At 72.6% G+C, this 57,671-nt stretch carries 40 protein-coding genes and 7 pseudogenes (2 of these 47 running past the window's edge); 21 read left to right on the forward strand and 26 right to left on the reverse strand.

Translation table 11 applies throughout. The annotated features are described in order from the left end of the window. The 3 genes from ACK8N7_RS06065 to ACK8N7_RS06075 all read left to right on the forward strand — a co-directional run. Positions 1–289: the 3' end of a hypothetical protein gene (locus ACK8N7_RS06065; protein ID WP_403211192.1), read on the forward strand. The gene continues 422 nt to the left of window position 1, outside the view; only the last 289 of its 711 coding nucleotides appear in the window; its start codon lies beyond the left edge, outside the window; the stop codon is at positions 287–289. A 75-nt stretch (positions 290–364) separates the two neighbouring features. Further along, the gene (locus ACK8N7_RS06070) at positions 365–928 is read left to right on the forward strand and encodes a GNAT family N-acetyltransferase (protein ID WP_403211194.1); all 564 of its coding nucleotides are present in this window, start codon (positions 365–367) and stop codon (positions 926–928) included. A 9-nt stretch (positions 929–937) separates the two neighbouring features. Next, a complete protein-coding gene (locus ACK8N7_RS06075) occupies positions 938–1,135 on the forward strand; it encodes a hypothetical protein (RefSeq protein WP_032753772.1) in 198 nt (65 codons plus the stop codon). Between the two features lie 34 nt (positions 1,136–1,169). Here the strand turns inward: ACK8N7_RS06075 and ACK8N7_RS06080 are convergent, their stop codons facing one another. Both ACK8N7_RS06080 and ACK8N7_RS06085 read right to left on the reverse strand, forming a co-directional pair. Continuing rightward, positions 1,170–2,786, reverse strand: coding sequence for an AMP-binding protein (locus ACK8N7_RS06080; RefSeq protein ID WP_500445696.1), 1,617 nt, complete (start codon positions 2,784–2,786; stop codon positions 1,170–1,172). A gap of 47 nt (positions 2,787–2,833) precedes the next feature. Next, on the reverse strand, positions 2,834–4,510 hold the full coding sequence (locus ACK8N7_RS06085; protein ID WP_403211196.1) for an AMP-binding protein: 1,677 nt from the start codon (positions 4,508–4,510) through the stop codon (positions 2,834–2,836). Between the two features lie 133 nt (positions 4,511–4,643). On the opposite strand from ACK8N7_RS06085, the gene ACK8N7_RS06090 reads away from it, so the two are divergent. Further along, a complete protein-coding gene (locus ACK8N7_RS06090) occupies positions 4,644–5,486 on the forward strand; it encodes a response regulator transcription factor (RefSeq protein WP_403211198.1) in 843 nt (280 codons plus the stop codon). A gap of 48 nt (positions 5,487–5,534) precedes the next feature. Here the strand turns inward: ACK8N7_RS06090 and ACK8N7_RS06095 are convergent, their stop codons facing one another. Then, on the reverse strand, positions 5,535–6,671 hold the full coding sequence (locus ACK8N7_RS06095; RefSeq protein WP_403211200.1) for a winged helix DNA-binding domain-containing protein: 1,137 nt from the start codon (positions 6,669–6,671) through the stop codon (positions 5,535–5,537). A 118-nt stretch (positions 6,672–6,789) separates the two neighbouring features. Between ACK8N7_RS06095 and ACK8N7_RS06100 the strand changes: the two genes are divergently transcribed. Next, complete coding sequence (locus tag ACK8N7_RS06100) at positions 6,790–7,671, forward strand: DMT family transporter (protein WP_403211202.1); 882 nt, start codon at positions 6,790–6,792, stop codon at positions 7,669–7,671. A gap of 55 nt (positions 7,672–7,726) precedes the next feature. Here ACK8N7_RS06100 and ACK8N7_RS06105 read toward each other — a convergent pair whose 3' ends face one another. Further along, on the reverse strand, positions 7,727–8,764 hold the full coding sequence (locus ACK8N7_RS06105) for a glutathione S-transferase family protein (RefSeq protein ID WP_403211204.1): 1,038 nt from the start codon (positions 8,762–8,764) through the stop codon (positions 7,727–7,729). Further along, positions 8,761–10,260 (reverse strand): MFS transporter, encoded by a 1,500-nt coding sequence (locus ACK8N7_RS06110; RefSeq protein ID WP_403211206.1) that lies wholly within the window; start codon positions 10,258–10,260, stop codon positions 8,761–8,763. Before ACK8N7_RS06110 ends, ACK8N7_RS06105 begins: the two co-directional genes overlap by 4 nt. Positions 10,261–10,349: 89 nt before the next feature. On the opposite strand from ACK8N7_RS06110, the gene ACK8N7_RS06115 reads away from it, so the two are divergent. Beyond that, positions 10,350–10,745, forward strand: a complete 396-nt coding sequence (locus tag ACK8N7_RS06115) for a VOC family protein (RefSeq protein ID WP_399580588.1) — start codon at positions 10,350–10,352, stop codon at positions 10,743–10,745. A gap of 157 nt (positions 10,746–10,902) precedes the next feature. Next, entirely contained in the window at positions 10,903–11,994 is a 1,092-nt protein-coding gene (locus ACK8N7_RS06120) for a glycoside hydrolase family 5 protein (RefSeq protein WP_500441335.1), read from the forward strand. A gap of 22 nt (positions 11,995–12,016) precedes the next feature. On the opposite strand, the pseudogene ACK8N7_RS06125 reads toward ACK8N7_RS06120, so the two are convergent. The 5 genes and pseudogenes from ACK8N7_RS06125 to ACK8N7_RS06145 form a co-directional block, all read right to left on the reverse strand. Beyond that, positions 12,017–13,050 (reverse strand): annotated as a pseudogene (locus ACK8N7_RS06125) (aldo/keto reductase). 219 nt (positions 13,051–13,269) lie between these two features. Then, positions 13,270–14,250: pseudogene (locus ACK8N7_RS06130) on the reverse strand (ABC transporter ATP-binding protein); the annotation flags it as partial. Continuing rightward, a pseudogene (locus ACK8N7_RS06135) lies at positions 14,247–15,638 on the reverse strand (LLM class flavin-dependent oxidoreductase). The pseudogenes ACK8N7_RS06135 and ACK8N7_RS06130, both read right to left, overlap by 4 nt. A gap of 44 nt (positions 15,639–15,682) precedes the next feature. Further along, on the reverse strand, positions 15,683–16,411 hold the full coding sequence (locus ACK8N7_RS06140) for an ABC transporter ATP-binding protein (protein WP_500445698.1): 729 nt from the start codon (positions 16,409–16,411) through the stop codon (positions 15,683–15,685). A 166-nt stretch (positions 16,412–16,577) separates the two neighbouring features. After that, positions 16,578–17,459, reverse strand: a pseudogene (locus ACK8N7_RS06145) (ROK family protein); the annotation flags it as partial. A 627-nt stretch (positions 17,460–18,086) separates the two neighbouring features. Between ACK8N7_RS06145 and ACK8N7_RS06150 the strand changes: the two are divergent. Continuing rightward, on the forward strand, positions 18,087–20,504 hold the full coding sequence (locus tag ACK8N7_RS06150; RefSeq protein ID WP_403211214.1) for a DUF8508 domain-containing protein: 2,418 nt from the start codon (positions 18,087–18,089) through the stop codon (positions 20,502–20,504). A 25-nt stretch (positions 20,505–20,529) separates the two neighbouring features. Here the strand turns inward: ACK8N7_RS06150 and ACK8N7_RS06155 are convergent, their stop codons facing one another. Genes ACK8N7_RS06155 through ACK8N7_RS06165 form a run of 3 tightly spaced genes read right to left on the reverse strand, consistent with a single transcriptional unit; the run spans position 20,530 to position 22,954 of the window. Continuing rightward, on the reverse strand, positions 20,530–21,429 hold the full coding sequence (locus tag ACK8N7_RS06155) for an alpha/beta fold hydrolase (RefSeq protein WP_403211216.1): 900 nt from the start codon (positions 21,427–21,429) through the stop codon (positions 20,530–20,532). A gap of 20 nt (positions 21,430–21,449) precedes the next feature. Further along, positions 21,450–22,724: a beta-ketoacyl-[acyl-carrier-protein] synthase family protein gene (locus ACK8N7_RS06160; RefSeq protein ID WP_403211218.1), complete on the reverse strand. Its 1,275-nt coding sequence runs from the start codon at positions 22,722–22,724 to the stop codon at positions 21,450–21,452. Beyond that, entirely contained in the window at positions 22,721–22,954 is a 234-nt protein-coding gene (locus ACK8N7_RS06165) for an acyl carrier protein (RefSeq protein ID WP_015612298.1), read from the reverse strand. The genes ACK8N7_RS06160 and ACK8N7_RS06165 overlap by 4 nt, the downstream gene beginning before the upstream one ends. Positions 22,955–23,218: 264 nt before the next feature. Between ACK8N7_RS06165 and ACK8N7_RS06170 the strand changes: the two genes are divergently transcribed. The 5 genes from ACK8N7_RS06170 (at position 23,219) to ACK8N7_RS06190 (ending at position 27,366) form a co-directional block, all read left to right on the forward strand. Beyond that, positions 23,219–23,665, forward strand: coding sequence for a nitroreductase family deazaflavin-dependent oxidoreductase (locus ACK8N7_RS06170; protein WP_403211220.1), 447 nt, complete (start codon positions 23,219–23,221; stop codon positions 23,663–23,665). Between the two features lie 139 nt (positions 23,666–23,804). Next, positions 23,805–24,410, forward strand: a complete 606-nt coding sequence (locus tag ACK8N7_RS06175; protein ID WP_403211222.1) for a GOLPH3/VPS74 family protein — start codon at positions 23,805–23,807, stop codon at positions 24,408–24,410. Positions 24,411–24,490: 80 nt separating this feature from the next. Beyond that, the gene (locus tag ACK8N7_RS06180; protein WP_500441339.1) at positions 24,491–25,222 is read left to right on the forward strand and encodes a nitroreductase family protein; all 732 of its coding nucleotides are present in this window, start codon (positions 24,491–24,493) and stop codon (positions 25,220–25,222) included. 279 nt (positions 25,223–25,501) lie between these two features. After that, positions 25,502–27,055 carry a peptidoglycan-binding protein gene (locus ACK8N7_RS06185; RefSeq protein ID WP_403211226.1) on the forward strand — a complete coding sequence of 518 codons (1,554 nt, stop codon included), beginning with the start codon at positions 25,502–25,504 and terminating at the stop codon, positions 27,053–27,055. Between the two features lie 68 nt (positions 27,056–27,123). Then, positions 27,124–27,366 (forward strand): hypothetical protein, encoded by a 243-nt coding sequence (locus tag ACK8N7_RS06190; RefSeq protein WP_500441342.1) that lies wholly within the window; start codon positions 27,124–27,126, stop codon positions 27,364–27,366. Positions 27,367–27,380: 14 nt separating this feature from the next. Here the strand turns inward: ACK8N7_RS06190 and ACK8N7_RS06195 are convergent, their stop codons facing one another. The 7 genes from ACK8N7_RS06195 to ACK8N7_RS06225 form a co-directional block, all read right to left on the reverse strand. After that, positions 27,381–28,052 (reverse strand): hypothetical protein, encoded by a 672-nt coding sequence (locus tag ACK8N7_RS06195; protein ID WP_500441344.1) that lies wholly within the window; start codon positions 28,050–28,052, stop codon positions 27,381–27,383. Between the two features lie 87 nt (positions 28,053–28,139). Further along, positions 28,140–31,901, reverse strand: a complete 3,762-nt coding sequence (locus ACK8N7_RS06200) for a S8 family peptidase (protein ID WP_500441346.1) — start codon at positions 31,899–31,901, stop codon at positions 28,140–28,142. A 95-nt stretch (positions 31,902–31,996) separates the two neighbouring features. Next, the gene (locus ACK8N7_RS06205; RefSeq protein WP_403211234.1) at positions 31,997–33,139 is read right to left on the reverse strand and encodes an XdhC family protein; all 1,143 of its coding nucleotides are present in this window, start codon (positions 33,137–33,139) and stop codon (positions 31,997–31,999) included. A 45-nt stretch (positions 33,140–33,184) separates the two neighbouring features. Continuing rightward, positions 33,185–34,642 (reverse strand): NCS2 family permease, encoded by a 1,458-nt coding sequence (locus ACK8N7_RS06210; RefSeq protein WP_403211236.1) that lies wholly within the window; start codon positions 34,640–34,642, stop codon positions 33,185–33,187. A 344-nt stretch (positions 34,643–34,986) separates the two neighbouring features. Beyond that, positions 34,987–37,404 (reverse strand): xanthine dehydrogenase family protein molybdopterin-binding subunit, encoded by a 2,418-nt coding sequence (locus ACK8N7_RS06215; protein ID WP_403211238.1) that lies wholly within the window; start codon positions 37,402–37,404, stop codon positions 34,987–34,989. After that, a complete protein-coding gene (locus ACK8N7_RS06220; RefSeq protein WP_403211240.1) occupies positions 37,401–38,000 on the reverse strand; it encodes a (2Fe-2S)-binding protein in 600 nt (199 codons plus the stop codon). The genes ACK8N7_RS06215 and ACK8N7_RS06220 overlap by 4 nt, the downstream gene beginning before the upstream one ends. A 2-nt stretch (positions 38,001–38,002) precedes the next feature. Next, positions 38,003–38,893 (reverse strand): FAD binding domain-containing protein, encoded by an 891-nt coding sequence (locus tag ACK8N7_RS06225; protein WP_403211242.1) that lies wholly within the window; start codon positions 38,891–38,893, stop codon positions 38,003–38,005. Positions 38,894–39,200: 307 nt separating this feature from the next. Between ACK8N7_RS06225 and ACK8N7_RS06230 the strand changes: the two genes are divergently transcribed. Together ACK8N7_RS06230 and ACK8N7_RS06235 are read left to right on the forward strand one after the other, a co-directional pair. Further along, positions 39,201–40,988 carry a PucR family transcriptional regulator ligand-binding domain-containing protein gene (locus tag ACK8N7_RS06230; RefSeq protein ID WP_403211244.1) on the forward strand — a complete coding sequence of 596 codons (1,788 nt, stop codon included), beginning with the start codon at positions 39,201–39,203 and terminating at the stop codon, positions 40,986–40,988. Positions 40,989–41,150: 162 nt separating this feature from the next. After that, positions 41,151–41,933 (forward strand): hypothetical protein, encoded by a 783-nt coding sequence (locus ACK8N7_RS06235; RefSeq protein ID WP_403211246.1) that lies wholly within the window; start codon positions 41,151–41,153, stop codon positions 41,931–41,933. A 70-nt stretch (positions 41,934–42,003) separates the two neighbouring features. On the opposite strand, the gene ACK8N7_RS06240 is transcribed toward ACK8N7_RS06235, so the two are convergent. Continuing rightward, entirely contained in the window at positions 42,004–42,792 is a 789-nt protein-coding gene (locus ACK8N7_RS06240; protein WP_500441350.1) for a GntR family transcriptional regulator, read from the reverse strand. A gap of 147 nt (positions 42,793–42,939) precedes the next feature. Between ACK8N7_RS06240 and ACK8N7_RS06245 the strand changes: the two genes are divergently transcribed. Then, complete coding sequence (locus tag ACK8N7_RS06245; RefSeq protein ID WP_500441352.1) at positions 42,940–43,788, forward strand: (2Fe-2S)-binding protein; 849 nt, start codon at positions 42,940–42,942, stop codon at positions 43,786–43,788. A 203-nt stretch (positions 43,789–43,991) separates the two neighbouring features. Next, the gene (locus tag ACK8N7_RS06250) at positions 43,992–45,095 is read left to right on the forward strand and encodes a DUF2637 domain-containing protein (protein ID WP_500441354.1); all 1,104 of its coding nucleotides are present in this window, start codon (positions 43,992–43,994) and stop codon (positions 45,093–45,095) included. Between the two features lie 40 nt (positions 45,096–45,135). Here the strand turns inward: ACK8N7_RS06250 and ACK8N7_RS06255 are convergent, their stop codons facing one another. After that, positions 45,136–45,510: an ATP-binding protein gene (locus ACK8N7_RS06255; RefSeq protein WP_403211254.1), complete on the reverse strand. Its 375-nt coding sequence runs from the start codon at positions 45,508–45,510 to the stop codon at positions 45,136–45,138. 329 nt (positions 45,511–45,839) lie between these two features. Between ACK8N7_RS06255 and ACK8N7_RS06260 the strand changes: the two are divergent. Beyond that, a pseudogene (locus ACK8N7_RS06260) lies at positions 45,840–46,835 on the forward strand (glycoside hydrolase family 38 N-terminal domain-containing protein); the annotation flags it as partial. 72 nt (positions 46,836–46,907) lie between these two features. Next, a pseudogene (locus tag ACK8N7_RS06265) lies at positions 46,908–47,108 on the forward strand (glycosyl hydrolase-related protein); the annotation flags it as partial. Positions 47,109–47,127: 19 nt separating this feature from the next. On the opposite strand, the gene ACK8N7_RS06270 reads toward ACK8N7_RS06265, so the two are convergent. The 3 genes and pseudogenes from ACK8N7_RS06270 to ACK8N7_RS06280 all read right to left on the reverse strand — a co-directional run bounded on the left by ACK8N7_RS06270 (position 47,128) and on the right by ACK8N7_RS06280 (position 54,619). Continuing rightward, positions 47,128–48,870 carry a pyruvate dehydrogenase gene (locus ACK8N7_RS06270; protein ID WP_500441357.1) on the reverse strand — a complete coding sequence of 581 codons (1,743 nt, stop codon included), beginning with the start codon at positions 48,868–48,870 and terminating at the stop codon, positions 47,128–47,130. 113 nt (positions 48,871–48,983) lie between these two features. Then, entirely contained in the window at positions 48,984–50,690 is a 1,707-nt protein-coding gene (locus ACK8N7_RS06275) for a protein phosphatase 2C domain-containing protein (protein WP_500441359.1), read from the reverse strand. A gap of 165 nt (positions 50,691–50,855) precedes the next feature. Further along, a pseudogene (locus ACK8N7_RS06280) lies at positions 50,856–54,619 on the reverse strand (S8 family peptidase). Between the two features lie 210 nt (positions 54,620–54,829). Between ACK8N7_RS06280 and ACK8N7_RS06285 the strand changes: the two are divergent. Together ACK8N7_RS06285 and ACK8N7_RS06290 are read left to right on the forward strand one after the other, a co-directional pair. Next, positions 54,830–55,822 carry a helix-turn-helix domain-containing protein gene (locus tag ACK8N7_RS06285; protein WP_403211262.1) on the forward strand — a complete coding sequence of 331 codons (993 nt, stop codon included), beginning with the start codon at positions 54,830–54,832 and terminating at the stop codon, positions 55,820–55,822. A 71-nt stretch (positions 55,823–55,893) separates the two neighbouring features. Then, positions 55,894–56,376, forward strand: coding sequence for a DUF456 domain-containing protein (locus ACK8N7_RS06290; protein ID WP_500441361.1), 483 nt, complete (start codon positions 55,894–55,896; stop codon positions 56,374–56,376). Here ACK8N7_RS06290 and ACK8N7_RS06295 read toward each other — a convergent pair. Continuing rightward, positions 56,301–57,671, reverse strand: partial view of a DNA-3-methyladenine glycosylase 2 family protein gene (locus ACK8N7_RS06295; RefSeq protein ID WP_500441363.1) — the 3' portion only. The gene runs 87 nt beyond the window's last position; 1,371 of the gene's 1,458 nt are visible here — the last part of the coding sequence; the start codon falls outside the window, past its right edge; it ends in the stop codon at positions 56,301–56,303. The genes ACK8N7_RS06290 and ACK8N7_RS06295 overlap by 76 nt on opposite strands.

Raw genomic sequence — 57,671 nt, forward strand, 5'->3', positions numbered from 1 at the left:
GGCCCGGGTCCGGGTGCGCACCGCGGGCGGGATCGATCTGCGGGCCACGGGACTCGTCGCCCAGATCGACGCGACGACCCGGCAGGTGGGGCTGCGTGCGGTGGAGTGCCTCTGGCTGAACGCCCTGGGCGCGTCGGCGGCGGGGGTGTTCTTCTCGCTCGCGGGGTACGAGGCCGAGGCGCGGGCCCGAGCGGACGGTGTCGGCCTTCCGCTCTTCGTCATGGACCTCACCGGGGCGCCGCAGCCGGTGAACAGCCCGGCGGACGAGCTGGTCAGCACCGGGGCCTGAGCGCCGGGGCTTTCCCGGGGGACGTATTCGGGCCACCCCGTACCGGTGACCCGCCCGGCGCGGCACACTGAGTACATGCGTATCCGCTCCGCCAGACGCTCCGATCTCCGCCTTCTGCAGGACATCGAGCGCGCCGCAGGGGAACCTTTCCGGACCCTCGGCATGATGTCCGTGGCCGACGACGATCCGCCCCCGCTCGACCTGCTGGAGAGCTACCGGCGGGCCGGACGGTGCTGGGTGGCCACCGATCCCCTCTCCACCACCGGCGACCGGCCGCTCGGCTATGTGATCGCCGACCCCGTCGACGGGGCCCTGCACATCGAGCAGATCTCGGTCGATCCGGTGGTGGCCCGCCGGGGCATCGGCCGTGCCCTGATCGCCCACCTCGCCGTACTCGCCACCGAACAGGGGCTCACCGCGCTCACCCTGACCACCTTCAGCGAGGTGCCGTGGAACGCCCCGTACTACACGCGCATCGGCTTCCGGGTGCTGCCCGAGGACGAACTCACCGAGGGGCTGCGCACGATCCGGGGGGACGAGTCCCAGCACGGCCTGGACCGCTGGCCCCGGGTCTGCATGCGGCGCGACCTCCTGCCCGCGCGGCCGTCGGCGGCGGTCGCTGTCGGTGGTGCCTCGTAAGCTAGGGGCATGGATTTAACTCCACGTCATACCGTGCAACCCGCCGTCGCGTCCGCCGCCCAGGCGAACGAGGCCATCCGCGCGCTCGTCGACTCGCGTGCGGGCCAGGACTGGTCCGCCACGGAGTCCGCGACGTACGAGGTGCTGCTCATCGAGTGGGCGGCGGCGACCCGGCCGGACGGCTCCGACATCATCGAAGCCGCCTGACCGGCCGGACCCCACCCCGGCCGGCGGGCGGCGCTCAGCCGCCGTACGTCTCCCGCAGCTCGATCTTGCGGACCTTCCCGCTCACCGTCATCGGGAAGGTGTCGAGGACCCGCAGCCGGCGCGGGATCTTGTAGTGGGCCAGCCGCTCCCGGCAGTACGCGGTGATCTCCTCCAGGACCGGCGGATCGGCCGGGTCCCGGGGGATCACGCAGGCCAGGATCTCCTCCCCGTACCGCTCGTCCGGCACGCCGACCACCTGGACGTCGGCGATCTTCGGATGGCCGTGGAGGAACTCCTCGATCTCCCTCGGGTACACGTTCTCGCCGCCCCGGATGATCATGTCCTTGATCCGTCCGACGACCTGGACGTATCCGTCCTCGCGCATCACCGCGAGGTCCCCGGTGTGCATCCAGCGGCCCGCGTCGATCACTTCGGCGGTGCGGTCGGGCTGGTCCCAGTAGCCGAGCATCACGCTGTAGCCCCGGGTGCACAGTTCACCCGTGGCGCCCCGCTCCAGGGTGACCCCGGTCGCCGGGTCGACGACCTTCACCTCGATGTGCGGCAGCGCGCGCCCCACCGTGCCGGTGCGGCGCTCCAGGTCGTCGTCGCGGCGGGTCTGGGTGGAGACGGGTGAGGTCTCCGTCATTCCGTAGCAGATGGACACCTCGTCCATGTGCATCTCGGCGACCACCCGCTTCATCACCTCGACCGGGCAGGGGGAACCGGCCATGATCCCGGTGCGCAGCGAGGAGAGGTCGTAGGAGGAGAAGTCCGGCAGGTTCAGCTCGGCGATGAACATGGTGGGGACGCCGTAGAGCGAGGTGCAGCGCTCCTGCTGGACGGCGGCCAGTACGGCGGCGGGCTCGAAGGACGGCCCGGGGATCACGATGCAGGCGCCGTGGGAGGTGATGGCGAGGTTGCCCATCACCATGCCGAAGCAGTGGTAGAAGGGGACCGGCAGACAGACCCGGTCGGCCTCCGTGTAGGCGATCATCTCCCCCACGAAATAGCCGTTGTTGAGGATGTTGTGGTGGGAGAGGGTGGCTCCCTTGGGGAAGCCGGTGGTGCCGGAGGTGTACTGGATGTTGATGGGGTCGTCGCAGGACAGCTCGGCTTCACGCGCGGCCAGTTGTGCGGAGGTGACGGCCGGGGCGGCGGCGGTCAGCTCCGACCAGGACGGGTCGCCGATGTAATGGACGGCACGCAAGGACGGACAGTCGGCGCGGACCTGGCCGACGAGGGCGCGGTAGTCGCCGGTGCGGTGGGCGAGGGAGGCGACCAGCAGACAGATACCGGCCTGCTTCAGGACGAACTCCAGCTCGTGCGCCCGGTAGGCGGGGTTGATGGTGACCATGACGGCGCCGATGCGGGCGGTGGCGTACTGCAGGAGCACCCACTCGGGGCAGTTGAGCGCCCAGATGCCGACCCGGTCCCCCTTCTCCACCCCCGACGCCATCAGGGCGCGGGCCAGCTCGTCGATGTCCGCGCCGAGCTCGGTGTACGTCCAGCGGCGGCCGGAGACCACGTCGACCAGCGCCTCGCGGTCCCCGTGGGCGGCGATCGCCCGGTCCAGGTTGCGGCCGATGGTGTCGCCGAGCAGGGCGGTGTCACCGGTGCCGTGTGCGTAGGACAGGCCGGCCTCCGCCGACAGCCCGCTCCCGTTGCCGTTCCCGTTCGCGTTCCCGTAGGGCAACTCGCTCACTTCAGGTCCCCCTCGTCGAACTCGGTGCCGGTGCCCAGCGCGGTGCGCTCCCGCAGCTCGATGCGGCGGATCTTGCCGGAGACGGTCTTGGGCAGCTCGGCGAACTCCAGCCTGCGGAGGCGTTTGTACGGGGCGAGCACCGCCCGCGAGTGCTCGAAGAGGACCTTCGCCGTCTCCGGTCCCGGCTCCCAGCCCTCCGCCAGCACCACGTACGCCTTCGGGACGGAGAGCCGCAGCGGGTCGGGGGCGGGCACGACGGCGGCCTCGGCGACCGCTTCGTGCTCCAGCAGCGCGCTCTCCAGCTCGAACGGCGAGATCTTGTAGTCGGAGGACTTGAAGACGTCGTCGCTCCGGCCGACATACGTGATGTAGCCGTCCTCGTCGCGCGCCCCGATGTCACCCGTGCGGTAGTAGCCGCCCGCCATCACCTCGGCGGTACGGTCCGGGTCGCCGTGGTAGCCGGTCATCAGGCCGACGGGGTGGCCGGCGAGGTCCAGGGAGATCTCGCCCTCCGCCGCCCCCGGCTGCCCGGTGACCGGGTCGAGCAGGACGACGGTGAAGCCGGGGCAGGGGCGGCCCATGGAGCCGGTCTTGAGGAGCTGGCCCGGGGTGTTGGCGACCTGGACGGCGGTCTCCGTCTGGCCGAAGCCGTCCCGGATGGTGACGCCCCACTCCCGCCGGACCGTCTCGATGACCTCCGGGTTCAGCGGCTCCCCCGCCGCGACGACCTCGCGCGGCGGAACCTTGAGCTGGGACAGGTCGGCCTGGATGAGCATCCGCCAGACCGTGGGCGGGGCGCAGAAGCTGGTGATGCCCGAGCGGTCCATCTCGGCCATCAGGCGGGAGGCGTCGAAGCGAGTGTAATTGAAGATGAAGACGGTGGCCTCCGCCGTCCACGGGGCGAAGAGGTTCGACCAGGCGTGCTTGGCCCAGCCGGGCGAGGAGATGTTGAGGTGGACGTCGCCGGGCCGGAGCCCGATCCAGTACATCGTCGACAAGTGGCCCACGGGGTAGGACACATGGGTGTGCTCGACCAGCTTGGGCCGGGCGGTGGTGCCGGAGGTGAAGTACAGCATCAGCGGCTCGTCGGCGTCCGTCTCCCGGCCGGGCGTGAAGTCGGCCGAGGCGTCGGCCACTTCGGCGTACGGCCGCCAGCCCGCCACCTCCTCGCCCACCGCGATCCTGGTGTACGGTCCCGGCACCTCGTCGAACTTCGCGGTGTCCGCGTCCCGCACGAGCACATGGCGCACCCGGCCTCGCTCCACCCGGTCGCGCAGGTCGGCGGGGCCGAGCAGCGGGGTGGCGGGGATGATCACGGCGCGCAGCTTCATGGCGGCGAGCGCGGTCTCCCACAGCTCCACCTGGTTGCCGAGCATCACAAGGATGCGGTCGCCCTCCCGGACCCCCTGCTTCTTCAGCCAGTTGGCGGCCCGGTCGGAGCGCTCGGACATCGCCGCGAAGGAGACCTCGGTGCGCCGGCCGTCCTCCTCCACGATGTGCAGGGCGGTGCGGTCGTTGTTCTCCGCGATGACGTCGAACCAGTCCAGCGCCCAGTTGAAGTGGTCGGCCCGGGGCCAGCGGAATCCCTCATACGCCCGCTCGTAGTCCTCGCGGTGCTCCAGCAGGAAGTCCCGGGCGGCCCGGAACGTCTCCGTCGCACTCGTTGCCGACATGTGCCCTCCTCGTTGCGGACCGGACCGGTCGATTAACATCATGCAAACAGTGACCCAGGTCTCACCACCCCCGGACGGGGGTGGCGCTGTCCCTCTGGCGGGGGAGGCGCGGACCGGGTGGGAAGGCGTCGGAGTGCCGGAACCGGTCGATGCGGTCGAGATGCAGACGGCGCTGGCGAGGCTGCGCCGCACGAGCGGGCTGCCGGTGGCCTTCGGCGGCCTGCTGTCCGATGCGCGCCACGCACGGATCGCCGAGCTGAACGGGGCGCAGACCAGCGCGCTGCGCGGGCTGGTCATCTCGGCCGGGAGCGGCCTCGGTGGCAAGGCCATCGCCCTTGCCCGGCCCTGTGCGGTGACGGACTACGCCGCCTCGCGCCACATCAGCCACGAGTACGACACGGCGGTGGCGGCGGAGGGGCTGCGCTCGGTCGTCGCGGTCCCCGTCGTCGTACGGCGGACGGTGCGCGGGGTGCTGTACGGGGCGCTGCGCACACCGGTGAGCCTCGGGGACCGGACCTTCGACGCGGCGGTCGCGGCGGCGCGTGACGTGGAGCAGGCCCTCGCGGTCCGCGACGAGGTGCGGAGCCTGCTCGCCCTGACCCGGGAGCGGGTGACCGGTCCCGGTGCGGCTGCCGGCGCCTGGGAGGACGTACGCGAAGCCCATCGGGAGCTGCGCGCGCTGGTGCCGAAGGTGGTCGACCCGGCGCTCCGCGACGAGCTGCTGGGCGTCTGCGGGCGCCTCGCCTCGGCGTCCGGGGCGCGGGTCCCGGCGGCCCGTGAGGTGCGGCTCGCGCCACGCGAGGTGGATGTCGTGGCGTGTGTGGCGGCGGGCGCGACGAACGCGGCGGCCGCCCGCCAACTGGGGCTGCGGCCCGAGACGGTGAAGGGGTATCTGCGCTCGGCGATGCGCAAGCTGGGGGCGCACACCCGGCTGGAGGCGGTGGTGGCGGCGCGCCGGGCGGGGCTGCTGCCGTAAAGGGGTTCGCCGGGCGAGGCTGCTGCCGTAAGGGGTGCCCTACGAGCCTCAGTCCCCGAAGTCCAGGAACGTCCCGAACCGGACGTCGTGCGACGCCGCGTCCGTCATCACCGCCAGCATCCGTACCGCCTCCTCGGTGATCTCCGCACGCTCGCCGCCCCGCAGGGCGCGCAGCGGCTGCACGGTGAGGGTCGCCGTGTCCCCGTCGCGCTCCACCCGCCAGATCGCCTCGAAGAACCCGTCGACCAGGACGGTCCCGTACGACTGGTTGCCCACCCCGTTGCGGCCCCTGTTCACCTCCGCGATCAGGCGCGAGCGGTCGTCGTGGCCGAGGAGCACGTTGTCGAACTCGGGCAGGAAGCGCGGCGGGGCCGGGGTGTCCGGGTCGGGGCGCGGGGCGTCGGGGAGGTCGAAGAGCTCGGTGCCCCGCTCGTCGCGGAAGGTGAGGAGCTGGGGCCGCAGCCGGTCGAAGACCTCCCGCAGGCGGGTCAGCCCCGCCCAGCGCTGCATGTCCTTGACCGAGGCGGGGCCGAAGGCGTTCAGGTAGCGCAGGACGGTGGCGTCCGGCGCGGGGACCGGCTCCGAGGGCCTGCCGAGCCAGTGCTCCGCCGTGGTCAGGGCGACCTGCCCGCTGCGCTCCCACAGCCCGCGCGGGGTGACCTGGACCAGTGGCAGCCGGCATCGGGCGGCCACCGTGAGGGCGAGCGGGTCGGCCTCGGGCCACCGGCCGAGCAGCTCCTCACGCAGCTCCTTGACCGGGCGGGGGCGCTCCTCCACCAGCTCCCTGCTCACGGCGGCGAGCCGGTCCAGATCCACCCCGGCCAGACCGTGCCGGAACGCCTTCAGCTCCCGGTCGCGCGCCGCCTGCACCAGCGGACGCAGGGTCAGGGCGTCGTCCGCCGTATGGGTGTGGAGCGTGGAGCGGAGGGTGACGATCCGGACCACCTCACGGGACTCCATCAGGCCGGACAGCTCCCGGGGGTCGAACTCCGCCAGCCGTGAGCAGAGCTGGAAGTACGGCGGTCTGGTGTTCTGCGCCTGGAGCCCGACGAGATGGGCGACCGCGTCCTTCGCGGACATCGCGGACGGGCGCAGCAGGAGCTGGCGGTCCAGGGTCGCCCGGTTCAGCGCCCGGGTGGTCAGGACGGCGGGGTGCGCGGCGGTGCGGGGTGTCTTCGCGGCCATGGTCCGTACGGTAGCGGCGCATGCGGACAGGTACGGTCCGCAAAGCCGGGAAGTACGGAGTTAGGCCCACCGGCCCACGCCCCGCGCGCCCTTCCCCTGCCCGCCCCATGATGAACCGGTGATCAGTGTCCTCTTCGCCGTCCTGACCGCCCTGAGCAACGGTTCCGCCTCGGTGCTCCAGCGCCGGGCGGCGATGGAGGTGCCCGACGGCGAGGCGATGCACCTGTCCCTGATCGGTCATCTGGTGCGCCAGAAGGTGTGGCTGGCGGGCATCGCCCTGGTGGTCGTGGCGGCCGTCTGCCAGGCGGTGGCACTGGCGACCGGTCCGATCTCGGTGGTGCAGCCGATCTTCGTCATCGAGCTGCCCGCGACGCTGCTGCTGGCCGGCTGGATGATGCGGGTGCGGGCGCCGCGCACGGTCTGGTACGGCGTCGCCGCGGTGACCGTCGGTCTCGCGGTCGGGCTCGCGTCGGCCGCGCCGGTCGACGGGACCGACTCCGTACGGGGCGCGGACTGGGTCCCGACGCTGCTGCTGACCGGGGCGTTCGAGGCGGTGCTGATCGTCACCGCGCTGCGGGTGCGCGGCAACGCCCGGGCGGCCCAGCTGGGGCTGGCCGCCGCCTGCGGCTACGCGCTGACGGCGGCGCTGATGAAGGACGCGATGTCGCACCTCGGGCCGGACGGCGGGGCCGTCGCACTGCTGACGTCCTGGCAGCTCTACGCGACGGCGGCGGCCGGGGTGGGCGCCCTCTTCCTGCTCCAGAACGCCCTCCACGCGGGCAGTCTGGTGGCGGTGCAGCCGATGCTGACGCTCGGGGACGCGCTGATCAGCATCCTGTACGGGGTGACGCTCTTCGAGGAGGAGCTGCGCACCGGCTGGTGGCTGCTGCCCGAACTGGCCGGGCTGGGGCTGATCGCCGCGGGCTGTGTGGCGCTGGCCCGCTCCTCCCTGGCCACCGACACGCTCGCCCCGCCGCCGGAGCCCCGGCCGCAGTCGTAACCGCAGTCACAGCCCCGGCCGCAGTCGCAGCCGCCCCGGGAGAGCTGAGACCGGGTCAGACCTGGCCGACCGGTGTGACCCGCTCGTCCTCCCGTACGGGCCCCGGCGGGGTGCCGTCGCCGAACGGGCGGCCGCCGAGCTGTTCGCGGTGGTGCGGGGTGCTCCAGCCGGAGAGGTCGGGGCCGAGGGGGACGATGCCGGTCGGGTTGATGCCCGTATGCACCTGGTAGTAGTGGCGCTTGATGTGGTCGAAGTCGACCGTGTCCCCGAACCCGGGGGTCTGGTAGAGGTCGCGGACGTAACCCCACAGGACGGCGTCCTCGGTGATCTTCGTACGGTTGCACTTGAAGTGGCCGTGGTAGACCGCGTCGAAGCGGACCAGGGTGGTGAAGAGGCGGATGTCGGCCTCGGTGATGGTGTCGCCGACCAGGTAGCGGCGGTCCGCGAGCCGGGCGGAGACCTGGTCGAGGCGGGCGAAGAGGGCCTCGTACGCCTCGTCGTACTCCTGCTGGCCGCTGGCGAACCCGGCCTTGTAGACGCCGTTGTTGATGTCCCGGTAGATGCCCTCCATGACCTCGTCGATCTCCGCGCGCAGCGGCTCGGGGTAGAGGTCGGGGGCGCCGGGGCGGTGCAGGGCGGTCCACTCGGTGGCGAGGTCCAGGGTGATCTGCTGGTAGTCGTTGGTGACCAGCTTGCCGCTCGGTACGTCGACGATCGCGGGCACACTGACGCCCCCGGGGTAGTCGTGCTCCCGGGCGTCGTACGCCTCGCTCAGGTAGCGGATGCCCAGCACCGGGTCCTTGCCGCCGGGGTCCAGGGTGAAGCGCCAGCTGCGGTCGTCCTGGATGGGGTCGGTGACCGCGAGGGGGAGGGCGTCCTCCAGGCCCAGGAGGCGCCGGGAGACCAGGGAGCGGCTGGCCCAGGGGCAGGCCCGGCTGACGACGAGCCGGTAGCGGCCCGGCTCGACGGGCCAGCCGTCTTGGCCGTCGGCGGTGATGCGGTCGGCGAAGTGGCTGCGGGACCGCTTGAACGGCTTGTGGCCGTAGGAGGTGTTGCCGTCACTCCCGGCGCTCTTCTCGGATGTGTCGCTCATGCCGCGCTCCTCGTCGGGTCGGTGTGTTCTGTCCGTTCACGTCGTCTGCCCCGCCGGTCGGCTCCGACGTCGGCCAAGGCCACGATCAGGGCGGCCAGCACGAAGGCGACCGAGACGATCAGCCCGTGGTCGTACGCGTCCGCCCAGCCCTCCGGGCCGACCTGGGCGAAGAACACCGCGCCCACGGCGGCGATCCCGACCGCGGAGCCGACCCGCTGCCCGGTCTGGAGAGTGCCCCCGGCGCTCCCGGCCCGGGGTACGGGCACCTCAGCCAGGGTGAGCGTCTGGTTCGGGGCGATCACCAGGCCGCTGCCGAGCCCGGCGAGGAGCAGCGGGGCGGCCATCGCCCAGCCCACGCCGCTGCCGGGGACCAGGTGGACGGCGAGCGCGGTGCCCGCGAGGCCGAGCGCGACCATCGTGAGTCCGGCCACCACCAGCGGGCGGCCGAACCGCCCGACGAGCCGGCCGCCGATCGACGCGGCGACCCCGGAGCCGAGGGCGAAGGGGGTGATGGCGAGTCCGGCCTGGAGGGCGGAGTAGCCGAGACCGGACTGGAGGTAGAGGGTCGTGACGAAGAAGATCGAGGTGAACCCCGCGAAGTAGAACAGGATCAGCAGGCACCCCAGCCAGTAGGAGCGCAGCCGGAACAGCGCGAGGTCCAGGACGGGGTGGGTGGGGCCGCCCGTGCACCGGGCCTCCCAGGCGACGAAGGCCGCGAGCAGGGCGGCGGCGAGCACGACCAGCAGCCACTTGCCGTTGCCCTGCCACTGCTGGGCCTGGACGAACGGCAGCAGCAGGGCCAGCACACCGGCGCCCAGGAGGGCGACGCCGACCGGGTCCAGATCGCGCGGCCGGACCCGGCCCGCGGACGGGGTGTCCGGGAGCAGCCGGCGGGCCAGCAGGAGGCAGACGACGCCGAGCGGGAGGTTGACGTAGAAGACCCAGCGCCAGCCGTGGTCGGGGCCCGCCGCCTGGATCAGCAGACCGCCCAGCAGCGGGCCCACAGCGGTCGAGATGCCGACGACCGTGCCGAACATGCCGAAGGCGCGGCCGCGCTCGCGCCCGGAGAACATCTGCTGGATCAGCGCGGAGATCTGCGGGGAGATCAGACCGCCCGCTATGCCCTGGACCAGACGGGCGATCACCAGCCACATGCTGGACTGGGCGGCTCCGCAGGCGGCGGAGGCGAGGGTGAAGAGGGCGAGCCCCGCCATGAAGACCGCCCTTCGGCCGCGCGCGTCGCCGAGGCGTCCCGAGGGGATCAGGAAGAGGCCGAAGGCGAGGGCGTAGCCGGAGAGCACCCATTGGAGGTCGGACTCGGGGGTGTTCAGCCCTTCGCGGATGGACGGGAGGGCCACATTGACGATGGAGACGTCCAGCAGGGTCATGAAGCCCGCCACCAGGCAGACCGCCAGCGCCTTCCAGCGCCGGGGGTCGGGGCCGCCGGGGGCGGCGTCGCGTCCGGCCGGGCCGGGATGCGCCGCGCTCTGTGCCATGGTTCGCACCTTAGGTCGAGCCGGGTGTTTCCTCATCCGGACGTCCGGGGCACGGCGTGTCCGGGACGGCCGGGGGTACCTGTTCCCGCATGACTGTGGAGAAAACGAGCGTTCTCGTCCTTGACTGTGCCGAACCCATGGAGCTGGCCGAGTTCTACGCCGGTCTGCTCGACGCGGAGGTACGGATCGGCTCCGACCCCGACTTCGTGGAGATCGTCGGCAACGACGGCGTCCGGCTGGCGATCCGCCGGGACCACGGCTACGCACCGCCGAGCTGGCCCCGCCCGGAGGACTCCCAGCAGGCGCATCTGCGGATCCTGGTGAGCAGCGACGACATCGACGAGGCCGAGCGCGAGGCGATATCGCTGGGGGCCAGGCCCGTCGACACCGGTGACAGCAACAGCGGTCCGCGCGATGTCCGGGTGTACGGGGATCCGGCGGGCCACTCGTTCTCGCTGGCGGTGTACCCGCTGCCGGTGAGCTGAGCAGCAGGGGGGAACCCAGGGGCTCTTCGGGGCCCCTTTTCTCTTGGGCTCAATAGACAGGAAAGTTTCCCAACACTGTTGCGCCAATTGGAAGGAAGCTTTACTTTCAGTTCTGCCGCCATGGCGCCTCCCACCCCCATCCGAAGGGAGCACCACCATGCACCAGCGCACCACTCCCCCCACCGAGCCCACCCCCACGGCCGGCCGGCGACGATTCGCCCGAAAGGCCCTGCTCGCCGCGTCCGCGCTCGGCGTGGTCACCTCACTCCTGGCCCCCGTCCGGGCGGGTGCCGCCCCGGCCCCCGCCGCCCCCACCGCCGCTCCCACGGCCGCGACGCCGCTCGCGGCCAACGGCCAGCTCTCCGTCTGCGGCCGGCAGCTCTGTAACTCCTCCGGCCAGGCCGTCGCCCTCAACGGCATGAGCACCCACGGCACCCAGTGGTACGCCCAGTGCGTCACCGACGGGTCGCTCAACGCCCTGGCGACCGACTGGCGCGCCGACGTGCTGCGCGTCTCCACCTACGTACAGGAGGGCGGGTACGAGACCGACCCGGCCGGGTTCACCGCGCGGGCGCAGAAGTTCATCGACGCGGCGCACGCGCGCGGCATGTACGCCGTCATCGACTGGCACATGCTCTCGCCGGGCGATCCGAACGCGAACCTCGCGCGGGCCAAGACCTTCTTCACCGCGATGGCGAAGAAGTACAAGGACCACCCGGGTGTGCTCTACGAGATCGCCAACGAGCCCTCCGGGGTGAGCTGGTCGGCCATCAAGTCCTACTCCGAGCAGATCATTCCGGTGATCCGGGCGCAGGACCCCGACGCGGTGGTCCTGGTCGGGACGCGCGCCTGGTCCTCGTTCGGCGTCTCCGAGGGCTCCAACGAGTCGGAGGTCGTGAACAACCCGGTCCGCGCCTCGAACATCATGTACACCTTCCACTTCTACGCGGCCTCGCACCGCGAGGAGTACCTCAGCGCCCTGGACCGGGCCTCCGACCGGCTGCCCGTCTTCGTCACCGAGTTCGGGACGCAGAACTACGCTGGCGAGGGCGCCAACGACTTCGCGATGTCGCAGCGCTACCTCGACCTGATGAAGCGCAAGAAGATCTCCTGGACCAACTGGAACTACTCCGACGACCACCGCTCCGGTGCCGTCTTCAAGACGGGCACCTGCAACGGCTCCAACTGGACGGGGACCGGGGTCCTGAAGCAGGCCGGGGTCTGGATCCGCGACCGCATCCGCCAGTGACCCCGGCCCGCACCCCTCGCCGTCAGGCCGTACGGCGGCGCAGGGAGGCGTCGGTGAGAACCGCCGGAGTGTAACCGGCTTCGCGCGCAGACAGGTTGGTGCCGGGCGGGACGATCTCGTCGATCCGGTCGAGGACGTCCCGGCTCAGCCTCACCTTGTCGGCGCCGAGCTGGCTCTCCAGCTGCTCGAAGGTGCGCGGCCCGATGATCGCCGAGGTGACGGCCGGGTGCTCCAGCACGAAGGCCAGGGCGAGTTGGACGAGGGTGCGGCCGGCCTCGTCCGCCAGGGTCGCGAGGGTGTCGGCCGCCTCCAGCCTGGCCGCGTTCCCGGGCGCGGCGATGTCGAAGCGGGCGGCCTGGCGCTCGGCTCGGCTGGAGGCCGGCTGCTCGGCGCCCTTGCGGTAGCGGCCGGTCAGCCAGCCGCCGGCCAGCGGGCTCCAGGACAGCACGCCGAGCCCGTACCGCTGCGCCACCGGCAGCACCTCGCGCTCGATGCCCCGGGCGAGCACCGAGTACGGGGGCTGCTCGGCGACGAACCGCTCGCGGCCCCGGCGCTCGGCGATCCACTGGCCCTCCACGATGGCGGAGGCTCGAAGGTGGAGGTGCCGATGTAGCGGATCTTGCCCTGGCGGACCAGGTCGGTCAGCGCGCCGAGCGTCTCGTCGAAGTCGGTGTCCGGCTCGGGGCGGTGGACCCGGTAGAGGTCGATCCACTCCGTACCGAGGCGGCGCAGGCTGTTCTCCACCTCGCGGATGATCCAACGGCGGCTGTTGCCGGACTCGTTGGGATCGTCGCCCAGCCGGCCGTGGAACTCGGTGGCCAGCACCACGTTGTCGCGCCGGCCGCCCGCGAGCGCCTTGCCGACGATGGTCTCCGACTCGCCCTGCGAGTAGACGTCGGCGGTGTCCACGAAGTTGATGCCGGAGTCCAGGGCGTGGTGGATGATCCGGACGCTGTCGTCGTGATCGGGGTTGCCCCGGGCGCCGAACATCATGGTGCCCAGCGAGAGGGGGCTGACCTGGACGCCGGTGCGGCCGAGGTTGCGGTATTCGGTCATCCTGCACTCTCCTTGATGAGCTGACTGGTGGTGTCGGGGTGGTCCTGCGGCGTCTGCCGGAAGGCCTCCCACAGGCGGTGGTACGGGCCCCGCGCCGCGAGGAGTTCGGTGTGGGTGCCGCTCTCGACGACGGGCCCCGGCGTCGAGGACGACCACCCGGTCGGCGCGGGCGGCTGTGGTCAGCCGGTGGGCGACGACCACGGTCGTACGGCGACGGCACAGGGCGTCCGTCGCCTGGCGTACGGGGGTGACGAAGGAGCCCAGATAGGTGGTGAAGGCGAGGAAGGTGCCGAGCGAGATCCGGCCGTGCAGGGCCATCCAGCCGCCGAGGGCGAGGCCGGCGACCTGGCCGAGGGCGGGGACCGCCTGGAGCGCCGGGTTGTAGTGGCCGGTGAAGCGGACGACGCGCAGCCGGGAGGCGAACAGGGTGCGGGCGCGCTCCTCCAGGCCGGTCAGCTCCCGGCTCCCCTGGCCGAAGCCCTTGACGACCCGGACGCCGGTGACGGTCGCCTCGACGGTGGAGGCGACCTCGGCGGCCTCCTGCTGGGCGTGCCAGTCGGCGGGGAAGAGGTCGCGGCGGCTGCGCAGGGCGATGGCGTAGAGCAGCGGTCCGACGATCAGTGCGACGACGGTGAGCAGGGGCGAGAGCCAGGCCATGAAGAGCAGCGAGAAGACGAACATCAGGACGTTGCCCGTGAGGTTCGGCAGGAACTGCAGCAGGGTCTGGATGAGGGTGATGTCGGAGATGGACCGGCTCACCACCTGTCCGGTGCGCAGCCCGTCCTGCTGGGCGCCGCCGAGCCGCAGGAGGGCGGCGAAGGCGTCGTTGCGCAGGTCGTACTGGACGCCGAGGGAGAGCCGCCCGGAACGGTAGCGGCGGGTGAAGCTCGCGCCCAAGCGTACGGCTCCGAGTGCGGCGAGCAGGCCGATCCAGGGGGTCAGGGAGGTCGTGGTCCCCCCGGCCACCCCGTCCACCCCGTCCACCACATGGCGCAGGACCAGGGGCAGGGTGGCGGTGGCGACAACGGCGACGAGTGCGGCGCCGAAGGCGAGGAGCAGGTCGGTGCGGTGGCGCAGGCGGTAGGCGAGCAGCCGGCGGGCCCAGCCGGGTGCGGGTGGGGCTGCGTCGGGCGGCTGTGCGGTGCCGGACCCCGGCTGCTGCCCGGGTCCGGCACCGCTGCGCGCCGTACAGTCGGTCACCGGGCCCCCGCCGCGGCCAGGCCGATGCCGGTGTGGGCGGCGGCCGGGTCGATCTCGTCGAACAGCCGGTTGGCGGGGCGCGGCAGGCCGTAGTGGTCGCGCAGGGTGGCGCCGGTGTACTCGGTGCGGAAAAGGCCGCGCTCCTGGAGGATCGGCACGACCCGGTCGACGAAGACCTCCAGGCCGGAGGGGAGCACGGCGGGCATGATGTTGAACCCGTCGGCGGCCCCGCTGTCGTACCAGTGCTCGATGGTGTCGGCGACCTGCTCGGCGGTGCCGGCGAAGGTCCGGTGGCCGCGTCCGCCGCCGAGCCGTCCGATGAGCTGCCGTACGGTCAGGTGCTCGCGGCGGGCCAGCTCCACGATGAGGGTGTAGCGGCTCTTGGCGCCCTCGATCTCGTCCTCGGTGGGGATGTCCTCGGGGAGTTCGGCGTCCAGGTCCAGCTCGTCCGGGGCGATCTTGAGGCGCAGGGCGAGCTGGCGTTTGGCGTACTCGGGGACGATGAGGCGGTCGAGCTCGGCGTCCAGCTCGCAGGCCTCGGCCTCGGTGTCGCCTATGACGAGGACGATGCCGGGCAGGATCTTGATGCCGTCCGGGTCGCGGCCGAGCGCCACGGCCCGTGCCTTGACGTCCTTGTAGAAGGCGATGCCCTCCTCCAGGGTCTGCTGGGCGGTGAAGACCGCCTCGGCGTACCGGGCGGCGAAGCCCTTGCCGTCCTCGCTGGATCCGGCCTGCACGAGCAGGGGGTAACCCTGTGGCGGACGCTGGACGTTGAGGGGTCCGTCGACGCGGAAGAACTCGCCGCGGTGCTCGATGGCCCGGACCCGTTCGGCCAGCGCGTGGACGCCGCTCTCCTAGTCGGCGACGACGGCGTCGTCCGCCCAGTTGTCCCAGAGCTTGGTGGAGACCTCGACGAACTCGGCGGCGCGGCGGTAGCGCTCGCGGTGCAGCGGGGTGTCGTCCAGTCCGAAGTTGCGGGCGGCGTCGGCCCCGGCGGTGGTCACGATGTTCCAGCCGGCCCGGCCGCCGGAGACGTGGTCCAGGGAGGCGAACCGGCGGGCCACGTTGCAGGGCTCGTTGTAGCTGGTGGAGGCGGCGGCGATGAGCCCGATGTGCTCGGTGGCCCCGGCCAGGGCGGTGAGCAGGACGGTGGGCTCCAGCTTGGCGGCCGGGCGGCGGCCGGGGTCACCCATGAGGACCGGGCTGTCGGCGAGGAAGAGGGAGTCCAGCCGGCCGCGTTCGGCGATCCGGGCGAGGTTCTTGTAGTGCTCGATGTCGGAGCCCGCCTCGGCGGGGCTCTCGGGGAGCCGCCAGGACGCCTCGTGGTGTCCGGTGGACATGAGGAAGGCGTTGAGGTGGAGCGGCTTGCGGGTCTTGGCGGAGGGCATGGGTGTCTCCAGAAAGGTGCGGGGTGGACGCGCGCGGCGGTGGTTCAGGCGGTCGGCGGCGGCTGCGCCACCCCGAGGGCGGTGAGCAGGGTGTCCCGGTACTCCTGGAAGCGGGCGTCGCGCCGGGAGCGCGGGGTCGGCAGGTCGATGGCGAGGTCGACGGAGATCAGCCCCTCCTCCAGGACCAGGACCCGGTCGGCGAGTTCGACGGCCTCGTCGACGTCGTGGGTGACCAGGAGCACCGCGGGGTGGTGGCGTTCGTACAGTTCGCGCAGCAGGCCGTGCATCTTGATCTGGGTCAGCGCGTCGAGGGCGCCGAACGGCTCGTCGGCCAGATGGAGTTCGGGTTCACGGACCAGGGCACTGGCCAGGGCGGCGCGCTGCTGTTCGCCGCCGGAGAGCTCGTGCGGCCAGGAGCGGTCGCGGCCGGCGAGGCCGACCTCGGCCAGAGCGGTGAGGCCGCGCTCGCGGGCGCCGGGTCCGCGCAGCCCGAGGATCACGTTGTCCAGGACCCGGAGCCAGGGCAGCAGCCGGGAGTCCTGGAAGGAGAGCGACACCCGTTCGGGGACAATGAGTTCACCGGAGCCCTCGACCGTGTGGTCCAGGCGGGCGACGGCCCGCAGCATGGTCGACTTCCCCGATCCGCTGCGGCCGAGGAGGGCGGTGAACTCCCCCGGCGCCAGGGTCAGGTCCAGCTCCTTGAGGATGATCCGGTCGCCGAACTTCCGTACCGGCCGCTTCGTCCGGACCGCGGGCCGGACCTCGGTGATCAGCGGCGGGCAGCGCGGGCCAGGGGCCCAGCGGGTCGGTGTACAGCGCGCCGAGCGCGACCGCGCCGCCCGCCGTGGCCAGCACCGATCCGCTGAAGCTGCTCGGCACCACGGCCCGTTCGGGGTGCTCGCAGACCCAGGACCGCTCGGCCACCTCGGCCCGCAGGTCGGCCAGACACTCCGGGATCCGGCCGGCCCCCGGCTCGACCACCACGAGGACCTCGGGGTCGGACATGTCCAGCAGCAGCAGCGCCGCCGCCCGGCCCACCAGCCCGGCCCGCCGCCGGAACAGGGCGAAGGCCCGGGCGTCACCCGCCAGTGCCCGGTCGAGGAGTTCGGTGAACGTGCCGACGACCAGGCCCTGTTCGGTGGCCCGGCGCACCATGGCCCGCTCGGAGACCTCCGACTGCAGGCATCCGGCCCGGCCGCAGGAGCACGGTTCGGCTCCGCCCGATCCGCCTGAGCCCAGGGGCAGATGGGCGACGCTGCCCGCGCCGGAGCGGGGGCCCAGATGCATGGTCCCGGAACTGGCGAACGCCGCGTCCACCACCGCGCCGACGAAGAGCAGGACCGTGCTGGCCCGGGTCGACGCCTCACCGAAGAGCTGCTCGGCGCGGGCCAGCGCCCGGGAGTGGCTGTCCACATGGACGGGCAGCCCGGTCGCGGCTTCGAGGATCTCGCGGACCGGGACGTCCCGCCGGCCCAGGTGCGGGTGGTCGACGACGACTCCGCCTGGGACGGGCGTACGGGCCCTTCGCGCCGATCGCGTGCGGCTGCCGGTCCTCGGCGACGATCCGGCCGCGCAGGTCCATGAGGGAGACGGTGGAGTGGCGACGTGGGCCCCGGCGACGAGATAGCGGCCGGTGTCGATCTCGACGGGGATGTGGGGGCGGCCGAGGCCCTTGGGCCCGACGGTCTCCGCGCTCTCCCGGACCAGCCCGCGGGCGAGCAGTTGGCCGACGTGGCCGGTCACGGCGGCCGGGGAGAGTCCGGTGAGGCGGGCGACGTTGGAGCGGGCGGCCGGCCCGTGGTCGAGGATCGCGCTCAGCACGGAGCCGGTGCCGGAGACCCGGCGGGCGGGCCCGGCGGCGGGGATGTCGGAGCGGCGCAGCGGGGCGGGGCGGGGCGGTGGGCGGGCGGGCGCAGTCAGACGCTTTACACGTGTCTTCCAGGTCCTCGGTGGCAGCGGGCCGTGCGGGAGGCTCTCGGGCGGAGCCTGGACCTCGACCCGTCGGCGCGGCGGGGGGTTGCGGCTTCTCCCGTGGAACGGTTGCCCGGCGTGCGCACGCCGGAGGGGCTCCGGCTGCGGTCGCTCAGGGGCTGGGTGCGTTCAGGCCTGGTGACACGCCGCGGAGCACACGCGCTTCAGGTCGACATGACCCCGCGTCGTCAGGTGTGCGAATCGCTGCATGGCGCGCAACGTAGCCGGAACGGCGTAACCCGGTCAAACCGTTGACCGCATGGTGGACGGCCGTCTCACGGGGGCGTGTTGCCCGGACATTGCCGCACGTGACGGGCGTGTGGCGGGCGCGCGACGAGCGGCGCCGGGGGTCCGCGCGAGGCGCGACAGCCTGTTCTCCATCCGGATGATGCCGGGAATTAACCGATGACGCCTTGTCATGCCCCGTTCTACGCGCATAGTTTTTGGCTCTTACCACCAAGCTGAGGGGCACCTGCCGTGCAGATATCCAGATCCGGTTCCGTCCTGCTCACCGGCGCCGTCGCCGTGGCGCTCGCGGTGACCGCCCTGCCCGCCGCCCACGCGGCCCCGTCCGCCACCGCGGTGATCTCCGAGGTGTACGGCGGCGGTGGCAACTCCGGCGCGACACTGACCCGGGACTTCGTCGAGCTGGCCAACGCCGGCTCCACGCCGTTCGAGATCGGCGGCTTCAGCGTCCAGTACCTGCCGGGCGCTCCGTCGGCCGGTTCGCAGTGGCAGGTCTCCGCGCTCACCGGGACGATCGCCCCCGGCGGCCGCTACCTCGTCGCCCAGGCCGCGGGCACCGGCGGCACCGTCGCCCTGCCCACCGCGGACGCCACCGGCACCATCGCCCTGGCAGCCGGAAGCGGCACGGTGGCCCTGGTCTCCGGCACCACCCCGCTCACCTGCAGGACCGCGGCGGACTGCGCCGCGGAGCCCCGCATCGTGGACCTGGTCGGCTACGGCTCCGCTGTCGTCCGGGAGGGCAGCGGCCCGGCCCCCACCGCCTCGGCCACTGCCTCCGTCTCCCGGGCCGCCTCGCTCGCCGACACCGACGACAACGCGGCCGACCTCTCCGCCGGCGCCCCGACCCCCGTCAACGCGGCGGGCGAGACGTCCGGCGGCGGCCAGGAGCCGGAGGAGCCCGGCCCCACCGAGCCCGGCACCGTACGGATCCACGACATCCAGGGCACGACCCGTATCTCCCCGCTCGACGGCACGGCGGTCACCGGCGTTCCGGGCATCGTCACCGGCGTACGGACCACGGGTTCGCGCGGCTTCTGGATCCAGGACACCGCGCCGGACAAGGACGCGCGCACCAGCGAGGGCCTGTTCGTCTACACCGGCTCCGCCGCACCGGCCCTGAAGGCCGGCGACTCGGTCCTGGTGAGCGGCAAGGTGGCCGAGTACCGCCCGGGCACCGGCACCCAGTCCATCACCCAGCTCACCGCGCCCCGCACCACCGTGCTCTCCTCCGGCAACGCGCTGCCCGCCCCGGTCGTCCTCGACTCCCGCTCGGTGCCCGGCCGTTACGTGCCCTCGGCGGGCGGCGGCGCGATCGACGCGCTGCCCCTGGTCCCGAAGCGGTACGCCCTGGACCTGTACGAGTCGCTGGAAGGCGTCCGGGTCCGGATCGCGGACACCCGGGTGACCGGCGCGACGACGGCGTACGACGAGATCTGGGTGACGGTCAAGCCCCGCGAGAACCCGACCCGGCGCGGCGGCACGCTCTACGCCTCGTACGAGGACCAGAACACCGGCCGCCTCAAGGTGATGTCGCTGGACCCGGCGCAGCCGATCCCGACGGCGAACGTCGGGGACGTACTGAAGGGCCGTACCACCGGCGTGCTCGACTACGCCTCGTACGGCGGCTACAACGTGCAGGCCACCGAGGTGGGCACGCTCGTCGACAAGAAGCTGCGGCGCGAGGTGACCCGCAAGCAGAAGAAGGACGAGCTCGCCGTCGCCACGTACAACGTGGAGAACCTGGACGCGGCCGACGAGCAGGCCAAGTTCGACAGGCTGGCCGAGGGTGTCGCGGTCAACCTCTCCTCACCCGACGTCGTCTCGCTGGAGGAGATCCAGGACGACAACGGCGCGGTCAACGACGGCACGGTGGGCTCCGAGGCGACGCTGAAGCGGTTCACGGACGCGATCGTCGCGAAGGGCGGCCCGCGCTACGCCTGGCGCTACATCTCCCCCGAGAACAACAAGGACGGCGGCGAGCCGGGCGGCAACATCCGTAACGTCCTGCTCCACAACCCGAAGCGGGTCTCCTTCGCCGACCGGCCGGGCGGCGACGCCACCACGCCGGTCCAGGCGGTGAAGACGCGGAAGGGCGTCGAGCTCTCCGCGTCCCCCGGCCGGATCAACCCGGCGAGCCCGGCGTGGGCCGACAGCCGCAAGCCGCTGGTGGGCGAGTACACCTTCCGGGGCGAGCCGGTCTTCGTCATCGGCAACCACTTCGCGTCCAAGGGCGGCGACCAGCCGCTGCACGGCCGCTACCAGGAGCCCACGCGCTCCTCGGAGACCAAGCGGATCCAGCAGGCCGCCGAGGTCAACGCGTTCGTCACCTCGCTGCTGAAGGCGGACAAGTCGGCGCACGTCGTCACCCTCGGGGACTTCAACGACTTCGCGTTCTCCCCGACGTTCACGGCGCTGACCAAGGGCAAGGTGCTCAAGCCCCTGATCACGACGCTGCCCGCATCGGAGCAGTACAGCTATGTCTTCGACGGCAACTCGCAGATCCTGGACCACATTCTGACGAGCCCGGCGATCCGGCGCTTCGACTACGACGTGGTGCACATCAACGCGGAGTTCGCCGACCAGGCCAGCGACCACGACCCGCAGGTGGTCCGCGTGAAGGTCAAGGGCACGCACGGCCACCGGCACTGAGACCGGGGCCCGGCGGGGCGGACTCTCAGGTCCGGCCCGCCGGGGCGGCGGCCTGGCGCGGCAGCGTGACCGCGCCGGCCGCCGGCTCCCCTTCCGTGAAGAACCCGGACACCAGCTCCGCCACCTCGACGGCCCGCTCCAGGACCACCCAGTGGTCGGACTCCCCGATCGTCAGGAACCGGCTGCCCGAGATCGTCGCCGCGAACTCCCGCTGCCGCTCCGGCGAGGTCACCGTGTCGTGCTCCCCGGCGAAGACCAGCGCCGGTACCCCGCTCAGCCCGCCGGAGAAGTCCGGCCGGTCGGCAAGCGCCCGGTAGAGCGAGTCCGCCGCGTGCGGCGAGTGGGAGAGCGCGTGCAGGAACGAGCGGCGCACATAGCGACGGGCCAACTCCCTTCGGTGGACCGGTCGTTCGGGGTCCAGGCACATCAGCGCGTCGGCGGCCAGCGCCGCGAACCCCTCGTGGTCCCCGCCCGCCAGCACCTCCCGCGCCCGCTCCCAGCAGTCGACCTGGGCCTCGTCGATATGGACCGGTACGCCGCCGAGGGCGAGCCGGGCCACCCGCTCGGGGTGGCGCTGGGCGAAGCCGAAGGCGATGGCGGTGCCGTAGGAGAAGCCGAAGAGGTTCATCCGGGGGGCGCCGAGGTCGTCGGCGATCTGGAGCACGGCCCGCCGCAGGATGTCGGCGCTGGGGCCGGGCGGGAGGGGGTCGGCGCAGCCCATGCCCGGCAGGTCGGCGGTGACCACGTCGGTGGCCGGGCCGAGGTGGTCGTCCATCTGGGGCCAGCCGTACATGCCCTGGAGGGCGCCGCCGAGGACGAGCGCCGGTTCGGTGACGGGGGGCCTGCCGCCGGAGGCGTACGGCAGGACGCGGTAGCCGTAGCGCACTCCGTCCACCGACAGCGTCCGGATGATCTCCTCGGGCATGCCTCTCAACTCCCTTAGCCTCAGGCCCTGGTGAGGACGAGCGCCGCGTTGTGGCCGCCGAAGCCGAGCGAGGTCTTCACCGCGCAGTCGAAGGAGGCGCTGCGGGCCTCCTTGGCGACGACGTCCATCTCGATCAGCGGGTCGGGCGCGTCCAGGTTGACGGTGGGCGGGACCAGTTGGTGCTGGAGGGCCAGCACGGTCAGCGCGGCCTCGATGCCGCCCGCAGCGCCGAGGGTGTGCCCGGTCATCGCCTTGGTGGAGGTGACCAGCGGGCTCTCGCCCAGGACGCGGCGGAGCATGGCCGCCTCGATGAGGTCGTTGGAGAGCGTCGAGGTGCCGTGCGCGTTGACGTGTCCGACGTCGGCCGGGGAGAGCCCGGCGTCGGCGAGGGCGGTGCGCAGGGCGCGTTCGATGCCGAGCCCGTCGGGGTCCGGGGCGACGGCGGAGTGGGCGTCGCTGGAGGCTCCGTAACCGCTCACGTGGGCGCGGACGGTGGCGCCGCGGGCGCGGGCGTGGTCGGGGTGTTCCAGGACCAGCAGGCCCGCGCCCTCGCCGACGACGAAGCCGTCGCGGTGGGTGTCGAAGGGGCGGCAGGCGGCCTTGGGGTCCTCGCGGCGGGTGGAGACGGCCTTGAGGCGGCAGGCGCTGGCGATCAGGAGGCGGGTGCAGGTGGATTCGGCACCGCCCGCGATGACGATGTCGCAGGCCCCGGAGCGGAGCATCTGGTGGGCGGTGCCGATGGCGACGGTGCCGGAGGAGCAGGCGGTGGAGACGGCCTGGCTGGGGCCCTGCACGCCGAGGTCGAGACTGACGCTGCTGGCCGCGCCGTTGACGACGCTGAGGGGGGCGAGCTTCGGGGAGACCCGGCGGGCGCCGCGCTCGGTGAGGGCGGCGTGCTGCTCGTCGTAGAAGGGGAGCCCGCCGTGGGCCGAGCCGATGACGATGCCGACCCGGCCGCTGTCCCAGACCGACGGGTCGAGCCCGGCGTCCGCGACGGCCTCGCGGGCGGCGACGACGGCGAGCTGGGCGAAGCGGTCCATCAGCCGCTGGGCGGCCACCCCGAGCACCTCGCGCGGGTCGCAGTCGGTGACGGAGTAGAAGAAGTCGCAGGGCAGTTCGGCGAGTTCGGGCCGGGGGCCGACGGACGGGACGAGCCCCTCGGTGACGCCGTGCCAGGCGGCCCCGACGCCCGTACCGGCCGCGGTGACCAGGCCGACCCCGGTGACGGCGGCGGCGAACGGGGCGAGCGGCGTACGACGGTAGGGCCCGGTCGCGGGGGCCGCCGGGGCGCTCATGCGGTGGCCTTGACGTGGACGACCTCGATCAGCCGGCCGAGGGTGTCGCGCGAGGTGAGCGCGACGTCCTCCAGGTCGACATCGAGCCGGTCCTCGATGAGCAGCCGCAGCTCCTCCAGGGCGAGGGAGTCCAGCCGCAGCCGGTGCAGCGGAACGTCGGGGCGCAGCGCCTCGGGGTCGGTTCCGAACTTCGCTACCAGCAGGGCGCTGATCTCTTCCGAGGTGCTCATTGGCGCTCCTGGGCTCAGTGACGCGGTGACGCCGGCCGCGCGGTTGGGGGTGAGGTGGGGAGGGGCCATCGGGGGACGCCGGCTGCTCCGGAAGGACCCTTTATACGCCTTCACCGAGGGGTTCCCGGCCCGCGTTCCCCCGTGCGGTGGGAGAGCTGTCCAGGTGTACGAATCCCCGGGTGCGGCCGGACGGGGGTGCAGGATGGAGGGACGGGCCCGGGAGGGCCTGTCGTCGGACTGCCCCACGAGGAGAAGGAGAAGCCCATGGCTGCGGACGCGGACGGTGCGGCGGAGGTCGAGGTCAGCCCCACCGGCTGGGTGGCCCGGCAGGCGGAGCTGTACGAGTCGTCCGGCGGCACGAAGGGCACCACCCAGCTCGGAGTGCCCTGCCTCCTGATGGACTACGTGGGGCGGCGCAGCGGGGCCGTACGGCGCACGGTGCTGATGTACGGGCGGGACGGCGAGGACTACCTGATCGTGGCCTCCAACGGGGGCTCGGACCGTCCGCCGCTCTGGTACCTGAACCTGCGGGCGAACCCCGAGGTCGAGCTCCGGGTGGGGACCGAGCGCTTCCCGGCCGTCGCGGCGACGCTCCCGGCCGAGGAGAAGGCCCGGGTCTGGCCGCGGCTCGTGGAGCTGTTCCCGCGCTACGCGCAGTACCAGGCGGGCACCGGGCGGGACATCCCGGTGATCCGGCTGACGAGGCGCTGACCGGGACCAGGCCGCCCCGGCGGAGTGATACTGATCGTGACGGTCGCCCGACTCCGGACCGGCTCCGCAGGCGGGCCGGCGCGGAGGAGAGGGACCCGTCCTTGTCGATTCTCTGCCGATGTTCCGAGAGGAGCCGTTCATGACCACGGCGAAAGACCTGTTCATCATCGCCATGGAGCCGAGGCCGGAGCACACCGTGGGGCAGGGCGACCTGTCGCTCGCGCTCGCGGGAGCCGAGCTGATCGATCTGATCGGTGCGGGGGCCATCACCGTGGACGACGACCGCATCGTGCCGGGCGAGCCGTCGACGCCGCAGGACCGGCTCCTCGGCGAAGCCGCGGCGCGGCTCACCCGGCAGCCGCCCCACGAGCCGGTCGAGGACTGGCTGTGGCGCCGGGGCAAGGATCTCTCGGCGGCCTACCGGGCGGCGCTGGAGGAGGACGGTGAACTGACCCGGAAGCGGAGCGGCCGGCTCTCCTTCGGCCCGGAGCGCGTCGAACCGGCCGACACGCCCGCCCGCCGGGCGGCGGCCACCCGCTGGGAGGAACGGGAACCCGTCCTGGCCTCGCTCGTCTCGGCGGTCGGTGTCGGGGGCGGACCCTCCGACGACGATCCGGGCCCGGACGACGAGGCGGTGACGGCCGTGCTCACCGCCGTCCACGATGCGGTGATGGAGCTGGAAGCGGTACGCCAGCGGCGGACCATCGAGAACTCGGCCTTCGCCAACCTCTGGCGCGGCCCCTGAGGCGGGGGAACGCCTCGGCCCCCGGCTCGCAGGAGCACCCCCCTGCCGGGGGCGGGAAGTTCTGCCTAGACTCCGCGATCATGACCAACGAAACGGTTCAGGCCGATCCCTCCGCCCCCGGCGGCCCCGCTCTCTTCGACACCATGTCCACCATGCGCGCCATGCGCCGCCTCAAGCCGGACCCCGTCCCGGACGAGCTGGTCGACCAGCTCATACAGGCCGCCGTCTGGGGGCCCAGCGGCGGCAACATGCAGTGTTACGAGTACGTCGTGGTGACGGACCGCCAGGTGATGGCGCGGCTCGCCCCGCTGTGGAAGCGGTGCGTGGACTCCTACCTGGCGACGACCGGGAAGTACGCGCCGAAGGGCATGGATGATGCGGCGTACGGCCGGATGGTCGCCGCGATCGAGTACCAGCGCGACCACTTCGCCGACACCCCGGCGCTGATCGTGCCGTGCTACCGCTTCCCGGCGCCGCGCCTGGACGAGGAGGGCCTGATCGCCTCAGCGCAGGCGCTCGGCCCGGAGGCGAGCGAGCGGATGATGGCCTCTCAGACCCGGTTCCAGGCGCTGGCGGAGGGCTCCTGCGTCTACCCGGGCGTCCAGAACCTGCTGCTCGCGGCGCGGGGTCTCGGGCTCGCGGCGAACATCACCATCTGGCACCTGTTCCTGGAGCAGGAGTGGAAGCAGGAGCTCGGCATCCCGGAGGACATGGCGACGTTCGCCGCCGTTCCGGTGGGGTGGCCGCAGGGCAACTTCGGGCCGGTGCGGCGGCGCCCGGTGGCGGATGTCATCCACCGGAACCGCTGGTAGCGAAGACGGGGCCGATCGGCCCATCACACCCCCTGTCGGGTGATACGCCCCGTCACCCGACAGGTCCTAATTGACCGTCAACTTTCTTATTTTTCAGGCCAGTTGCGCGACACCCCGCAACCCGGCCGTCATTGTCATGCCCTTCTCACCTCGCTAGCCTGGGTGCGCTCGCAGCCCTACTGCCCCTTCACCCCGGGTCTGTCCTTCACCCCGGGGCAGAGGGCTTCTCTTCTCCTCCCGCGGTTTTCCCCACAGATTCCCCACAGAGCAGGAGCACCCATGCCCAGAAGCACCGTCGCCCGCACCCGGGCGCGCGCGTCCGTCCTGGCGGCCCTCACGGTCACGGCCCTGGTCGCCACCGGCCGGCCGGCGACCGCCGCCCCCGCCCCGCCCGCCGCCGAACCGCTGAACCGCGCCTTCGACCGGGCGGCGCAGGAGTACGGCGTTCCGCGCGATCTGCTGGCCGCCGTCGGCTACGGGGAGAGCCGGCTCGACGGCCACGCGGGGCTCCCCAGCCAGGCGAACGGCTACGGCGTGATGCACCTGGCGAGCAACCCCGACAACCGCTCCCTGGAGAAGGCGGCGGCGCTGACCGGCGAGCCGGCCGAGCGACTGCGCCGGAACACCGCGGCGAACATCCTCGGCGGCGCCGCCGTCCTGCGCGACCACGCCGACCGCCTCGGCCTGGACCGTGCGGAGCGGCGCGACGTGAACGCCTGGTACCCGGCGGTCGCCCGTTACAGCGAGGCCGAGGGGCCGGCCGCGGCGCTCTACGCGGACACGGTCTTCACGTTCCTCGCCCAGGGCCTGACCGCGACGGCGCCCGGCGGCGAGCAGGTACGGGTCCCCTCCCGCCCGGTCGCCCCGGACAAGGACGAGGTCTCCGCGGCCGGGGTCTACGCGCAGAGCCCCGACTACCCCTCGGGCCTCTGGGTCCCCGCGTACTCCGGGAACTTCGTCGTCGGCCGCAAGGCGACCGTCGACAAGGTGATCATCCACACCACCCAGGGCTCGTACGCCGGCTCCATCAGCTGGTACCAGAACCCGGCCTCGAAGGTCAGTGCGCACTACACGATCCGCTCCTCCGACGGCGAGGTCACGCAGTCGGTCCGGGAGAAGGACACCGCGTGGCACGCCGGCAGCGTCAACTCATCGTCCGTGGGGATCGAGCACGAGGGTTACGTCGACAACCCGGCCTGGTACACGGAGGCGATGTACCGTTCCTCCGCCGCCCTCACCAAGCACCTCGCCGCGCGGTACAGCATCCCGAAGAACCGGTCGCACATCATCGGCCACAGCGAGGCGCCCGGCGCCACCCATACCGACCCGGGCCCCAACTGGGACTGGAACCACTACATGCAGCTGATCGGCGGCAGCCCAGGCACCCCCGGTGACAGCCTGACCTTCCCCTCGTACGCGCTCCAGCAGTCGGGCTCCTCCGGCCCGCAGGTGACGGCCGTCCAGCAGCTGCTCAACGCCCAGGGGTACGCGGCGGGCGCGGCGGACGGCATCTTCGGCCCGGCCACCAAGAGCGCCACGCAGGCGTTCCAGCGGGCCCGCTCCCTCACCGCCGACGGCGCGGTCGGCCCGAAGACCTGGACGGCCCTGCTCTCCGCCGGCACCACCCCGGCCCTCGCCCGCGGCAGCTCCGGCGACGCGGTGAAGCGCCTCCAGCGCTCCCTGACGGCGGCGCTCGGCACCACCGTGGGCGTCGACGGCAGCTTCGGCCCGACGACGGAGACGGCCGTACGCAGCTACCAGACCAGCCGAGGCCTGGGCGTCGACGGCAAGGTGGGCCCGGCCACGTGGGGGGCGCTGCAGGCGGGGCGCTGACCGGAGGTCACCCCGGGCCTCGCGCCCGGAACTGCTGAGCGGAGGGGGCTCCCGGTACCGTGGATCGCGTGTGCCACTACGCGATGACCCGGTACAAGCTGCACTTCGCCTGTGTCCCCTGCCGTGTCAGCTTCAAGCGGCACCCCGCAGGGGACCGGGAGCAGCCCTGCCCGAACTGCGGCAGGCGACCGCGCTACCGTCCCCGCACCCGCGCGGAGGTTCGGGCCCGCCTGGTCGTGGCGGCCCGGACCGGCCTGACAGCGGCCGAGGCCCTGTCGCGCCGCGATCCGCCTACCGCGGAGGCGGACTGAGGGAGGTCCGGCCCCTACGCTTCCGGACCGGCCGGATACCCGATCTCCTTGATGTCCTCGGCCAGCTCCGCGGGCACCCGCTCCGGGGCGAGCGCGGCGATCACCTCGTCGGTCAGCGGCCGCAGGGCGTAGACATGGCGTACGGCTTCGAGGTCCACCGGGGCCTCGAAGTAGTCCTCCGCCCACTCCTGGTAGGACTCCGGGGTGCCCGTGACGAGGAGCTGGAAGAGCCAGTCCGCGCCGTCGGAGTCCTCGCCGTCCTCCGGGAACTCGATGGTCCCCGCCCGCCAGCGGTCGTCGGTGGTCTCGCGCCAGAGGCAGGCGGTGACCACCGGCAGGCCGAACTCGTCGGTGAACGAGGGCTCGTCCACGTAGGCGCGGAAGACGGCGGGGACCTCGTCGAGGATGCCGGGCCAGGGCGCGTCGTCCACGTAGGGGCTCATCGGGGACTCGTGGTCGAAGCCGCGGGCGTAGACCCCGGCGGCGGAGAAGACGACGGAGTACTCGCCGCCCGAGCCGTCCCGCATCGAGGCCATCGCCTCCGTGGGGGACCAGTGGGCGTCGAAGCTGTGCCAGCGGTGGTCCCATTCGGGGCAGAGGATCGCGTCGAGCATCGCCAGGGAGCGGCAGAGGTCGTCGAGGGGGGATATGCCCGGCAGCCTGCGGGCAACGTCGTGAACGCTCATGCGCACATCCAACCGCACGGGGCGGCGCTCCACGCACGTGGTCCCGCACCCCCGGGCCACGGGGGTGCGGGACCATGTCTCAGCAGGTCACTTCAGGCCGAAGGCCCTGATGATCTCCTGGTCCACGACGAGCCCGCCGGGGCCCTCCGCGTGGGCCTTGAGCGAGACCGACGCCGCACCCTTGGCGGGGGTGCGGAACTTCGCTGTCCACCCGCCGGTGCTCTTCTTGCGCAGTTCGGCCTTGGTCCAGTGCTGGCCGTCGTCGTAACTCACCGACAACGAGGCCTTGTCCGCCTTCACCGCGCCCGGCAGCCACTCCTGGGTTCCGGAGGAGAGGCCGATCTCAGTCCAGCGGCCGGCCCTGACGTCTCCGGCCAGGTCGGTGTCGACGTCGTAGTCCAGCTGGAGCAGCGGGATGTCCGCCTGGGAGGCGCCGTTCGGGTCGAGCGCCCCCGAGACGAAGCCCCACTCGGTGTGCGTGCGCGTGGAGCTCTTCCAGGTCTCCGCGTCCCGCACCGAGTCGATGACCAGGCGGTACGGAAGCTTCCGCGGCGACAGGTCCCAGGCGTAACCGGCCCTGCCCGCGCCCTTCTTGATCAGGGTGTCGCCCTGGTGGATGGCGTACGAGGTGGTGTCGTACTCGTCCTCGGGCATCGAGCCGGAGTGGCCCTCGCCCGCGTCCGTCCAGGGCGTGATGTTGAACTGCATGTCGTTGCTGACCGTGCGGAACGGGCCCCAGTAGCCGGTGCCGAGGCGTGGGCGGGTGACCGGGGCGAACCACTCGGCCCGGTACTCCTTGCCCGGCAGGTAGTCGAGCTCGGCGCTGCGCATCTCGGCGGCGAAGTCGGTCTGTCCGGCGTTGAGGACCGAGTGGTTCTCGTACCAGAAGGAGTCACCGGGGAGGGGGTTGACCCACTCGGTGCGGACGCCGGGGAACTTCTCGTACTCCTCGAAGCCGAGGCCGGGTCCGTACTCCGGGATGTCGTAGCGGTAGCCCGCGCCGAGGGTCTTCCGGTGGCCGTAGAAGGTGTTGGTCACCTTCGCCAGGTCGCGGGTGGAGGGGGCGAAGGCGAGGGAGCGGTCCGGGATGGTGCCGTCGTGGCGGTCCACCAGGTCGTAGACGTACGCCGCGAACTTCTTCTGGTCGACGGTCACCTTCTTTCCGCTCTGCGCGGCCCGGATCAGGGTGTCGCCCGCGAGCTGCTGGACCGAGGCGACGGGGATCGTGGACTCCTCGCCGTACGGGACGTAGGACTCCATGGCCCGGCCCCGGCCGTCGTGGACGACGAACAGCGCCTCGGCTCCGGCGGCCACGGCGGCGGCCAGCCGGTCGGCGGGGGCGACCGTGTCGCTGCGGGTGATCACGACGGCCTTGCCGCGCGCGTCGAGGCCCTTGTAGTCGGCGGCCGCGCCCCTGCCCGCGTACACCGCCGTCAGCTTCTGCTCACTGTCCTCGGCGACGGCCGAACCGCCCTGGACGGTCACGGGCACGTCGTGGCCGTCGGCGGTGACGTCGATCAGCTCCTCGCCCTGGCGCCAGCGGGTCAGGAAGCTGAAGCTGCCCTCCTTGACCTTCTTGGTCGGGCTTGCCCACAACTGGTCGTAGGTGATCGGGATTTGGTACGCGTCGCGCTGGACCGTGCCGTCCGGAGCCGTGCGCACCATGTCGTAGCGGAGCTGCCGGGTCTCGGTCTCCTTCGGCGTGCGCACGCTCACCTTGCGCGCCTTGGAGGCGTCGAGGGTGACGGTGGCGGACTTGGTGAGGATCGTCTCGGGGGCCGCGAGGAAGGCGACGGCCTTGGAGTCGGGGCGGTCGCCGTCGATATCGACCGAGGCCCAGGCGGTGTAGTTGCCGGGCGACAGGCGCAGGGTGGTCTCGCCGCCGCTCACCTGGACGACGCCGAGCTGCGGGTCGCCCAGTGCGGCGAGGACGACCAGGCCGTCCATCGGCTTGCCCGCGCGGTCGCGGAGCTTCAGCGTCAGGTCGTGGAGCTCCTTCTCCTTGGTGAGGGCGAAGCCGGTGTGGGCGACGGTGGTGCCCGCCGCGTCGGTGGCGACGACCTGGCCGGAGAACGTGGTGTCGTTCGGGACCTTCGCCGGGTCGAGGGACAGGACCGCTTCGGCCGTCGCGCCCGCCGGGACGGTCAGCGTCGGGGTGGAGAGCGTGTAGGCATCCTCGTCGGTGTCCGTGGCGAGGTTGAGCGTGATGTCCTTGTCACCCGTGTTGCGGTAGGTGATGGTGCGTTCGGCGACCGGGTCGGACGGGCTGTGCGGCCAGTCGTAGGAGGCGGCCTGGACCGAGCCGGTGGCCTCGACCGTCGTGTCGATGGCCGCCTTCACGTCGAGCCGGCCGGTCCCCTGCTCGTAGGGGGTGTACTCGTCGAGCTTCTTGGACGAGGTCATCAGCGCGTCCTTGATGCGCTGACCGCTCCAGTCGGGGTGACGCTGCTTCAGAATCGCTGCCGCGCCCGCGACATGGGGCGTCGCCATCGACGTACCCGACATCGACTGGTACGGCCCCTCGATGCCGGGGACGTCCTGCGATGCCGCCGCGTTGATGTCGACGCCGGGGGCCGACAGGTCGGGCTTCAGGCCGTGCGAGCGGACCAGCGGGCCCATGGAGGAGAAGCTCGCGCGGGCGTCCTGCTTGTCGACGGCGGCGATGGTGAGCGCCTTCTCCGCCGAGCCGGGCGAGCCGATGGTGCCCGCCCCGTACGCGTTGCCGGCGGCGATCACGAAGAGCGGACCGCCGTCCGCCGAGAGGGAGTCCACCGCCTGGGACATCGGGTCGCCGCCGTCGTCCGGCACCGGGGAGCCCAGGCTCATGGAGACGACGTCGGCCCCTTCGGCCTTCGCCCACTCCATGGCCTCGATGATCCCGGAGTCCGCGCCGGATCCCTCGTCGCTGAGCACCTTGCCGACGAGGAGGTCGGCCGCCGGGGCGACGCCCTTGTTGGCGCCGTCCGACGCGGCGCCCGAACCGGCGATGGTGGAGGCGACGTGCGTACCGTGGCCGTTCCGGTCCTCCACCTCCTCACCGGGGATGAAGCTGCGGGAGGCGACGATACGGTCCTTGACGTCCGGGTGGCCGGCGTCGATACCGGTGTCCAGGACGGCGACCTTGGTGCCCTTCCCGTCGAGCCCGGCGGCCCACGCCTGCGGGGCGTTCACCTGCGGCACCGAATCCGCCAGCAGCGCCTCGGAGCGGCCGTCCAGCCAGAGCTTCGCGATCCCGCTGTCGAGCGAACGGGCCTGCGGTGTACGGGTGATGGCGTCCCAGAACGTCCGGGCGTCGTCCTTGCCGGTCTGGAGCGCGGCGCCCTGGATGGAGGCGAGGGTACGGGTCTTCTCCGCACCGCGCGGGGCGGCCGGGAGCACCGTGGCTTTCCCCTTCACCGCCGGGTAGGTCGCGATCAGCGGGATCGAGCCGGTGCCCTCGTCGTCGTACCCCATCCGCACCAGGGCCGAGACGTTGAACAGCCGCCGGTCCAGCCTGCCCGCCGCGAGCAGCGCGGTGGCCTCGTCGGGCAGGACGTGGATGTCGCCGCCCGCCTGCTGGACACGGACCCCGCCGCCCGCCCCGTCGGGACGGTCCACGGTGACGGTGTCCTGGCCGCCGGGCCCGTCCACGTACCGCACGACGTCCCCGGTGATGAGGGTGACGGTGCGTATCTCGGAGCGCGGGGCGTCGGCGCGGGGGGCCGCGGGTGCGGGGGCCGCGCCGGCGGTGCCCGCGAAGGGGACCAGCGTGGAGCCCACGAGCGCCGCCGAGGTGGCCAGGAGGAGGGCTCTGCGTCCTGGGCGCGCGGATCTCGCGCGGCCGGGAACGGAGGAGGGGGAAGAAGTCATGCAGCTGATCTACCGGTAAATCCGGGTCGGCCGCTGCGTTCCCGGCTGGCAGGAAACCGCCGTGGCGGTTACCCGCCCGGCGTGGACCAGGGGTTTCAGGCCACGGAGGCGAGTGGTTGTCCGCTGCTGTCGTGGTGGATGGGGGTATGGGCGCCGGTGAGCGGTACGCCGCTGCCGCCGCGCCGGACCGCGACGATCTCGGCGGCGATGGAGAGTGCCGTCTCCTCCGGCGTACGGGCGCCGAGGTCGAGGCCGATCGGCGAGTGCAGCCGGGTCAGTTCGCGGTCGGTGAGGCCGACCTCGCGCAGGCGGTCGTTGCGTTCCAGGTGGGTGCGGCGCGAGCCCATCGCGCCGACATAGGCGACCGGGAGGCGCAGTGCGGCCTCCAGCAGCGGCACGTCGAACTTGGCGTCGTGGGTGAGGACGCAGAGCACCGTACGGGCGTCGGTGGCGGTCTCCGCGAGGTAGCGGTGGGGCCAGTCGACGACGATCTCGTCGGCGTCGGGGAAGCGGGCGGCGGTGGCGAACACGGGCCGGGCGTCGCAGACGGTGACCCGGTAGCCGAGGAACTTCCCGGCCCGGACCAGCGCGGCGGCGAAGTCGATGGCGCCGAAGACGATCATGCGGGGCGGGGGCACGCTGGACTCGACCAGGAGCTGGATCGGCCGGCCGCAGCGGGAGCCCTCCGCGCCGATGGCGAGCGGCCCGGTGCGGCCCGCGTCCAGCAGGGCGCGGGTCTCGGCCGCGGCGGTCCGGTCGAGCGCCGGGTGGCCGCCGAGCCCGCCCTCGTAACTCCCGTCGGCCCGGACCAGGAGCGGGAGTCCGAGCAGCTCCTCGGGGCCCTCGGTGACTCGCGCCAGCGCGGCCGCCGCCCCCTGTGCGGCGGCCGCCAGCGCTGCGGCGAACACCGATCGGGCGGGATCGTCCGCCCGCACCGGTGTGACCAGGATGTCGATGACGCCGCCACAGGTCAGGCCGATCGCGAAGGCGTCCTCGTCGCTGTAGCCGAAGCGCTCGCGGACGGACTTCCCGTCCCTGAGTGCCTGCTCGCACAGCTCGTAGACCGCCCCCTCCACACATCCGCCGGAGACCGAGCCGATGGCCGTGCCGTCGCGGTCGACGGCGAGGGCGGCACCCGGCTGCCGGGGCGCGCTGCCGCCGACCGCCACCACGGTGGCGACGGCGAACTCGCGTCCCTGCGAGACCCACCGGTGCAGCTCTTCGGCGATGTCCAGCATGGCGTTTCTCCTTAGGCGGGAAGAGGGGAGGAAGGACGGCGTCCGTCAGTGGACGCCGAGCCAGCTCTCGATCGGGTTGAGGGCGAAGAAGACGATGAAGATCACCGTCAGCCCCCACATGAAGGCCCCGACCTCGCGGGCCCTGCCCTGGGCGAGCTTGATGGCGGAGTACGCGATGACACCCGCGGCGACACCGGTGGTGATGGTGTACGTGAAGGGCATCAGGACCACGGTCAGGAAGACCGGGATGGCGACGGAACGGTCGCTCCAGTCCACGTGCCGGGCGTTCTGCATCATCATCGCGCCGATGACGACGAGGGCGGCGGAGGCCACCTCGGTCGGCACGATCGCGGTGAGCGGGGTGAAGAAGAGGCAGGCGGCGAAGAAGAGGCCGGTGACGGCGGAGGCGAGCCCGGTCCGGGCCCCTTCCCCGACGCCGGTGGCCGATTCGACGAAGACCGTCTGTCCGGAGCCCGAGGCGACACCGCCGATGACGCCGCCGGCGCCGTCGATGAACAGCGCCTTGGACAGGCCCGGCATGCGGCCCTTGTCGTCGGCGAGCTTGGCCTCGGTGCCGACGCCGATGATGGTGGCCATCGCGTCGAAGAAACCGGCCAGCACCAGGGTGAAGACGATCATGCCGACGGTCATCACGCCGACGTCGCCCCAGCCGCCGAACTCGACGTTCCCGAAGAGCGAGAAGTCGGGGGCGGAGACCGCGCTGCCCTCCAGGGCGGGCGGGCCGCTGCTCCACGCCTTCGCGGGGATGTCGACGATCGCGTTGACGACCAGGGCCACCAGGGTGCCGACGACGATGCCGATGAGGATCGCGCCGGGGATGTTGCGCGCCTGGAGCATGAAGATGAGGAGCAGGGTCACGCAGAAGATCAGGACGGGCCAGCCGGCGAGTTCACCGGCCGGGCCGAGGGAGACGGGGGTCGCCGCGCCCTTGTGGACGAATCCGGCCTTGTAAAGGCCGATGAGGGCGATGAAGAGCCCGATGCCCATGGTGATGCCGTGCTTGAGCGCGAGCGGGATCGCGTTCATGATCATCTCGCGGAGGCCGGTGACCACCAGGAGACAGATCACCACACCGTAGATCACACACATGCCCATGGCCTGCGGCCAGGTCATGTTCGGTGCGACCTGCGAGGCGAGCACACCGGAGACGCTGAGTCCGGCGGCGAGCGCCAGCGGCACCTTGCCGACGAAGCCCATGAGCAGGGTCGTCGCGGCCGCCGCGAAGGCGGTCGCGGTGATCAGTCCCGGCTGGCTGAGGAGGTTGCCGTTGACGTCCTCCCCGCCGAGGATCAGCGGGTTGAGCAGCAGGATGTACGCCATGGCCATGAAGGTCGTGACGCCGCCGCGCACTTCGCGCGCGACCGTGGAGCCTCGTTCGGATATGTGGAAGTAGCGGTCGAGCCATGATCTGCCGGCGGGGACGCGCGAGCCGGGGCCCGCGGCCTCCGCGCTGGTCTTCGGTTCCACTGACTGCTGGGTCATGTTGCCTGACTCCCAAGGTTCACAGGGGCACCCGCGTGGTGACTGGGGATTGCGGGATTTGGGATGACTGCGTCGGCTGCACGACCCGGGGACGGCCGGGACGAACTGTTGAAGCAGATACGGATGTGCCGGAGGCACGGTTGATCCGTGAGGCGCTGCCGTGCGCTGCCGTGTGCCGGCGTACGGCGAAGGACCGCGAGCGGTGCGGTACTTGGTGTCTCCGGGCGGTGCGGTACGCGGAAAAGTGTGACGTTCTCGGCCATGCGCACCGCCCGGAGAGTCGGGGGGGGGAACCGCTCAGGAGCCGCCGGGTGACGACCGGTGGGAGGTCACCCGGCGGGTCCTCAGGTACCGGTGAGGTGCTCGGGTCGTACAGGTGTCCTGTTGAGCTCAAGACCCGTCGCGTTCCGGATCGCCGCGAGGACGGCCGGGGTCGACGACAGGGTGGGGGCCTCGCCGATGCCACGCAGCCCGTAAGGGGCGTTCTCGTCGGCGAGTTCGAGCACGTCGACCGGGATGGTCGGCGTGTCGAGGATGGTGGGGAGGAGGTAGTCCGTGAAGGACGGGTTGCGTACCTTCGCGGTCTTCGGGTCGACGATGATCTCCTCCATCACGGCGACCCCCATGCCCTGGAGGGTGCCGCCCTGGATCTGGCCGAGGACGGAGAGCGGGTTGAGCGCCTTGCCGACGTCCTGGGCGCAGGCCAGTTCGATGACCTTGACCAGGCCGAGCTCGGTGTCGACCTCGACGACCGCGCGGTGCGCGGCGAAGGAGTACTGGACGTGGCCGTTGCCCTGTCCGGTGCGCAGGTCGAACGCCTCGGTGGGCCGGTGGCGCCACTCCAGCTCGATGTCGATCGCCTGGTCCTCCAGGACGTCGGCCACGTCGGCGAGCACTTCACCGCCGTCGGTGACGACCTTGCCGCCCTCCAGGAGGAGTTCGGCGGTGGCCCAGGCCGGGTGGTAGGACCCGAACTTGCGGCGGCCGATCTCCAGCACCTGCTCCCGGACGGCCTCGCAGGAGTTCTTGACCGCGCCGCCGGTGACGTACGTCTGGCGGGAGGCGGAGGTGGATCCGGCGGAGCCGACCTTGGTGTCGGCGGGGTGGATGGTGACCTGGTTGACACCGAGTTCGGTACGGGCGATCTGGGCGTGCACGGTGACGCCGCCCTGGCCGACCTCGGCCATCGCGGTGTGCACGGTGGCGACCGGCTCGCCGCTGATGACCTCCATCCGCACCCGGGCGGTGGAGTAGTCGTCGAAGCCCTCGGAGAAGCCGACGTTCTTCAGGCCGACCGCGTAGCCGACACCGCGGACGACGCCTTCGCCGTGGGTGGTATTGGAGAGCCCGCCGGGCAGCGCCCGGACGTCGACGGAGGTGCCTTCGCTGCCCGCCGTCAGCCACTCCTGCTCGGGCGGCAGCGGCCGGGCCTTGACCAGGCGCAGCAGCTCGGCGACCGGGGCCGGCGAGTCGCAGGGCTGGCCGGTGGGCAGCAGGGTGCCCTGTTCCATGGCGTTGAGCTGGCGGAACTCGACCGGGTCCATGTCCAGCTTCGCGGCGAGCTTGTCCATCTGCGCCTCGTAGGCGAAGCAGGCCTGGACCGCGCCGAAGCCGCGCATCGCGCCGCAGGGCGGGTTGTTGGTGTAGAGCGCGACCGCCTCGATGTCGACGTCCTCGATGACGTACGGGCCGACCGAGAGCGAGGAGGCGTTGCCGACGACGGCCGGGGAGGCGGAGGCGTAGGCGCCGCCGTCCAGGACGATGCGGCACTTCATGTGCGTGAGCTTGCCGTCCTTGGTGGCGCCGTGCTCGTAGGTGAGCTTCGCCGGGTGCCGGTGGACGTGTCCGAAGAAGGACTCGAACCGGTTGTAGACGATCTTGACCGGCTTGCCGGTGCGGAGCGCCAGCAGGCAGGCGTGGATCTGCATCGAGATGTCCTCGCGGCCGCCGAAGGCCCCGCCGACGCCGGAGAGCGTCATCCGGACCTTGTCCTCGGGCAGGCCGAGGACGGGGGCGATCTGGCCGAGGTCCGAGTGCAGCCACTGGGTGGCGACGTACAGCTCGACACCGCCGTCCTCGGAGGGCACCGCGAGCCCGGACTCCGGGCCGAGGAAGGCCTGGTCCTGCATGCCGAAGGTGTACTCGCCCCTGACGATGACGTCGGCGCGCTCGGCGGCCTCGTCGGCGTCGCCGCGGATGATCGGCTGGCGGTGCACGATGTTGGGGTGCGGGACATGACCGATGTGGTGGTCGTCGCGGCCCTCGTGCACGAGCACGGCGCCGGGAGCGGTCGCCGAGGCCTCGTCGGTGATGAGGGGCAGCTCCCGGTAGTCGATCCTGATCTTGGCGGCGGCGCGGCGCGCGGTCTCCGGGTGGTCGGCGGCCACGATGGCGACCGGCTCACCGTGGTGGCGGACCTTGCCGTGGGCGAGAACCGGGGTGTCCTGGATCTCCAGGCCGTAGTTCTTCATCGCGGCGGGCAGGTCGTCGTAGGTCATCACCGCGTAGACGCCGGGCATCGCCAGGGCCTCGGAGGTGTCGATGGAGACGATCTCGGCGTGCGCGACGGTGGAGCGCAGCGTCTGGCCCCACAGCATGTCCTCGTGCCACATGTCGGAGGAGTACGCGAACTCGCCGGTGACCTTCAGGGTGCCGTCGGGGCGGAGCGTGGACTCGCCGATGCCGCCCTTGGTGGGCGAACCCTGGGTGATCTTGGTGGGGGTTCCGGCCGGTACCTTCTGGGCCTTCGGGTACGTCGTCATGACTGGACCGCCTCTTCCTGGCGGGCGGCCGCGAGGCGGACCGCGTCGAGGATCTTCTCGTAGCCCGTGCAGCGGCACAGGTTGCCGGAGAGCGCCTCGCGGATGTCCTGGTCGGACGGGGACGGGCTGTTCTCCAGCAGTTCGTCGGCGGCGACCAGCAGGCCGGGGGTGCAGAAGCCGCACTGGACGGCTCCGGCGTCGATGAACGCCTGCTGGATCGGGGAGAGCGGGGCGGCCTCGCCGGCCCGGCCGTCGGTGGGCCTGGACTGCCAGCGCTTGGCCTCGTCCAGGGTGGTGCCGCAGGCGCCGGAGGCGCAGCCGCCGCCGGGGTGGGTGTCCTGGCGGTGCTTGGCGTAGTCGGCCAGCCCCTCGACGGTGACGACCTCGCGGTCCTGGACCTGGCCGGCGGCGACCAGGCACGCACAGACCGGGACGCCGTCCAGGCGGACCGTGCAGGACCCGCACTCGCCCTGCTCGCAGGCGTTCTTGGAACCGGGCAGCCCCATACGCTCACGCAGCACGTAGAGAAGGGACTCGCCCTCCCACACGTCGTCGGCTTCCTGAGGACGGCCGTTGACCGTGAAATTGACTCGCATGGTTACGCAGCTCCTTCCAGCGTGCGGCCCGCGCCGCGGTACTGCTCCCAGGTCCAGCCCAGCGTGCGGCGGGCCATGATGCCGACCGCGTGCCTGCGGTACTTCGCCGTGCCCCGTACGTCGTCGATCGGGTTGCAGGCGCCGGAGGCGAGCGCGGCGAACTGCTTGGCGATGGCAGGGGTGATGATCTTGCCGCTCTCCCAGAACCCGCCCTCGTCGAGCGCGGCGTTCAGGAAGGCCTCGGCCTCCTTGGCCCGGACCGGGGTCGGGGCGGCGGAGCCGATGCCGGTGCGCACGGTGCGGGTCTCGGGGTGCAGTGCGAGGCCGAAGGCGCAGACGGCGATGACCATCGCGTTGCGGGTGCCGACCTTGGAGTACTGCTGGGGCCCGTCGGCCTTCCTGATGTGCACGGCGCGGATCAGCTCGTCCGGCTCCAGGGCGTTGCGCTTGACCCCTGTGTAGAAAGCGTCGATAGGAATCAGCCGCGTTCCGCGTACGGATTCGGCCTCCACCTCGGCCCCCGCGGCGAGCAGCGCCGGGTGGGCGTCACCGGCGGGCGAAGCGGTGCCGAGGTTGCCTCCGACACCGCCGCGGTTGCGGATCTGCGGGGACGCGACGGTGTGCGAGGCGAGCGCGAGGCCGGGCAGCTCGGCCCGCAGGTGCTCCATGATGCTGCTGTACGGCACCGAGGCGCCGAGCCGTACGCTCTCCCGGCCCACCTCCCACTCGGACAGCTCACCGATGCGGTTCAGGTCCAGGAGGTACTCGGGCCGCCGGTGGTCGAAGTTGATCTCGACCATCACATCCGTGCCGCCCGCGATGGGCACAGCCGTGGGGTGCTCGGCCTTGGCGGCGAGCGCCTCCTCCCAGCTGGCGGGGCGAAGGAAGTCCATGAGTGGCTCTCTTCTTCTCAATCGGGTCGTTCGCTGGGGCTGGGGACGGCCGGCCCTCGACTGGCTCGTTCATGTGGTGTTCACGTGGTGTGTGGCCCAGTACACAAGCCGGGGCCCGGTGGGTGCAGTCACCGAAACACTGAAGGAGTTGGCTGGTCTCCGTCCTCGTCTTGTAGATTCGAACGAATGGCGGGGATCAGTAACCTCGCCGCAATTCACAGGTACCCGTTCACCCCTCCGCTCCCCCACCCACCCACTCCTTCACCCACCTCTCCCATCACCTACGGAAAAGATCGGCGGCGACGAGATGCGGCTGCGCGCACTGCTGGAGACCGAGGCGCTGGGCCTGCGGCTGCTCGGCGGTGAGGACGAGCTGGACCGCACGGTCCGGGGCGTCATGACGACCGACCTGCGCGACCCCAGCCGCTACCTCTCCGGCGGCGAGCTGGTGCTGACGGGTCTTGCCTGGCGCCGGGACGCGAGCGACTCCGAGCCGTTCGTCCGGATCCTGGCGGGCGCCGGGGTGGCGGGGCTCGCGGCCGGTGAGGCGGAGCTCGGTGACATCCCCGCCGACCTGGTGGAGGCATGTCTCCAGCATCGCCTGCCACTCTTCGCGGTGCACGAGACCGTGGCGTTCGCAACGATCACCGAGCATGTCGTACGCCAGGTCTCCGGCGAGCGGGCCGGCGATCTGGCGGCCGTGGTGGACCGGCACCGCCGGCTGATGACCTCGGGCCCGGCCGGCGGCGGCCCCGAGGTGGTCCTGGACCTCCTCACCTCCGACCTGGACCTGCGGGCCTGGGTCCTCTCCCCCACCGGCCGCCAGATCGCCGGGGCGGGCGCCCCGCTGCCCGGTGCGCTGGGCGCCGCCCTGGCCGGACGCCATCTGGCGGCGACCCGCACCGGACGCCGGGGCCCGCACCGGGCCGCCGTCGCCGGTACGACGTATTCGCTCTTCCCGATCCGCAACACCGGCCGGGGCGCGGCCCCGGCCGCTCGTGACGTCCGCGAGTCGGTGCTCTCCGACTGGCTGCTCGCCGTCGAGGCGGACGCCTCGGACTGGCCCGCCGCCCGGCTGGACCTGCTCCAGGGCGTCACCCAGCTGATCGCGGTCGAGCGCGACCGCCGCGACGCGGCCCGTACGGTACGCCGACGGCTCGCCCAGGAGGTCCTGGAGCTGGTCCAGGCGGGCGCCGCCCCGGCCGAGATCGCCGCCAGGCTCCGGGTAGCCGCTCCGGTCCTGCTGCCGGGTCTCGGTGCGGCCCCGCAGTGGCAGGTGGTGGTGGCCCGGGTCGACTGGACCGCCACGGACACGCCGGGCCCGGGAGGCGTCCCCGGCGGCATCGCGGGCGGCCCGGCCGCCCAGGCCCTGCTGGAGGAGATCCTCGTCGACCCGGCGGTCAGCGGCCCCGACTCCGCCGACCGCATCGCCGTCGCCCACACGGGCGAGGAGGCCATCGCCCTCGTACCGCTCCCGGCCGTGCCCACTCCCCTCCCCGACACGGTAGGCGGCCCCACCGACACCACCGGCGACACCGCCGGTACCGCAGAGACGGCCGCCGCACCGGAGAGCGGGGAGCCCGCGGCGGCGCAGGACCCCGCGCTGCACGCCGACGCGCTGCTCGCCGCCGTACGCGAACCGCTCTCGGCGGGGCTCGCCGACGACGGGCGGCTGACACTGGGTGTCAGCGCAGCCGTGCACTCGGCCGAGGGGCTGCGCGGCGCGCTGGAGGAGGCCCGGCACGCCCGCCGGGTGGCGGCGGCCCGTCCGGGGCGGGTCTGCGCGGCCGGCCACCACGAGCTGGCCTCGCACGTACTGCTTCTGCCGTTCGTCCCCGACGACGTCCGCCGCGCCTTCACCGCCCGGCTGCTGGACCCGCTGCGCGACTACGACCGGCGCCACCGCGCGGAGCTGATCGAGACCCTGGAAGCCTTCCTGGACTGCGACGGCTCCTGGACCCGCTGCGCGGCCCGGCTGCACCTCCACGTCAACACACTGCGCTACCGCGTCGGCCGCATCGAGCAGTTGACGGGCCGTGACCTTTCGCGGCTGGAGGACAAGCTCGACTTCTTCCTCGCCCTGCGTATGAGCTGACCTGTGCGCCCCGCCGCTCGCTGATGAGCTCCCCCCGTTTGTGAATTCCTTCACCTGACATCGGTCGGAACCCTTGGCCCGGCGTGCCAATCCGTGCTGAGATGCGGCCAGGCTCAACAGCACAATGGCGCGCTCGGGGAGGGCAATGTGGCGCATACCGCCATGTCTGGTTCCGGAACGACAGCAGATGACGATCCGCCGCTCCAGACAGCGGTATGGCGGCTGAGGTCCCGCGCCTGCTGGACGGATGCGGCCGCCCTGCTGGAACCGCACGCGGCGAAGGACCCGGCGGCGGCGCTCCAGCGCACCGCCCTGCTGACCGAACGGTGCCTCTACACCGGCGAGGGCTGGACGGACGCCGAGGACGCGCTGCGCAGCGCGGAGGCGCTGGCCCGCAGCGACGACGAGCGCGGCGGGGCCGCCTGCGAGCGGGGCCACCTCGCCTACGCCTCGACCCTTCTGGGCGTACGGGACCGGGCCGACGAGGCGAGCGTCGCGCTGAGCCGGGCGGCGGCGCTGCTGGCGCCCGCCGCACCTGGGCGGCCGCTGCTGGACTTCCGGCGCGGGCTCATCGCCCAGAACATCGCGGACTCCCCGGAGTCCGCCCGCGCCGCGTACCGCCGGGCGCACGCCGGAGCGACCGCGCGCGGCGACGAGTTGCTGCTCTCCTTCACCTGGCGCCACCTGGCGTCGCTCGCGCTCCAGGAGGGCGAGCTGGCCGAGGCGCGGCACGGGTTCTCGGAGTCGCTGCGGATCCGGGAGGAGCTGGGCTACCTGGTGGGTACGGCCCCGGCGCTGATCTCCCTGGCGGAGGCGGAGCCCGAACCGGAGGCGGCCAGGCTGCGCGCGGAGGCGGGGCGGCTGTTCCGGCTGCTCGGCGGGGTGCCGACGTGGCTGGCGCCGCACATCGGGGTTCCGGGGCCGCGCCCGGCGGCGGCGACTTGAGGGCCGACGGGCCGCCTGTCCCGGTGGGCGACCTGCCCACCGGGGCGGGGCGCGCGCCCACGCGCCCCGGTCAGCCGTCCGAGCCGGTGAAGTGCTCCCGTACGAGGGCCTGGACGACGGCCAGGTCCTGGGCGATCAGGGCGTCGAGCAGCGCGGTGTGCTCGGCGGCGTCCGCCAGCAGGTCGGCCCGGCGGGTGGCGGGGCCCGCGACCAGCGGCCACTGCGAGCGGCGGTGCAGCTCGTCGGCGACGGCCACCAGCTGCTCGTTGCCCGCCAGGGTGAGGACCGCACGGTGGAAGGCCCGGTCGCATTCGGCGTAACTCGCCCGGTCCCCCACGGCGGCCGCCGCGACCGTGGCGTCGGCCAGCGGGCGCAGGGTGCCCCAGCGCTCCGCCGGGACGGTGCGGGCCAGTCGCAGCATCACCGGTACCTCGATCAGGGCACGTACCTCGGCCAGCTCCGCCAGCTCACGGGGTCCTCGTTCGCTGACCCGGAAGCCCCGGTTCGGCACCACCTCGACGGCACCCTCCACCGCCAGCTGCTGCATCGCCTCGCGCACCGGGGTCGCGGAGACCCCGAAGCGGGCGCCGAGCGCCGGGGCGGAGTAGACCTGGCCGGGGATCAGCTCGCCGTGGACGAGAGCGGCGCGCAGGGCCTCCAGGATCTGGCCCCGGACGGAGTGGCGGACCACGCGCGGGGCGGGCGGCTCGCTGTGGGCGTGCTCGCCGCGGACGGCCGCCAGGTCCTGCGAACGGTCGCCGCGCACCTGTTCGGGCACCCTGCCGGCCGCCGGGGTGCCCGGGTACGCGCCGGGCGCGTACGGCGGCCGTACGCCCTCTCGCGCACTGCCCTGCTCCACCCGGACCTCCTCGGCCTGCCGCGCGGGCCGGCTCGCGCGTGCCCGGCCCCCCGTGCACGATAGAGGGAGGAGGCTGCAGTTCAAACATCGATCGCATCGGGTAAGGTAAGCCTTACCTGCAAACGATCCCGATTCGGTGGTCCCTGCATGACCCTCACCACGCTGCTCACCGGCGCCGCGACATCCCCTGTGACCGCCGCGTACGCCCGCCTGACCGAGGTCTTCCCCGGGCTGCGCGCCGAGGTCCTCGACGAGGGCGTGAGCGCCCCGTCGGGCGCCGGCTGGGTCGGCGCGGCAGAGCTGGCCGCGGGCGGACCGGCCGTGGACACCTTCCTCGCCTGGGACAACGCCCAGGTGCTGCAGGACTACGGGCAGCAGGCCCGCCCCGACGTGGTGGCCAGCTTCGGCCTCCACCGGTACGCGTGGCCCGCCTGTCTGCTGGTGACCGTGCCCTGGTTCCTGCACCGCCGGGTGCCGCGCGTCCCGGTCGAGGACGTCGCCTTCCAGCGGGCGCTGGGCCACCTGACCGTGCGGGTCCGGGAGTTCGCCTGCCTGCCGGACGACCCGGCCGCGTCCCTGCCGGGCGCCCGGGTGGTCCCGGACGAGTCCGCGCTGCGGGCCGAGGTGCTGGCCGCCCTCACCGAGCACCTGGAACCGGTGCTGACGGGGTTCGGACCGCGCATGCGGCGGGGGAAGCGGGCCCTGTGGGGGATGGCGACGGACGAGATCGTCGAAGGCCTCTGGTACATCGCGCACCTGCTCGGTGAGGAGCGCCGGGCGATGGCCGAGCTGGAGCTGCTGCTCCCCGGCACCACGAAGCCGTACGTCGGCACCGCGGGCTTCCGTGAGCTGACCGGACCCGAGGGGCAGTCGCTGCCGACCCGGGACCGGGCGAGCTGCTGCCTCTTCTACACCCTGCGCCCCGACGACGCCTGTGTGACCTGCCCGCGTACCTGTGACGCGGACCGGGTGCGGAAGCTCGCCGCCGCTTCCTGATCCGCACGTCATCCACACCGCCCGTCCGGATGACGCGGAATCGAACACAACTCGGTTGCACCGCGCGGCCGTTCGAGAAGATTCCACCCATCGATAGCCTCTCCCACCCCCATGGCGTGCTCTTGTCCCGAAACCCCCGGAGCGGGACGGGAATTCCGTCACGATGGCGCACGAAACGCCCTACGTGACGCAAGGGACCGCGCATGAGACTGACCGACATATCGCTTGACTGGCTGCTTCCGGGCGCCGTACTGCTCGTGGGAGTCATGGCGGCGGTGACGGTGGTCGCACGCGGCAAGCGTGCCGCCGGCAAGGCCGCGCCCGACGACAACTGGGAACGCAGCGAGGACCGCCGCAGGCGCAAGGAAGCGCTGTACGCCACCGCCTCGTACGTCCTGCTGTTCTGCTGCGCGGCCGTCGCCGCCGCGCTCTCCTTCCACGGGCTCGTCGGCTTCGGCCGGCAGAACCTCAACCTCACCGGCGGCTGGGAGTACCTGGTCCCGTTCGGACTGGACGGCGCCGCGATGTTCTGTTCCGTGCTGGCCGTACGGGAGGCGAGCCACGGAGACGCGGCACTCGGCTCCCGGCTGCTGGTGTGGACCTTCGCCGGGGCCGCCGCCTGGTTCAACTGGGTGCACGCCCCGCGGGGCATGGACCACGCGGGCGCTCCGCACTTCTTCGCGGGGATGTCCCTGTCGGCGGCGGTGCTCTTCGACCGCGCGCTGAAGCAGACCCGCCGGGCCGCGCTGCGCGAACAGGGCCTGGTGCCACGCCCGTTGCCGCAGATCCGGATCGTCCGCTGGCTGCGGGCACCCCGGGAGACCTTCGGCGCCTGGTCGCTGATGCTCCTGGAAGGCGTCCGGACGCTGGACGAGGCGGTGGACGAGGTGCGGGAGGACCGCAAGGAGCGGGAGCAGGACCGGCTGCGCCGACGCGACCAGGAGAAGCTGGACCGGGCCCGTATCAAGGCCCTGAACCGGCAGAACCGGGTCTGGGGGCGCGGCGGCCGTGGCGGTCACCAGGTGGACGTCCCCGCCCTCGCCCCCGCTTCGGGCTCGGCGGCGCAGGCCGTCGCGGAGCCTGCCATAGCAGAGCCGGGACAGCTGCCCCTGCGACCCCGGCCATCCCTGCAAGCCGTCGGCCCGAAGCAGCCGGCGGACGGTTCGAGCTCGAAGAGCCTCGGCCCTTCGAACCCGGGAGGTGACGCACGGACGGTCGACCTCACCGTCGAGGACGACACCCAGACACTCCCCCGGCTCGACTCGCTGGAACAGAAACTGAAGGATCTGGAGCAGCAGTTCGGCTGAGCGTGCGGGTCGGTGACCCGCACGCACCCCCGGGGGCCGTTCAGACCCCCGCGCCGCGCAGCTCGAACCAGACCACCTTGCCCAGGGCCCGCGCCTCGACACCCCAGGCGTCGGCCAGACTCCGCACCAGGATCAGACCCCTGCCGTGCGTACCGTCGTCGGCGTTCGGTACGTACGGCGCGGGCAGATCCGCCTCGAAGTCATGGACCTCCACCCGCAGCGCCGCGGGCGTCGCCGTCGCGGTGACCACCGCCCCGTGCCGGGTGTGGATCAGCGCGTTGGTCACCAGCTCGCTCAGCAGCAGTTCGGCCGCCTCGATCTGTTCGGGGCCGGAGCGATGTCGGAGGAACTCCCGCAGCTCGCGCCGGACCTCCCCCACCGCCGACCGTTCCGTATGGCCCACTCTGCGGCGCATCCGGGCCGGCTGCTGTGCCTCGCCCGGTCTCCGCCCCCGAGGGCCGCGCCCCTCTCCGGCCTGGGCCCTCTTCTGACGCTTCACCATGTCCCCCGCCCGCACAGCGATCCGACCTCCTCCGGTCCGGCCGTCCGTCGAACAGCCTCACGGGATGCATGCCCCTGTACGCGCACCGTCACGCTTGTCGCTCCGACGGGACGAGCGCAGGCTGAGGCAGCAGGGGGCGCACGGGGAGACTCGCCCCGCACACGATTTCAGGGGTGCTCCGGGCCGCGCCGGGGAAGTGAACCTGGGCCGCAGCCGCCGGGCGCCGACCCCGAGGAGCCGAGATGCACGACGACCGCCCCCTGGTGGAGGCCCGCCTGGACCGGGCCCTCCAGCACTTCATCCGCCCGGCGCAGTACGCCGCCCGCACCCCGCTCGCCCTGTCCGTGTGGCACGTGCCGGGCGAGCCCGTGCCGGTCGCCGAGGCCCTGGAAGCGGCGTACGAGCCCTTCACCGCCGGTACGGAGTGGGGGAAGCCCTGGTCCACCAGCTGGTTCCGGCTCAAGGGCGCGGTTCCCCCGGAGTGGTCGGGGAGCCGGGTGGAAGTGGTCGTGGACCCGGGGTTCACCGGGCAGGGGCCCGGATTCCAGGCGTAAGGCATGCTCTACGACCATCTGGGCTTCCCCCTCAAGGGTGTTCGTCCCCGCAACCGCCACGTGGCCGTCGCACACCCGGCGGAGGGCGGCGAACCGGTCGATCTGCTGCTGGAGGCGGCCGCCAATCCGGCCGTGCTGGAACACGGATTCGAGCCGACCCCGCTCGGTGACGTCCGCACGGCGGGCGACCGTCCGCTGTACCGGTTCGCCTCCGCCGATCTGGCGGTGCTGGACGAGGAGGTCTGGCATCTCGTCCTGGACATCGAGGTGCTCTCCGAGCTGATGCGGGAGCTGCCCGCCGACCGCTCGCGCCGCCACGAGATCCTGCGGGCCCTCGAAGCGATGCTGGACGCCCTGGACCTGCACGACGTCTCCGGCACGGCGGCCGCCGGGCGGGCGGAGCTCGCCGGGGTGCTGGCCCGGCCCGCGTCGGCGAGCGCGCACCGGATCTCGGCGGCCGGACACGCCCATATCGACTCGGCCTGGCTGTGGCCGCTGCGCGAGAGCGTCCGCAAGGCGTCCCGTACGTTCGCCAACGTCACCGCGCTCGCGAAGGACTACCCGGAGCTGGTCTTCGCCTGCTCGCAGGCCCAGCAGTACGCCTGGGTGAAGGAGCACCAGCCGCACATCTTCCCGCACACCGACCTGGGCACGCACCGTTTCCGCTACGCGCTGGCGCCCGGGGCGGGGTGACCGACGCGGTACGGGAAGGCCTCGCGCTCAACCTGCCGCTGCGGGCAGCTCGCGGAGGACCGCAGCGGAGACGTGATCGTACGGCTATACGAGTCGGCGGGCGGCCGGGCGGGCGCACGGCTCACGTTGTCCTTCCCGGTCGTCCGGGCGCAGATCACCGACCTGCTGGAACGGCCGCTCCACCCGGCGGTCACCGACGACCGGGGCCTCGTGCTGGAGCTGCGGCCGTTCCAGATCCTGACGGTGCGGCTCACCCCCGCGTGAACCCGTGAACCCGTGAACCTCAGGGGCGGGGCACGTTACGGAGGTTGGAGCGGGCCATCTGGAGCATCCGGCCCACTCCCCCGTCCAGGACGACCTTGCTCGCCGAGAGCGCGAAGCCGGTGACCATGTCGGCCTTGATCTTCGGCGGGATGGAGAGCGCGTTGGGGTCGGTCACCACATCGACGAGGGCCGGGCCCTTGTGCTTGAAGGCGTCCTTCAGCGCGCTCTGCAACTGCTTGGGCTTCTCGACCCGCACCCCGTACGCCCCGCAGGCGCGGGCGACGGCGGCGAAGTCCGGGTTCTTGTTGGTGGTGCCGTAGGCCGGGAGCCCGCCGACCATCATCTCCAACTCCACCATGCCGAGGGAGGAGTTATTGAACAGCACGACCTTCACCGGCAGGTCGTACTGGACGAGGGTGAGGAAGTCGCCCATCAGCATGGAGAATCCGCCGTCGCCCGACATCGCCACGACCTGCCGCTCGCGGTCCACGAACTGGGCTCCGATCGCCTGCGGCAGTGCGTTGGCCATCGAGCCGTGGCTGAACGAACCGATCACCCGCCGCTTGCCGTTGGGCGTCAGATAGCGGGCCGCCCACACGTTGTTCATGCCGGTGTCGACGGTGAACACGGCGTCCTCGTCGGCCATCTCGTCCAGCACGGAGGCGACGTACTCGGGATGGATCGGGGTGTGCTTGTCGACCTTGCGGGTGTACGCCTTGACGACACCCTCCAGCGCGTCCGCGTGCTTCTTCAGCATCCGGTCGAGGAACTTGCGGTCGCCCTTGGGCTTCACCCGGGGCGTCAGACACCGCAGCGTCTCGCGCACATCGCCCCACACCGCGAGATCCAGCTTGGAGCGCCGGCCCAGGCGCTCGGGGCGGACATCGACCTGGACGATCTTCACATCGTCCGGGAGGAACGCGTTGTACGGGAAGTCCGTGCCCAGCAGGATCAGCAGATCGCACTCATGGGTCGCCTCGTACGCGGCGCCGTAGCCGAGCAGCCCGCTCATGCCGACGTCGTACGGGTTGTCGTACTGGATCCACTCCTTGCCGCGCAGCGCGTGCCCGACCGGGGACTTCACCTTCTCCGCGAACTCCATCACCTCGGCGTGCGCGCCCGCCGTGCCGCTGCCGCAGAACAGCGTCACCCGTTTGGCCTCGTCCACCATCCGGCAGAGCTTGTCGATCTCGTCGTCCCCGGGGCGCACGGTGGGCCGTGAGGTGACAAGGGCGTGCTCGGCAGTCTTCTCGGGAGCGGCCTTGGAGGCGATGTCGCCCGGCATCGTCACGACGCTGACGCCGCCCTGGCCGATGGCGTGCTGGATGGCCGTCTGGAGGAGGCGCGGCATCTGCTCCGGGTTGGAGATCATCTCGTTGTAGTGGCTGCACTCCTGGAAGAGCAGCTCCGGATGGGTCTCCTGGAAGTAGCCGAGCCCGATCTCGCTGGAAGGGATGTGCGAGGCGAGGGCGAGGACCGGGGCCATCGAGCGGTGCGCGTCGTACAGACCGTTGATGAGGTGCAGGTTGCCCGGTCCGCAGGAGCCGGCGCAGGCCGCCAGGGACCCGGTGATCTGGGCCTCGGCCCCGGCCGCGAAGGCGGCGGTCTCCTCGTGCCGGACATGGATCCAGTCGATGGCCGAGTTGCGCCGAATGGCGTCCACCACGGGGTTCAGGCTGTCGCCGACGACGCCGTACAGGCGCTTGACGCCCGCCCTGGCGAGGATGTCGACGAACTGCTCCGCCACGTTCTGCTTGGCCATGGGTGCGCACCCTTTCCTTGCCCGTGCTCCGTGCACTGTCGGTTGTCCGGACTCCGGAGACCGAAACGTCGCCCGGCCGGTCTCCGGAGTCCATCAACCCACGGTGTGCGCGGTTACGCCTCCCAGACGGCCGCGCAGGTGCGGTCGTCGGCGTACCCCTTGATCCGGAGCTGGGTGTCGGCGAGGAAGGCGGGCAGTCCGGGCGGCCCGGGCGGGCCCCAGCGCTCGGCGAGCTCCGCGGGGAGCTCCGGTTCGCCGCGCATCGGCTCGGCGAACCCGTTGCTGCAGAGCAGCAGCGTGTCGCCCGGACGTGCCACAGAGGCCCGGAAGCGGAAGACCTCGGCGGGCGGCGGCGCGGGGCCGTCGCTGTACGGGGACGGGGGCGTGGTGATCTGTAGGTCCATGGTCAGCCGGTCGCCGTCCGGGCTCTCCTCGCTCCCGCCGCCGGAGGAGGGCACGTCCGGCATCGTGGGCTCCAGGTCCTGCCAGAGCCCGTCGCGGAGCCGAAAGAGGCCGCCGCTGCCGACGCCGAAGAAGACCCGGGTGCGGCAGGCGGGGTCGGCGGAGAGCAGCAGACACCGCAGGCTCGTGGTGTACTCCCCCGGTTCGAGGCCGAGTTCGGCGGCGCGCGCCCGGAGCTTGCCGTACGTACGGTCGGTGAGCCGGTGCAGCCCCGACTTCAGGTCGGCCCGGCGGCCGGCCCTTATGTCCTCGGAGAGCCGGGCGTGGCTGCGGGCCACGGCACCGCCGATCCAGCGGCAGGCGTCGGCCGCCGCGAGATGCGCCCCCTCACCGGCCCGCACGCCCCCGGCCACGGCGACGAGCACCAGGGCGCTCTCGGCCGCACCGAACCGGGTGGTGAGCAGCGCGTCGCGCCGGGGCTCGCCCCGGAACCGGGCGGAGTCGCCCCGGACGGAGGCGGCCCGCAGGGTGTACGTCCCGTACCGGGCACCGTCCAGCACGGTGTCGGGGACCAAGGCGTCCAGGTTCTCCGAGGTGGCGGCGGGCAGGGCGGCGGGCTCGGCGTCATAGGTGGGCGGCCGGTCCCCGAGGTGGTCGACGAGGGGCCGGGCCCCGCCGCCGTCGGCCGGGGCGTCGCTCGCGGCCCAGTCCGGGGGCAGCTCGTGCAGGGCGCTCGGGTCGGGGACGGTGGCGGTTTCGGAGACGGGCGGGGCGGGCGGCGGCTCGGGCTCGGGCGGCTTCGGCACGGCGAAGGTACGGGGGCCGGGCGGGCCGGCGGGGGCTTCCCAGGGGGCCGGGAAGACGGTGTTACGGGGGCCGGGGACGGCAGGGGGCGTGGGGGCGGAGGCCGAAGCGGTGAACGGATAGGGCTCCGGCTCGCCGTACGGCTCCGGCTCCTGCCCCGTGTACGGCTCGGACTCCGGCTCCGGTTGCGACCGACCGTACGGATCCGGCTCCGGTTGCGACTGACCGTACGGTTCCGGTTCCGGTTCCCGGTACAGGTCCCAGCCCGACCGGGGATCAGGCTTCGGCTCCGCCCGCGGTTCCTCCGGCTCCGGTTTCAGCTCCGCCCGCGGTTCCTCCCATGGCTCCGTCTGCAGCTCCTCGTCCTGTTGCGGCAGCGGCTCCGGTCTCAGCTCCGGATCCGGCCCCGGCCCCGGAAAGGCGTCCTCGACCGTCTCCCGGCCGGTGGCCCGCTGGTGGCCCACCGCCCTGCTCACCGTGTCCGACACGGAGTCGAAGCGGTCGTCGAGGCTGTCGGGCGCGCTGCTCGGACCGGTGTCCGGCGCGGTCTCGTCGTACAGCTTCCGCCACCAGTCGTCCTCATGGGCGGCGGGCTTCTCCCCCTGCTGACTCATGCCCTTATTGTCCACCGCGGAGCCCGCCCGAAAACGGGGCATCCGGAAAAAGTGGCCCGTAAATGAGATCCGCCGGGCGGCCCCACCCCCCACGGGAAGGACGCCCGGCGGACCGGTCGGTGTGATCAGCGGATCACCGGTCCAGCGGCTCGGCGGATGAGAGGTTCAGCGCACGGCATAGGCGTCGTTCACGGTCTGGACGACGGAGTTGCCGTTCGCGTCCGTGAGTTCGGTCCTCAGGGTGACCGTCCGGCCCGCCGCGTCCGCGTGGGCCACGGTCGCGGTCCACCGGCCGCCCTGCTGGGCCGTGGTGGCCGCGTGCCAGGTCTCGCCCCCGTCGTACGAGAAGGAGACCGTGGCGCCGGTGAGCCTTCCGGGGGTGTAGCCGGCGTGCCCGGTGGCGGTGAGGCCGATGCGCTGACCGTCCTTCGCGGGGACGGTCTTCATCCCGTCCGACGGTACGTCATAGCGAGGGAAGAGCAGCGGCAGCCCCTGGGACTCCCCGCCCGGCTTCCGCTCCGAACGGAACGTCCAGGTGGTCTCCGTCTGCGTGGACCGCTTCCAGACGGCGGCGGGCGAGCCGATCTTCGTGGTCATCAGGGTGAGTTCGTACGCGGCGTCCTCGGCGGGCACGGTGAAGACGCCGAACGGGTAACCGCTGCTCCCGATGGGTTCGCCGTTCCGGCTGAGCCGCACATTGCCGATGTCGCCGAACGAGCCCTGCTGCCCCATGTGTTCGGAGTCCGTCATGAACGCCGGGGCGACCCCGATCAGGTTGTCCTGCCGCTCACCGGCGAGCAGCTCCTCGCCTGTTGCGTCGCGCGGTGCACCGGGGACGATCAGGCCCCGGTACCACGCCTCGGTGGAGGTCCGGCCCGCCTGGTACGTACGGGCGTTGCCCGTCATCAGCTCGCCCCAGGGGAAGCTGGAGGAGAGCATCTTCTGCCAGACGGTGTCGCCCGCCGTGTAGTACTCGGTGCGCTTGCCGGGTGCGGCGACCAGGTCGAGGGAGGAGGCGCCGAAGGTCGCGCCGTAGGGCCGGGAGACCAGGAGCGTGTCGACGAAGTCGGCTGCCACGCCCATGGATTCGTGGGTGGAGACGACCGAGCCGAGCTTCCTGTCACGGACCTTGTAGGTACGGCCCGAGGTGATCTGCCCCTTCTCCGGGAAGGCCAGGTTGTAGACGAACGGGCTGACGGCCGTGGCCTGCCAGGACACCTCCGCCTTCCCCTTGCCGAGCGCCTTCGCCAGTACGGCGGCCTCGTCGGCCCGCAGACCGAGGACCGGCAGGGGCGCCGCCCCGTAGCCGACGCCGGGCTGCCAGTCGCCGGCCGAGGGGCGGTGCACCAGCAGCGCCGTGGCTCCGGCCGCGTCGGCCGCCCGTGCCTGGGCGAGGACGTTGGATGCCCCGTCGTCCACCTTCACCAGGGCGACCTTCCCCTTCACCCCGGCCGCTGCCAGCTCGGCCGGACTGCCCGCACCGGCGTCGACGGCCTCGGCGCGGCCCGTGCCGTCGAGGTTGACCGAGCCGGTGGTGGCGGGCCTCGGGTGCAGGGCGGCGCCGCCGACGAGGGAGAACTTCTGGATCTGCGGGGCGTAGGCGCGCCAGAAGGAGGCGAACTCGAACTCCCCGTCACGGGCGGCTCCCTGGACGTCCGCCAGGTACTCCTTCACGGTCCCGGAGGCCGAGATGGAGCCGGAGTGCAGCCAGGTGTCGTCCCAACTGCGCCCGAACGAGAGGGGCGCGCCGCGCGTCTCGCTCGCCCGGTCCTGGGTGGCCACGCGCAGGCGGTGCGCCTTGCGGGCGTCCAGGACGAGGGTGGTGTCCTTGGTCAGGTTCAGCTGGGGGCGCGCCAGATAGCCGACCGAGCCGACGAGTTGACCGGTCGGGTCCGTCGTGTCGGGCGTGGCGATGAAGCTGGACACGAAGTACGCGCCGGGGCGGACCTGGTACGTCTGGTCGGTGGCGCCCTCGTTGAAGCGGCGTTCGCCGGAGGCGGTGTCGGCGCCGATGAGGTCGACCGAGGAGACGCCGTCCGCGGGCTTTCCGGTGCGGTCGATGAGCTTGACGCGCAGGGTGACGGTCTCGGGGGCCACGTACAGGGAGAACGGGGTGGAGACCGTCACTCCCCCGCCGGCGGTGGCGAGGACGCGTCCGGTGACGTCCCCGTACTGGGCGGCGGTCAGCCGTGCGGCGGGATCGAGCTGGAGGGGGACCTCGACGCTCGCCCCGGCGGGCACGGTGACGGACTTCCGGCCGACGGTGGCGGCCTTCGAGCGGACGGGCGAGCCGTCGTTGCCGGTGACGCCCGCGACTTTCAGGAAGAGCGTGACCGCCTTGCCGCTCGTGTTGGTGTACGGCACGGAGACGGTGGTGCGGTCGCTGGTGTCCTGGGGCCAGTTGAAGGTGCCGCCCTGGACGGCCGGGGCGCCGAGCACCGGCGTACGGACGGCACGGCCGACGTCGAGGCGGCCGCCTCCGGTCTCGCGTACGTCGCCGGGGACCGAGCTCTTCGCGGAGGAGACGAGGGCCGCCTTGACCTGCTGGGCGGTCCACCCGGGGCGGCGCTGCTTCACGACGGCGGCGGCGCCGGCGACGTGCGGGGTCGCCATCGACGTACCGGACATGGCGCGGTACGCCTGGGAGCCGCGCCCGCCCGCGGACGCGGCCGAGATGGCGACGCCGGGAGCGGTGATCTCGGGCTTGAGGGTGTGCGAGACGATCGCGGGGCCGCGGCTGGAGAAGTTCGCCGTCGTGTCGTCGCGGTCGACCGCGCCCACGGTGAGGACGCCGGGCGCGCAGCCGGGTGAGGAGACGGTGTTCAGGGATGGGCCGAGGTTTCCGGCCGCGACCACGAACAGGGTGTCCTTGTTCTTGCCGAGTTCCTCGGCGGCCAGGCTCATCGGGTCGGTGCAGTCGGTGGGTTCCGCGCTGCCCAGGCTCATGGAGACGACGTCGGCCTTGTTGTCGACGGCCCACTGCATGCCCGCGATGATCCAGGAGGCGGCGCCGGAGCCGCTGTCGTTGAGGACCTTGCCGACCATGAGGCCGGCGCCCGGGGCGACGCCCTTGTTCTTCCCGTCGCTCGCCGCGCCGGAGCCGCCGACGGTGGACGCGACGTGGGTGCCGTGGCCCTGGCGGTCGTCGGTGGTGTCGGAGTCGGTGAAGTTCTCCGCCGCGGTGATCCGGCCCTGGAGGTCGGGGTGCTCGGCGTCGGCGCCGGTGTCCAGCACGGCGACCTTGGTGCCGGTGCCGTCGTATCCGGCGGCCCAGGCACGGTCGGCGCCGACCTGCTTCGTCGACTTGTCGAGAGTGGCCTGAACCTTGCGGTCGAGCCAGAGCTTCTTGAGTCCGGAGCCCGCCCGGGAGCGGGGTGCGGTGATCTCGGCCCAGAAGTCGGCGGTCCGCTTCTTGTCGGCCTTCAGCGCCAGGCCGTCGATCACGTCGAGGGCCTGGCCGCGCTCGGCCCCGCGCGGGGTGAGGGGGCGCTGCGGGCGGTGTCACCGGTGTAGGTGGCGATCAGCGGGACGGAGTCCGTGCGGCTGTCGTCGTAGCCCTGGCGGATCAGTCCGGTGACGTTGAAGAGCTCCTCGTCGACGGCGCCCCGGGCGAGCGCGGCGACGGCGGTGTCGGGGTAGACGTACAGGTCTCGGCCGGACTGCCGGGTCTGGACGAGCGGGGTGGAGCCGTCCGGGCGGGGCAGGGCAGTGGCGGCGGAGGCGCCCGAGGGGTCCGTGGTCACCAGCACCTTGTCGCCGGTGACCAGGGTCAGGGTGACGGGCTTCGGGTCCGCGGCGGCCGCACTGCCGGTGAGCGGTCGGTCGGCGTCTCGCTCGTCCGGTGGCGCCGCCACGGACGGTGCGATCGCGGTGACGGCGAGGACGGCGGCGGTCGCCGCTCCCAGTGCCGTACGCGATATCGGGCGCATCGCTCTCCCCAGGTCGTTCCGGAACGAAGCAGCCCAAGGCGCCGCATTCCGGAGGTTGTTGGTGCTGCGGTGGCGCCACAGTGGCAGAGGGGCCAGGGGGACGGGGGATGATGTGCGCGGCGGGTTCACGCCGTGGCCCTTTTCCGCCACGGCCGACCGGCCGGAACGGGCGCGGCGACGCGCGATCACCACTCCGGGGAGGGTCGGGAGATGCTGGGGGCCATAGGTCTCGACGAGAGGCAGGAAGCCGCGTACCGCGCGCTGGTGGCGGCGGGAGCGGCGGAACTCTCCGATCTCGCACACCGGCTGTCCCTCCCGGAGGCGGACGCCGAGCGGGTGCTGCGGAGGCTGGAGCAGCAGGGTCTGGCCGCGCAGTCGTCGGCCCGCCCGGGCCGCTGGGTGGCAGCTCCGCCCGGGGTGGCGCTGGGGGCCCTGCTGATCCAGCAGCGCCACGAGCTGGAGCAGGCGGAGCTGGCGTCGGCGCTGCTGGCCGAGGAGTACCGGGCGGAGGCGAGCGAACCCGAGGTGCACGATCTGGTGGAGGTGGTGACCGGATCGGCGGCGGTCGCCCAGCGGTTCCACCAGCTGCAGCTGGGAGCCGCTTCCGAGGTGTGCGCCCTGGTCACCGGGAAGCCGATCGCGGTGACCGGGATGGAGAACGAGTCCGAGGAGCGGGCGGCCTCGCGCGGGGTCGCCTACCGGGTGGTCGTCGAGCGCGAGGTGCTGTCGCTGCCTTCCGGGATCCTGGAGCTGTCCGCCGCGCTGAGCCGGGACGAGCAGTGCCGGGTGGTCGACCGGGTCCCGACGAAGCTGGTGATCGCCGACGGGACCCTGGCGATGGTCCCGCTGACCGGGCGCGGCGCCGAGCCCGCCGCCCTGGTGGTGCACGCCAGTGGGCTGCTGGAGTCGCTCATGGGCCTCTTCGAGGCGGTGTGGCGCGAGGCCATGCCGCTGCGGCTCGGCGAGGGCGGGTGCGGGGTGCGCGAGGACGGTGTCGGGCCCGATCCGACGGACCTGGAGATCCTCTCGCTGCTGCTGGCCGGGCTGACGGACGCCAGTGTGGCCAAGCAGTTGGAGCTGGGGCTGCGGACCGTGCAGCGCCGGGTCAAGGGACTGATGGAGCTGACCGGGGTCTCCACCCGGCTCCAGCTGGGCTGGCATGCGTACGAGCGTGGCTGGGTGGCCCGTACCCCGCCTGCCTGAGACGCCGTCGGCGCAGGTCGCCGGGGGTGCGCTGACGCGCGGAGACGTGCACTCTCCGGCAGGCTGGTCGAATGAGTGTGTGGCAGCTCGTCGCCGTGGGCCTGGTCATGCTGCTGGGGCTGGTCGGGGTCCTGGTGCCGGGTGTGCCGGGTCAGGCGATCGTCTGGGCGGCGGTGCTGTGGTGGGCGCTGACGGACATGACCTCGACGGCCTGGGGCGTACTGATCGGCGCAACGGCCCTGTTGCTGGTGAACCAGGCCCTGAAGCCGGTGCTGCCGCCGCGCCACCCAGCCGAGTCGGGGGCGCCCCGCCGGACCTTGATGATCGGCGGGGTCGCGGGGATCGTGGGTTTCTTCGTGGTGCCGGTGGTGGGCGGCATCGCCGGGTTCGTGGGGGCGATCTACGGGGCGGAGCGGCTGCGCCTGGGCAGTCGCGGGGCGGGCTGGACGTCGGTGCGCTCGGTGATGCGGGCGACGGGTTACGCGGTGCTGGTGGAGCTGTTCGCCTGTCTGCTGGTGGCGGGGGCCTGGGTGGGTGCGCTCATCTGGGGTTGACCGCCCTCAGCTCGGAGCGCGGGCCCCCGGGCGGCGGTCTCCAGGTGGCGTACGGCGTACGAGCGCCAGGGCCGCCACCTCTCGGCACCCGGCGTCCCGTACGGGTCCACGTCCGGATCGCCGAGCGCCCGCATCCGGATCAGGGCGGCGGTCGGCCCGTCCACCCCGGGCAGCGTCGCCAGCGTCCGTTCCGCCTCCTCCCGGTCGGCCCCCGCGTCCAGCCGCAGCTCCCCGTCGGCGAGCGCGGTGGCCAGAGCCCGGAGGGCGGGTCCGGTGGCGGCACCGGCCAGGGCGCCCGGCTCGGGGAACACATGGGTGAGCGCGCCGCACGGCACGTCGAGCACCTTCCCGTACCGCTCGACCAGCTCCTCGGCGCGCTCCCGCCCCACCAGTGCCCGTACGGCCTCCTCCTCCGGGTCCGCCGCCCCCGGCGAGCGCAGCCCGGGGCGGGCGGCGACCAGCGGAGCGAGCCGGGGGTCGGCCGCCAGGGCCTCGTCGACGGCGTACGGATCGGCGTCCAGGTCGAACAGGCGCCGCAGCCGCTGTACGGCGGTGGTCAGGTCCCGCAGGTCGGTGAGGTGGATCCGGGCCTCCAGCCAGGGTCCTGGCGACGCCTCGTCGACGGCGGCGATCCCGGTCCCGTACGGCAGCCGCAGGGTACGCCGGTAGGTGCGGCGCCCCGGCGGCCCGGCCAGCTCCTCGACCCGGGCCACGGTCCGCCCGCCCAGCAGGTCGAACAGGGCGCCGGTGGCGTACGGGCCCCGATGGGCGAGGCGCAGCGGGATCCCGGCCCGCAGCCCTTCGCCCCAGCCCCCGCCGAGCCCGGTCCCGGCTTCCGCGCGCAGGGAGCTGGGGGTGCGGGCGTAGATCCGGCGGATGGTGTCGTTGAACTGGCGGACGCTGGCGAACCCGGCCGCGAAGGCGATCTCGGTGACCGGCAGGCCGGTGGTCTGGAGGAGCACCCTGGCGGTGTGGGAGCGCTGGGCGCGGGCCAGCGCGACGGGTCCGGCGCCGAGTTCGGCGTTGAGCTGGCGCTGGACCTGCCGGGCGCTGTAGCCGAGCCGCCCGGCGAGTCCGGGGACGCCTTCGCGGTCCACCACGCCGTCGCCGATCAGCCGCATGGCCCGGCCGACGACGTCGGCGCGGACGTTCCACTCGGCCGAGCCGGGCACGGCGTCGGGGCGACACCGCCGGCAGGCCCGGAAGCCGCCCGCCTGGGCGGCCGCGGCGGTCGGATAGAAGCGCACGTTGGCGCGTCGGGGGGTGACGGCGGGGCAGCTCGGCCGACAGTAGAT

The sequence above is a fragment of the Streptomyces griseobrunneus genome (assembly GCF_046713465.1).
Taxonomy (GTDB): domain Bacteria; phylum Actinomycetota; class Actinomycetes; order Streptomycetales; family Streptomycetaceae; genus Streptomyces; species Streptomyces microflavus.

Coding starts and splice junctions, on each gene's coding strand:
- ACK8N7_RS06070 (WP_403211194.1), top strand. CDS start 365: ATGCGTATCCGCTCCGCCAGACGCTCCGATCTCCGCCTTCTGCAGGAC.
- ACK8N7_RS06205 (WP_403211234.1), bottom strand. CDS start 33,139: ATGCTGGACATCGCCGAAGAGCTGCACCGGTGGGTCTCGCAGGGACGC.
- ACK8N7_RS06250 (WP_500441354.1), top strand. CDS start 43,992: ATGAGACTGACCGACATATCGCTTGACTGGCTGCTTCCGGGCGCCGTA.
- ACK8N7_RS06120 (WP_500441335.1), top strand. CDS start 10,903: ATGCACCAGCGCACCACTCCCCCCACCGAGCCCACCCCCACGGCCGGC.
- ACK8N7_RS06230 (WP_403211244.1), top strand. CDS start 39,201: ATGCGGCTGCGCGCACTGCTGGAGACCGAGGCGCTGGGCCTGCGGCTG.
- ACK8N7_RS06255 (WP_403211254.1), bottom strand. CDS start 45,510: ATGCGCCGCAGAGTGGGCCATACGGAACGGTCGGCGGTGGGGGAGGTC.
- ACK8N7_RS06225 (WP_403211242.1), bottom strand. CDS start 38,893: ATGGACTTCCTTCGCCCCGCCAGCTGGGAGGAGGCGCTCGCCGCCAAG.
- ACK8N7_RS06170 (WP_403211220.1), top strand. CDS start 23,219: ATGGCTGCGGACGCGGACGGTGCGGCGGAGGTCGAGGTCAGCCCCACC.
- ACK8N7_RS06195 (WP_500441344.1), bottom strand. CDS start 28,052: ATGAGCGTTCACGACGTTGCCCGCAGGCTGCCGGGCATATCCCCCCTC.
- ACK8N7_RS06115 (WP_399580588.1), top strand. CDS start 10,350: ATGACTGTGGAGAAAACGAGCGTTCTCGTCCTTGACTGTGCCGAACCC.
- ACK8N7_RS06275 (WP_500441359.1), bottom strand. CDS start 50,690: ATGAGTCAGCAGGGGGAGAAGCCCGCCGCCCATGAGGACGACTGGTGG.
- ACK8N7_RS06210 (WP_403211236.1), bottom strand. CDS start 34,642: ATGACCCAGCAGTCAGTGGAACCGAAGACCAGCGCGGAGGCCGCGGGC.
- ACK8N7_RS06185 (WP_403211226.1), top strand. CDS start 25,502: ATGCCCAGAAGCACCGTCGCCCGCACCCGGGCGCGCGCGTCCGTCCTG.
- ACK8N7_RS06085 (WP_403211196.1), bottom strand. CDS start 4,510: ATGTCGGCAACGAGTGCGACGGAGACGTTCCGGGCCGCCCGGGACTTC.
- ACK8N7_RS06165 (WP_015612298.1), bottom strand. CDS start 22,954: ATGAGCACCTCGGAAGAGATCAGCGCCCTGCTGGTAGCGAAGTTCGGA.
- ACK8N7_RS06215 (WP_403211238.1), bottom strand. CDS start 37,404: ATGACGACGTACCCGAAGGCCCAGAAGGTACCGGCCGGAACCCCCACC.
- ACK8N7_RS06180 (WP_500441339.1), top strand. CDS start 24,491: ATGACCAACGAAACGGTTCAGGCCGATCCCTCCGCCCCCGGCGGCCCC.
- ACK8N7_RS06175 (WP_403211222.1), top strand. CDS start 23,805: ATGACCACGGCGAAAGACCTGTTCATCATCGCCATGGAGCCGAGGCCG.
- ACK8N7_RS06155 (WP_403211216.1), bottom strand. CDS start 21,429: ATGCCCGAGGAGATCATCCGGACGCTGTCGGTGGACGGAGTGCGCTAC.
- ACK8N7_RS06285 (WP_403211262.1), top strand. CDS start 54,830: ATGCTGGGGGCCATAGGTCTCGACGAGAGGCAGGAAGCCGCGTACCGC.
- ACK8N7_RS06235 (WP_403211246.1), top strand. CDS start 41,151: ATGTCTGGTTCCGGAACGACAGCAGATGACGATCCGCCGCTCCAGACA.
- ACK8N7_RS06110 (WP_403211206.1), bottom strand. CDS start 10,260: ATGGCACAGAGCGCGGCGCATCCCGGCCCGGCCGGACGCGACGCCGCC.
- ACK8N7_RS06220 (WP_403211240.1), bottom strand. CDS start 38,000: ATGCGAGTCAATTTCACGGTCAACGGCCGTCCTCAGGAAGCCGACGAC.
- ACK8N7_RS06290 (WP_500441361.1), top strand. CDS start 55,894: ATGAGTGTGTGGCAGCTCGTCGCCGTGGGCCTGGTCATGCTGCTGGGG.
- ACK8N7_RS06270 (WP_500441357.1), bottom strand. CDS start 48,870: ATGGCCAAGCAGAACGTGGCGGAGCAGTTCGTCGACATCCTCGCCAGG.
- ACK8N7_RS06245 (WP_500441352.1), top strand. CDS start 42,940: ATGACCCTCACCACGCTGCTCACCGGCGCCGCGACATCCCCTGTGACC.
- ACK8N7_RS06075 (WP_032753772.1), top strand. CDS start 938: ATGGATTTAACTCCACGTCATACCGTGCAACCCGCCGTCGCGTCCGCC.
- ACK8N7_RS06160 (WP_403211218.1), bottom strand. CDS start 22,724: ATGAGCGCCCCGGCGGCCCCCGCGACCGGGCCCTACCGTCGTACGCCG.
- ACK8N7_RS06105 (WP_403211204.1), bottom strand. CDS start 8,764: ATGAGCGACACATCCGAGAAGAGCGCCGGGAGTGACGGCAACACCTCC.
- ACK8N7_RS06095 (WP_403211200.1), bottom strand. CDS start 6,671: ATGGCCGCGAAGACACCCCGCACCGCCGCGCACCCCGCCGTCCTGACC.
- ACK8N7_RS06200 (WP_500441346.1), bottom strand. CDS start 31,901: ATGACTTCTTCCCCCTCCTCCGTTCCCGGCCGCGCGAGATCCGCGCGC.